We start from the raw sequence: 57,671 nt of genomic DNA on the forward strand, positions 1-57,671 counted from the left end.
TAATCTTCATTCGGATCAATTTGATTTCGCAAAATATCATATGTCTCTTTATGCCCTGCAATCATCTTGCGGGCTTTGCTATGAAATGGAGAAATCAATCGCACCACCAGAGCATATAGGTATATTCCTAATTGGTAGAAAAACATCTTCCTATTTTTTTATTTCAGCAATTGCTCTTTGCAGGCGAGTGATAGTTTCTTCTTTGCCGATTGCTGCAGTAATATCGAACATATGCGGTCCTTTAGATTCGCCGACAACAGCCAAACGGAACGCATTCATTATATTGCCCAGATGGTAGCCTTTATCTTCGATCCAAGCCTTCACAATCTCTTCTTGATTGTGAGCTGAGAAGTCAGTAATATCATTCAAGACTTCGATCAATTCGCCAAGTTGCGCAGGAGTTTCATCTTTCCAACGTTTTTTCACAGTCTTTTCATCATACTCAACAGGAGCTCGGAAGAAGAAGAATGATTGATCCCACAACTCTTTTACGAAATTAACACGTTCTTTCACCAGACCTACTACATGTTCAACATAAGTCGCCTCAGCAGCAACATTTTGCTCTGCTAGATATGGAGCAAAAAGCTCTGCGATCTCAGCATTCGATTTTAGCTGGATATATTGATGGTTGAACCATTTTCCTTTTTCGTAATTAAACTTAGCTCCACTCTTACTACAATGCTCTAGCGAGAAAAGATTTACTAGTTCATTCAGAGACATCATTTCCTGATCATTACCCGGATTCCAGCCAAGTAATGCCAAAAAGTTAACAACAGCCTCTGGAAGATATCCACTTTCTCGATATCCCGAAGATATATCTCCACTTACCGGATCTTTCCACTCAAGAGGGAAAACAGGAAATCCCAAACGATCTCCATCACGTTTGCTAAGCTTTCCGTTTCCTTCAGGCTTAAGCAGCAATGGTAAATGTGCAAATTGCGGCATTGTATCCGTCCATCCAAATGCACGGTAAAGTAACACATGCAATGGTGCTGATGGCAGCCACTCTTCACCACGAATCACGTGTGTGATTTCCATCAAGTGGTCATCAACAATATTAGCCAAGTGATATGTTGGAAGATTATCTGCCGATTTATATAAAACTTTATCATCAAGAACTGATGAGTTGATTACAACTTCGCCACGAATAAGGTCGTTAACCACAACATCTTCATTTGGTTCGATTTTGAAACGAACCACATACTGATTTCCATCAGCAATAAGTCGATCTACTTCTTCCTTAGAAAGTGTAAGCGAGTTACGCATCAAGCCTCTTGTCGATGCATCATATTGGAAGTTTGCAATTTCTGCACGCTTCGCCTCAAGTTCCTGAGGAGTATCGAAAGCTATATAAGCTGCTCCTTTCTCGAGCAATATGTCTACATATTTTATGTAAATATCTTTTCTGTCCGATTGGCGGTATGGCCCATAATTTCCTCCGATGTGTGTACCTTCGTCAAAATTAAGCCCCAACCAAGTCAAAGCTTCTATGATATAATCTTCTGCTCCGGGCACAAAACGCTGCGAGTCGGTATCCTCAATACGAAGAATAAAATCGCCTCCTTGTTTCTTAGCGAAAAGATAGTTATACAAGGCTGTACGTACGCCACCGATATGAAGAGGTCCTGTCGGACTTGGTGCGAAACGCACCCTTACTTTATTTGCCATATTAGTTTAATCCATTGAAAAACGGCTACAAAGATATGAAAAAGTTATGAGGTAAATATTCATAACCTTGTCTTTTTGATCAGAAAGCTACAATATTGGCACTCAACATTTTCGACACAGGCAAATTCTGACTTTATTAAATCACAAAAAATCAGCAAGTCATAAGAAAATCACAAAAACAACTAACGTTCCAAATATTTTTCTGTCAACCGCGATACCGGATACAAATCGACCTCCGAATCCTTTATTTCGATATAATCAGTAGTCATCAACGATTTATTTATCTCAACTTTATAAAACTTCGCAAAAATTCGCTGATGGGACAAGACGTGCTTTAGTTGCACAGATGGAATAATACTAATAATATCTACACCGGCGAATAGTTCAACAAAGCTTTCATCGATCAACAAATCTTCAAGCTCAAGCTCTTCATCTGACTCGATCAATGGTAATTCATAAAGATTTTGCCAAATATCTTTACCTATTCTTTTATGTAGATACATTTTATCTTCAAAACGCATATCGATATAATTAAAATATCGGTTACGAACTTTCGTTTTACCAGCTTTTTTCGGATATTCTGAGACTTTATTCGCCGCATAAGCTGCACAGATATCAGCCAAACAACAACTTCCACAATCTGGACTAGCTGGCACACATTGCAAGGCTCCAAAATCCATTATCGCCTGATTATATAAGCCTGGATTATCACGATCAAGCAAGTTCGCAGCTAATTCCGAGAAGTACTTTTTACCTTGTGTAGTATCTATAAAATCATCAATTGCGAATAGTCTTGATAATACTCTATACACATTCCCGTCGACTACTGCATATGGCAGATTAAAGGAAATTGAAGCAATTGCAGAAGCAGTATATTCACCCACTCCGCGAAGACTCAATATGTCATTATATATAATAGGGTATTCGCCATCGAATTTATCTACAATCATCTTAGATGCTGCATGAAGATTTCGAGCACGACTATAATAGCCCAATCCTTGCCACAATTTCAAGACTTCATCTTCGTCCGCAGCAGCCAAATCTTGTACTCTGGGAAAACGTTTCGCAAAACGTAGAAAATAATCAAGACCTTGGTCAACTCGAGTCTGTTGAAGGATAACTTCCGACAGCCAGATAAGATAAGGATCGGAGGTTTCGCGCCATGGCAGATGGCGTTTATGATCAGCATACCAATCCTCTAATTTTCGAGTTATAATATGTAATTTTTCGTTTTTCATTATTATCACAAATAGATCACAAAGGTAAAATATAAAAAGCTCAACATCGATTTACAGCTAAAATCTATTTCATTTTATATCATCAAGCTGATAATATCACTTAAATTTATTAATTTGGCATAAAATAAAAATAAATATTCTTGATATATGAAAAAGGTAGCATTTCTTGCAATAATATCCTTTATTACAATGACATCTTGTATCTCTGTACAGTTCGCCAACATAGATGTTCAAAACCCAGCCAAAGTTACATTTCCCAGAGAAGTCGTAAACTTGGTTATTGTCAACAATGTGCCCCCAATACCTAAAGACAAAGACGCACCCGCTTCTGAAGAAATACTAACAATGGATAGCTTATCAAGCGTTTTTGTAGACTCATTAGCATATTACCTTGACAAACAAGAGTTTTATGGCCAAATCCTATCATATCCTAAAGTAATCAGAACTGACTATAACTCAAGAACGATTAAACCTCTTAGCAAGGAACAAGTGCAATCAATTACCGATGAGATGAAAGTTGACGGGCTAATATCTATTGATTTGTATCAAATACAAGGAAGCCTCGACACACAGTCTGCTGGATACTTAAGTTCTATACAAGAGCTTGCTATCGAGATATATGTGTTGATTCGGGCATATACCGCAGATGGAGAAGAAATTCAAGAACCTATACTTTTCAGCGATACACTATACTGGCAAGGCATCCCAAATATTCAGTTCAAAGAATATGCACTGCCTACACTTAGTGAAATTTGCACCTATGTCAATGGCTATGCAGTCGAAAAAGCACTTAATGCATTCGTCCCTTTTTGGTCAACAGAAGAGCGTGCATATTTCGCAAATGGTTCTCCTCTTATGAACCAAGCTGCAAAATTTGTAAAAGAGAACAAGTGGAATGATGCAATTTCTATTTGGGAAGAAGCATATAAATCCGAAAAAAATCAAGCAAAAAAAGTACGTATAGCGTACAATTTAGCTGTCGGCTACGAAACTATAGATAATATAAGCAAAGCTGTAACATGGATCAGGGCTGCAAAAAACTCGGAAGGATACCTGCAGCACTCTGACATCAGAGAGCAAATAGACTGGTATTACAAAGAGTTACTGAAACGTGAAATGCAGACAAAAAAACTAAAAGAACAAATAGGTATTACAGAAGTCAACACGACTGACTGATTTTAACTATTTGCATTCAAAAGCTTAATAAGTTATCTTTGCGAACAAATTAAAAACTACTGAATTATGTCTGATTTTCCTTCATGCCCTTCATGTAGCATGAACAACACCTATTTCGATGGAACAAATTACGTTTGTCCTGACTGTTTCCACGAGTGGCACGGCGATGCCGAAAACGACACCGACGACAACACCCCGCGTGATAGCAATGGTGCTGAACTAGTAGATGGAGATGCCGTTACTGTAATTAAGGATCTGAAAGTAAAAGGCTCGTCAATGGTAATAAAAAGAGGAACAAAAGTTAAAAGTATTCGCTTGACTGAAAACCCAGAAGAAGTCGATTGCAAGATAGAAGGCTCTAGTATAGTACTAAAGACCTGCTTCCTCAAGAAATAACAAAAAACATCACCCCAATTCTCAAATTGGGGTTTATTCTCTTCAACAGATATGCAATACGATTTATTCAACCAACCAAAATACAAGTTTTTCAGCCTTGGTAGCGGAAGCAGTGGTAATTGTTATTTTCTAGGATCGCGTCAATACGGGATTTTAATTGATGCGGGAGTTGGAGTAAGGACTATAAAAAAATCTTTACGAGAATATGGTATTGCATTCGAAAATATAGTTGGAATTTTAATAACCCATGATCATGCTGATCATATCAAAACACTTGGAGCATTAGGCGGAAAATTTAACATTCCCATATACACCACTCAAGCCATCCATGGTGGAATAGACAGAAGTCGCTATATTGATGCAGACCTTAGCGGATGCCGAAGAATTATATCTAAAGAAGAGACTTTTGCGATAAAAGACTTTCAGATAACGGCATTTGATGTTCCTCATGACAGCATCGAGAATCTAGGTTATCGAATAGAGTTCGAAGGACAAACCTTTGTTCTAATAACTGACATGGGTCGTGTGACCGACGCTATACAACATAATATCAAACTAGCAAATCACCTGGTAATAGAAGCAAATTACGACGAAGAAATGCTTCGAAACGGACGATATCCCGAATATCTAAAGCAGCGCATCACTTCGGGTAATGGACACATAAGTAATCGATTATCTGCCGACCTTGTATCACAATCATATAGTCCAAACCTTAAAAATGTATGGCTTTGCCACCTTAGCCAAGACAATAATACGCCAGATATAGCATACTCGACATTCAAAGACAGACTTCAAAATGCAGGAGCAAAAGTTGGGGACAGCATAAAGCTTGAGGTACTCAGCAGGTACAAATCTTCAGGGTTGAGAGAATTTTAGACATATATCAATTCTAGACAAGAGCAAACAATGAAAACTACACGTCGCAACAACATAACTCTTATCATTCTTTTTATCCTTTTGTGCGCCCTCTATGGATATATCGCTTATTCCTTACCAATGCCACAGGATAACGACATGTATGGACATGCGACTATAGCAAAAGAAATGCTAACTGGAGAAAGACCTTATTTTAGCGGTCCATTTATCATGTATAGCCTTGCTATACTCTTTTCAGCATGCTCTCAGAATGTATATATCATCATGGGGGCTATTTGTATACTATTGGCAATGAGTACAACCTTCAAATTCTTCATTATTCGATCACAAATAGATAAGGTCGTTAATAATTCTAGAATTTCTCTGATCACAAGCCTTAGCCTTTTATTTATTTTTGCCATTCCTATTCTATTCATTATTACCCCTTCAGATTACTATTATATCGGTTCTTTCGCACCAACAGTATGGCATAATTCCACATCCATATTTTTAATGCCCTTCGCGATTTTACTTTTTATACGAAGTTGCAAACAAATTGATACATATAACCCAAAGGATGACTATCTACTGACAGGACTCATATTTATAAACATTTTTATTAAACCTAGTTTTTTCATGACTTTTATTCTGGCATATCCACTAGTCATGCTAATTAAATATAAATTTAGTCAAATATTTTGGAAATCACTCATTCCTATCATTATCGGAGGAGTACTACTACTAATCCAATATTGTTTCATATACCTATCTACAGAAGCCGCTGAACCATCGCAATACGAGTCTGGAATTTCCTTCGGATTTTTCACCTTGTTTGGAACAATTATAAAATTGCGCTTTCTTCCATTGATCATCCTATCCTCTCTCTTATTCCCTATACTATACACAGTCTTTAATTATAAAAAAATAGCTTTCGACTACAGATATCTCTATGCGATATGCCTCTCATTTTTTGCATTTATAATATATGGTTTTCTATACGAGACCGGTCCTAGATTTCTACATGGAAATTTCTATTGGCAGATAGTTCCTTGTACATGGATTCTGTTTTTCGTGTCACTAATCGCCTTGATGAAAGATATGAAAAAAGAAGGGTACACCTTCAAAAACAAGATACTTATGGGCATATACATCCTCCACGTCATTTCCGGAATATGCTACATTCTTCGAATTCTCATCATACACAATTATTATTAAAGATAGGTAAGAACTTAAGTTCATAAAAACCAATAAACCTTCTAGAATCACAAAATTCTTAGATAAAGCTATTTTTATTGCACATTTTTAGTACTTTTGTGCGTATAACTAAAAGATTTAGTCTAAACTTTTTACAAAATAAACAATCAAAATTATGAGTAATAATTTATTGAAAGGAAAAAGAGGTATCATTTTCGGAGCATTAAATGATAAATCTATAGCATGGAAGGTAGCAGAAAAAGCTGTTGAACAAGGAGCTGTAATTACGCTATCAAATACAGCTATGGCTCTTCGTATGGGCGAAATCAATGCACTTAGCGAAAAATTGAATGCCAAAGTTATTGCTGCCGATGCAACAAACGTTGAAGAATTATCAGAAGTTTTCCGTCAATCAATGGAAATACTAGGTGGCAAAATAGATTTCGTGCTACACTCAATCGGTATGTCTCCAAATGTGCGCAAAGGCAGAGCATATGATGATCTTGACTATGGATTCTTTGATAAAACTTTAAATATATCAGCTGTATCTTTCCACAAAATGATGCAAGCTGCTAAAAAACTTGATGCTATTGCAGACAATGGTTCAATCTTAGCTTTGACACATATTGCCGCACAACGTACATTCACTGGCTATAATGATATGGCTGATGCCAAATCACTACTTGAGTCAATCGGTCGTAGCTTCGGGTATGTATATGGTCGTGACAAAGGTGTACGTGTAAATACTATATCTCAATCTCCTACACTTACGACAGCCGGCCAGGGTATTGGAGGAATGGATGCGTTCTTCGATTTTGCAGAAAAAATGTCTCCACTAGGCAACGCTAACGCTGAAGAATGCGCTGATTACTGCGTTGTGATGTTCTCTGACTTCACGCGTAAGGTGACGATGCAAAACTTATTCCACGACGGAGGGTTCTCAAATATGGGCTTGACTCAGGCTGTGGTTGAAGATTATATAGAGAAAAAATAATTCCAATAATAATCATCTAAAACAGCCCATAAGCCAAAATACTTATGGGCTGTTTTCACTTTATACTATTAGTTTTATGCTCCTTAAACTATACAATGATAATACGAATCAACGAGACATCGACAAAGTTGTTGATGTACTTCGAAACGGAGGCTTAGTTATCTATCCTACCGACACAGTATATGCAATCGGATGCGATGCTCTGAATGTGCGAGCAGTAGAAGAAATATGCAAAATGAAAGGGATTAATCCGGCAAAGCACAATTTATCCATCATTTGCTATGATCTTAGTGACATCAGCGAATATGCCAAGGTAGATGACAGAACTTTCAAAATAATGAAAAGAAACTTACCCGGCCCCTTTACATTTATATTGAATACAACATCCAAACTTCCGAAGATTTACAAAAACAAAAAAACAGTAGGAATACGCGTACCTGACAACAACATCATCAGAGAGCTTGTGAAGAATTTAGGCAATCCTATTCTTACCACATCAGTAAAAGATGATGATGTTATAGAATACATTACCGATCCGGAACTCATCTACGAAAAATATGAAAATATTGTAGATATAGTCATTGATGGAGGATATGGAGATATTGAACCTTCGACAGTTGTAGATTGCACCTCGGGAGAACCTGAAATCATAAGAGAAGGAAAGGGCGATCTAACATTATAAGTGGAAACTAGCAATTATATTACATAAAGCCGTATATTTGCATATAGTCATACAGAAAGACTTTGACATTTAATTTTGCTACACCAAACATCAATATTTATATTTTATGAAATCAAAAGCAAGAATACTCATTCTTTTAGCAATTTTATTATCGTTTTGCGTATCATCATGCAAAGACAGTAATAACAACGATACCGAAGACCCAACAAACTCAAAAGAAATCAGCAAAACGAACAAATGGATATACGAGCAGATGAAAGCGTATTATCTATGGAATACGAATATAAATCCCTCACCTAACTTCAAGGAGACTGACGCAAGAAAATTCTTCAATAGCCTTCGATACAAGATCGACGAAACTGATGGAGACAGATTCTCATATATGGAAGAATACAATGAGAACAGTTCTAAAGCTGGGTCCAGTAGCAACGATTTGGGATTCGAATATGTGCCAGTCTACATAGATAATACTAAGACAAAAGTTGGGTTTATTGTCATTTATGTAAAAGACAATACCAATGCTCAAAAAGAAGGTATTAAGAGAGGCGATATAATAATAAGGGTCAATGATAAAGATATTGTAGACAATGAATACAGTGAAAACCATTATCAAACCATTTTAAAAGGCCAAACAAGTTTCACTTTTACGGTCTATAGAGGAAATACAACCAAAAGCTATAAGATATCAACGACACCTGACTACAAGGATAATCCGGTATTTATCAGCAAAGTAATACCTCTAGAAGGTGGACATAAAGTTGGTTACTTGATGTATAACGCATTTGAACAAGGAGATGACTATGAATTCGATATAGAATTAGCTAATGCTTTGACTGAACTTAAGACTCTGGGAATAACTGATTTGGTTGTAGACTTGCGATACAACCTAGGAGGATATGTCAAATCAGCTGTGAATTTAGCAAGCGCATTAGTACCAAGTGGCAACAAAGGAAAAATATTCTGCAAGAGTAAATACAATGACGTATATCAAGCAAAACTTATAAAAGATCATGGAGAGGATGCTGCTTTGAACGAAAGATTTGTAGAAACAGTTTACAAAACAAGAACAAACATTCCACAAATGAATTTATCACGAGTATATTTCCTAACAGGTCAATATACAGCATCAGCCAGCGAATTAGTAATAAATGGGCTTACTCCATACATGACTGTAATTCGAATAGGCACTACGACAACGGGTAAAGATAAATCGTCAATAGAAATATTACCTACTGACAAAGAAATACATTGGAAATTACAACCTTTGGTAGGAAGACTGAGAAATGCTAAAGATGAAGGCAATTACATAACCGGGCTCAAGCCTACAAAGGGTTTCGAAATAGATGAATTTGACGAAGGATTCTTTGATTTAGGAGATTCATCCGAACCTCTTTTAGCAAGAGCTATCGAAGACATTACAGGTAAGCAAGTTCGATCTAAACTCAGATCAGGCACATCAGACTTATTCTTCGCGCCAATAAAAGATGCAACCATCAGCCTAAAACCTGAGCGCAGTGGATTAATAATCAATTCTGATCAATCACAAGACTAAATAATAATAATTCAAATATAGATTAAACACGAGTTCTCTTATGAAAGTAATGAAATTTGGAGGAGCTTCTATGGGCTCTGCTAGCGATGTGTTGAACATCAAAAGGATTGTCGATTCGAGCGACGAACCTATGGTTCTTGTCATTTCTGCTTTCAAAGGAGTCACGGACATGCTGCTATTGACATCGCAACTTGCAGCAAGCGGAAACAAGTATTATGAGGTAGAGCTTAAAAACATCTCGTCTCTACACTATGAAATCATCGAAGGATTAGGCTTCGATAACAAGAGTAAGAAGGAAGTTTATAATGAAGTAGATATCCTCTTAGATGAACTTACAAATATATTTCGAGGAGTATATCTGATCGAAGATCTATCGATCAAAACTTCCGATAAGATTGTCAGCTATGGAGAGCGTATGTCTCTCAAAATAATCAACCATCTGCTGCCTAAGCACGAAGCGATTGATGCGACTAAAGTTATAAAGACAAATCCGAATTTTAATAAGCACACACCTGATATAGAATTATCGGGTGAACTGATACGTAAAGCGTACAACGATTCGGGTAAATTAATGATAGTCTCTGGCTTTATATCCAGCTGTGCCTCAACAGGAGAGCTGACCAATCTTGGACGCGGAGGATCTGATTACACAGCCGCAATTTTTGCTTCGGCCTTAAATGCCTCAATCCTTGAGATGTGGACTAATGTCGATGGATTTATGTCGGCCGATCCCGAAGTAATCAACAGCGCTCATGTAATAGAGTATCTGACATTTACTGAAGCAACAGAGCTTTGCAACTTTGGAGCTAAGATTATCTATCCGCCAACACTGTTTCCGGTTTATCACAAGCATATTCCGATTCGTATTCGTAATACATTCAATCCGAACGCTCCGGGTACATACATTTCGCACAAAGAAGATCCTCATAAAGGGAAATCCCTAATCAAAGGTATTTCCTCTATCAACGATACTTGTTTAATTACCGTTCTAGGCTTAGGAATGGTAGGCATTATTGGTGTGAACTACCGGATATTCCGAACACTGGCACAAAATGGAATCAGCGTTTTCCTTGTATCACAAGCCTCTTCCGAGAATAGTACTTCGATAGGAGTTAGAACTGAAGATGCTAAAATAGCAGTTGACGTACTCGAAGAAGAATTCGCACACGAAATTTCGATGGGTAGCATCAACCGAGTACAGTTAGAAACTGACTTAGCGACAGTCGCTATCGTTGGTGAAAATATGAAGTACACTCCTGGTATTGCAGGACGATTATTTGAAACTCTTGGGAAAAGTGGTATCAGCGTTATCGCTTGTGCACAAGGAGCTTCGGAGGTCAATATATCGTTTGTTATTCGAAACAAATATCTCCGCAAAGCATTAAACTCCATCCATGATTCTTTTTTCTTGTCAGATTATAAGGTTTTAAACCTTTTCATCGCAGGAATTGGCACAGTAGGAGCTAATCTGATCGAACAAATCAGACTGCAACAGCCTAAATTGATGGAGCAATATGCTTTAAAACTAAATGTTGTAGGAATAGCCAGAGGAAGCAAAGCCTTATTCTGTCGAGAAGGAATCTCGCTGGATAATTATCGCCACGAGCTAGACCATCAAGGCATAGCAAGCTCACCCGAATTGTTGTGCGAAAATATCATAGGCATGAATATTTTCAATGCTGTATTTGTAGATTGTACTGCAAGCAACGATATTGCCGAAATCTATCAAGATCTATTATCACACAATATCTCTGTAGTAACAGCCAATAAGATAGCTGCATCATCTTCATACGACAATTATGTCAAGTTAAAGAATACTGCACGCGAACGTAACATCAAGTTCTTGTTCGAAACAAATGTCGGTGCTGGCTTGCCTGTAATAAACACGATGAATTCGTTGATTAATTCGGGAGATAAGATATTAAAGCTGGAAGCTGTATTGTCGGGAACACTGAATTTCATATTCAATACTCTCAGCAAAGATGTATCTTTCAGTGAAGCCATACGCCTATCCAAGGAGAAAGGCTACGCCGAACCCGATCCTCGCATTGACCTTTGCGGACAAGATGTTATTCGCAAACTGGTAATCCTTACGCGCGAAGCCGGTTATCGTGTCGAACAAGAAGATGTGGAACGCAACTTATTCATTCCTCAACAATACTTCGATGGCTCTTTAGCTGAATTCTGGCATACTATAGAAAATATGAACACCGAATTTGAGGAAAGACGCGAGAAGTTGGAAAAAGAGCATAAACGATTAAGATTCGTTGCCAAATACGAGAATGGAAAATGTCAGGTCGGCTTGCAAGAAGTTGGACAAGATCATCCATTCTACAATCTAGAAGGTAGTAATAACATTATACAGATAACTACCGAGCGCTACAACGAATATCCAATGATAATCAAAGGCTATGGAGCAGGAGCAAGTGTAACCGCCGCAGGTGTTTTTGCCGATATCATAAGTATTGCCAACGTCAGATAATAATTTTCAGAACCAGTAATTATGAAGAGATATCTAATTTCAATCTTACTCTCTTTGGGTTTGATATTGTCAGGATTCGCACAGAGTAACGATCAAATCGACTTTGTTAATATCGGAGATCAAGTTCCTAATTTTACGCTACAATCGACTGCACATGGAAATATTTCATCTGATATGCTCAAAGGGAAAGTCACTTTGATCAGTATTTTCGCTACTTGGTGTGGCCCTTGTCAGAAAGAACTTGCAGCTCTACAAAAAGCTATTGATGACCAGACAATTCCTTGGGCAAAGGATAATAAAGACTTAGCCATACTAGTTGTAGGCAGAGAGCATAACGAAAATCAGCTTGAAGCATACAACAGCAAGAAAGGTTTTACGTTTCCTATATATCCTGATCCATCAAGAGAATTTACATCGAAATTTGCAAAACAAAACATACCTCGTACATACTTAGTAAACCGAGATGGGAAGATCGTATTTTCGTCCGTAGGTTTTGACAATGACGAATTCAATAAACTAATAAACTTGATACATAAAGAACTAAATAAACAATGAAAACAATAATAATTCTGGCAGATGGTGCTGCCGACGAACCTATTGCCCAATTAGGTAATAAAACTCCATTACAAGCTGCAAAGAAACCTTATATAGATTTACTAGCTGCCAAAGGCAAAAGCGGCGAATTGGATACTATTCCTACAGGATTCAAACCGGGTAGCGAAATCGCCAATCTTTCGGTTATGGGATATGATGTTCCCAAAGTATTCGAAGGCCGCGGATCGCTAGAAGCAGCAAGTATGGGTATCGATATTTTACCCGGTGAAATGGCTATGCGCTGCAATCTAATTTGCATAGAAGATGGCAAGATAAAGAACCACTCAGCCGGACATATATCCAACGAAGAGGCTGCAGATCTAATCAAGTTTCTGGATGAGAAATTAAACGATGGAAAGGCTAGTTTCTATCCGGGTGTATCATACAGGCACCTTCTTAAACTGAAGGGAGGAAATAAAGATCTAGATTGTACACCTCCTCATGATGTTGTAGGCACTCCGTTCAAGGATGTATTGATAAAACCGCTGAACGATGCAGCAAAAGATAGTGCAAACTATCTGAATGAACTAATCTTGAAATCGCAGGAACTATTAAAAGACCATCCCGTTAATCTAAAGCGTATTGCTGAAGGAAAGGATCCGGCTAATAGTATCTGGCCATGGTCGCCGGGATATCGTCCTCAAATGGAAACCTTGAATGAGCTTTACAATATCAAGAGTGGGTCAGTTATATCAGCTGTCGATCTTATTATGGGAATTGGTGTATATGCAGGCTTGAAACAAATCCATGTGGAAGGTGCAACTGGCTTGTACGACACCAACTACGAAGGCAAAGCTCAAGCAGCAATTGAAGCTTTGAAACACGATGACTTCGTATATCTACATATCGAAGCTAGCGACGAGGCTGGGCACGAAGGCGATGTAGAGCTTAAGACAAGGACTATCGAATATCTCGATGCTCGCGTTGTTAAGTATATCTACGAAACTACTAAAGATTGGGATGAGCCGATAACAATAGCCATATTGCCAGACCATCCAACCCCTTGCGCAATACGCACGCATACCAACAAGCCGGTACCTTTCCTTATATACCGATCAAATGGTAATGCTGACGATGTGCAAGTATATGATGAGTTCGAATCTCCGAAAGGAGCTTACGGACTGTTAAAGGGCCAAGAGTTTATGCAAACTCTATTCTCCGACAAATAACAACATAAGAACATAAATGCAGAATCAATTCCTCGCTTTCGAATTTTAATCAAGTGGAGTTATTGGTTTTGCATTTCTTAGTAATAATGCATATTGAAACAAATCGACTGTCGAAGAAGCATTTCTAAAAGGAAACATCGACTGATCGATAAAATTTGTTTTTGTTTTTCCAAGCCGTTGACTTGACCTATATGGAGAATCAGCTCTATCCAAATTAAACAACGTTATTGTTTGAGGCTCTGAAGCTTTTTCCAGATCTTTTATCCCCTCAACAAGCACAATAGGGCCATCCATATTTACAAGAGATGTTTTCCCATCCTTCGGACTAGGAAACCCTTCTACTTTAGGGAAATTCACTTCACTATCCAAATTCAGGCATACAATACTCTGAATAGAAACACCTCTTGATTTGAGGCGTGCACCAAGAGATCGTATATTATTAGAATTAATTCCTTCTTGCAAAACATGAAATAGCCCAAATAATCCGTAAAAAGATTCATCATGCAGTTTCAATCTATCTACCTCTTGCATAAGATTAACGACCATAGCCGAATCTCGAGAAATTTTTGTTGTTGCATTTCTACTCTTATCAATACCTATAACCTGAATTTTTAGAGAATCCGCTAAAGTTCTATTATAGTCGTATATATCAGACCATTTATCAAACAACTCTTTTCCTGCTTGTTGCAGAATTCTTGACCTGACATCTTCCACAACTCCTGTAAGTATAGATAAATTTTTAGGCTCTGATTGCAAGAATAAATTTAAATTATTGGCAGTGACACTGTCCATTTCTGCAATATAATAACGTGTTCCTTTCGTTTTATTGAAATGAATAAACAACATTTTATCAACTTCCTGAACTTCTGCATAACCGTGAGTCTCTCCTAATAATACAATAGTCGAATTGTAGACTTCTTCTGAAAAGACAGACAAAGGAGAATTACAATTATTAAAAACCTCATTATCGAATATTTGACTATTCACTTCCAGATACTCTACGAATTCCTTTTTAGAAGAGCCTAGAAAAATCTTATTTCTTATAACAAAGATAACGATAGCAATTAACAAGGTACATATAAATACCAACATTGAGTATAAGACTATTTTCAAAAGCTTTTTCATCGTTCAGTATTATTTAGATCTTTTTTTCTTGAACTGTCGTTTGGTATCAAAATATGTAATTGCCAAAAATGCACTACCCACTGAAATGATAAGTATTGCCGTTGCAAAGAAACCGCCAGAAAGTAAAGAATCTTTACCCCCTGTAAAGTACAACGAAACACCTAAAATAAAGATAATTGCATAGACAACCCCATAAATAGAAAAGAAGTTTCCGAGTACCGATTCACGCTTATTTTTCGAAATCTTTTTCGATAGAGCAGCCTCTGTCTCAATTTGCTGCATAATCCGATATTTCAGATTATCCGAAGCCTTCAATCGAGTTCCACTCAAAAGATCTCTTAGCTTTTCATCACCTATATTTATATTCTGTTTCATAACATTCTAATATTGTAATACGGGCTCGAGCAAAGTAGCCAATCGCTTTCGCGCCCTATGTAATTTCACTTTTATATTCGAGTCGGTAAGTCCTACAATCTCGGCAATCTCTTTTATCGAATTTTCCTCAAGATAATAAAGACTTAGCAATAAATTCTCATCAGGAGGCAATTTTTGCATTGCACTTTCAAGCATCGACTCTCTTTCTTTGCGTTCGATGGTTTGTATAGCATCCCAGTCAACGAAGGTATCAGTGGGTTCGGCCAATTGCATGTTATCGATATCTGAAGTTAATTTTCGACTCCTGATTTCGGTGATGGCAGTGTTATATACAATACGATAAAACCATGTAGAGAATTTACTAGAAGCACGGAATGTATGAAGGTTGTGAAAAGCTTTGACAAAGGCATTCTGTACAATATCTTCTGCGTCCTGACGATTACCGCACAGGCGAAAAGCTATCGTAACAGCCATGTCTTGATATTGATCTACAAAGTAACCGAAGGCCGACGTATCGCCTCCGATTACCCGATCAACTAGTTGCTTTTCATTCATTATCGCTACCGTTATCCAGATTCTTATCTTTCACTACCATGAAAAAGGCTACATAAGCGATACCGAGGAAGAATAAAATGCTAGCTCCCATGACAAACATATACTCACCTTTACCTAGATCTAAACTGCTATTGTTGTAAATAATCAATCCAACAATAATCCCCAGACCAATACCAATACACAAGAAGCCATTTCTCAAAGAACGATATTTATTTGGAGTAGGTTTCACATGCTCCTTCTGAGGAGGAATGATACCTTGTTTTATCAACTCCATATTCTCTCTGTTCTTCATCTTCGTATTGTAAATACCTAAATAAATAGCCAGCATAGGTATTCCGAAAATCATAATAGCTCCAATAATAGGTACCATCCCTGCAAGAAAATCTTTCATAATCTTATTTCATTTAATTATTTATAATCTGTTTTCATATATATGACAACGCGAAGTTGGAATTGGTTACAACTTCGCGCAATTATTTTCAAAGAATTTTCAGACGAACTACAAAATACTTTTTTCCAACAGCATTCGTTCTATCTCTTTCCAGTCGACATAAGGTCGTTCACAATCTTCATCATACACCAAAGGACAACCTAAATTAGCATCATCAATATACAAATGCCCATAAGCTTTAGGTGAAGATGTCCAGAAACGTTGCTTGGGGTTCTTATTGATGCCATACAAAGGAATTTCATTTTCTTCGAACCACTTTACAGCCTCCGAAAGAACATTCTCTTCTACAGTAACCTCAACTCCGTCAACCTTTTTTTTCTTCTTCCGATCGCTACGCATAGTAAATAAAATAAGCTTATGCCCTTTCTCTACTAAAGCTTTCAACACCGGTACTGCACCTATATCTTTTCCAATAGCCGGAAATTCGTGCGATACGCACGTTCCGTCAAAATCTATACATATATCCATAATGCGATAAAGATAATGAAAAAGACTGATTCTTGAATCAGTAGAAAACTGATCATATATACATTATTTTTACCATTTCACCTCTGCCCTATCCAGACAAGCCCTACCACAAAAAGTGACACTTGTGTACACATTTTCGTAATTTTCTATCATGAATATTTTTTATCTATTTTACCAGAATTGCACTCCTCACACCATTTCAATCTGAAAACAATTTTCTACTCCAAGAAAACCCGTCTACTATATAGATAAAGATATCCCTTATCTGTGGAAAAGTTTGTCCTGAGATAAGGGATAAAATATAGAAAACTAAAAGCGCAAATATTCTCTCATATAATGTATCTATAATTTAGGTCCATGGGCTACTAATGATTTACCATGAGGATTGTTCGTGAATTTTTCGAAGTTCGAAATGAAATATTCTGCTAAACTTACAGCCTTCTCTTCCCAAGCATCGACAGAATCATATACATTACGAGGATCTAGAACTTCAGGAGCTACACCGGCAACAGTTATGGGCATTGCCAGATTGAAGTGAGGCAAGTATTTTACCTCCGCTTTATCTATCGATCCATCCAATATAGCATCAATAATAGCGCGTGTATATTTCAACGAAATTCGTTTACCTTTTCCATCCCAACCCGTATTGACTAGATAAGCGGTAGATTGTGCTGCATCCATTTTCTTTACCAACTCTTTAGCATACATTGTAGGATGCAGAGAAAGGAAAGCAGCACCGAAACATGACGAAAATGTTGGAGTCGGCTTCGTGATTCCCCGTTCGGTTCCTGCTTGCTTCGAAGTAAAACCACTCAGAAAATAATATTGAGCCTGCTCGTTTGTCAATTTCGAAACCGGTGGTAAGATTCCAAAAGCGTCTGCCGTCAGAAATATGACTTTTTTGGCGTGCCCTCCTATCGATATCGGCTTAACAATATTCTTAATATGATTTATCGGATACGAAACCCGCGTATTCTCTGTACGACTTTTATCCGTAAAATCAACTTTTCCGTTAGCATCCACTGTCACATTCTCCAGCAAAGCATCGCGGGTTATAGCATTCCATATATCAGGTTCGTTCTCTTTACTCAGATTGATACACTTGGCATAACAACCTCCTTCGAAGTTGAAAACACCATCATCATCCCATCCATGTTCGTCATCACCAATTAGCTGTCGTTTAGGATCTGTAGACAAAGTAGTCTTGCCCGTTCCCGACAATCCGAAGAATATTGCCGTATCTCCATCCTTGCCAACATTGGCAGAGCAATGCATTGCAGCCATACCTTTCAGTGGAAGCCAATAATTCATACAAGTGAAGATACCCTTCTTCATTTCTCCTCCGTACCATGTACCTCCTATCAATTGCATATTCTCGGTCATATTGAAAGCGACGAAATTTTCGGAATGAAGACCTTGGTTTTCCCAATTTGGATTAACAGTTTTCGAGCCATTAAGAACAACAAAATCCGGTTCTCCATATTCTTTCAGTTCTTCGGCTGTAGGACAGATATACATATTTTTCACGAAATGGGCCTGCCAAGCAACCTCGCAGATAAAGCGAACTTTCACTCGGGCACTTTTACTGGCTCCGCAAAACATATCTACAACATAAAGTTTCTTACCTGACAACTGGTCTACAACCAGTTTTTTCAGATCAGACCATACTTCTTGATTAATGGGCTTATTGTCATTCGGATATTCCTCTGTATTCCACCATAGCGTATCGCGAGTAGTATCGTCCATCACAAAATATTTGTCTTTGGGTGAACGTCCCGTAAATTTTCCGGTAAAGACATTTACTGCACCTAGCTCTGTCAAGTAGCTTCGTTCGTAACCCGTAAGATTCGGGTCCATTTCGTCGTCGAACAATTGTTCGTAAGTCGGATTATAAACAACTTCTTTTACGTATTTAATTCCATAAATACTTAAATCAGTTACTTCCATAATGTGTTTGTTTAGTATGTGGTTAACAATATAAAAATGTAATGTAAAATAGTAATCTCTAAGGGTCGGTTAACATTATGTCACAAATATAGCTGAACAGAACCAAATAACACTCTTATTTCTGATAAATTTCCAAAGTTCATATTTTCTAATACAAAAAGGGCATGAAAAATATTCATGCCCTCAACCTTTAACCTTTAACCAATAATACTTATTCTTTATCTACTGACAGCAATTCACCAGCTGTCCAGATTCTATATTTAAGTTCACAATCTTTCGGAAGATAAACTACGATCGGCAAACGGCTGTTATATCTGGCAGATACCGATTCACCAGAAATAAACTTATCTGTTTTCACTCCATCAGGACACATCATCATAGTAGAGGCAACGTGATTTTCTGTGGAGAATACAAAGTAGTTGTAGCCCCATCCCTGAACTGTTTCTTCGCTAAAGCTACCTATCAATCGATGACGATTACAGTCTACGCTCAGCGTTTTACCTGCAATCAGTTCTATCTCGAAAAGGCTTTCATCTGCCATCGGTTCAAGATAGATCACGTGTCTCACTAGGCTATCAATCGTTTCAGGGTACGCTTTCAAGTTGTCGATAGCTTCTTCTGTTCCTTTATTTTTTGTTTGTGCTGTCATATTCAACGATAGTGCTAAACACATTGCAATAGTTCCAAATAGTAAAGTAAGTTTTTTCATAATCTCTTTTTTTAATTTGTTTGTTCTTTATTACATAGACGACGCTTTCTTCAAAACGCTTACTCGCAACCTCAATTTTTAATGAATTTTAATTATTAACAAATTCAACTTCGGCTTCAAGCTTCTTATCTACAATCAATATCAGAGCATGACGCGATTCGAAACTTTGCTTATCAGTCTTTGCCAGACTGTAGTCAAGAACCAACTTCTCTCCGCTCATAATCAAATCCTTGCACTCTACACCCGACACATCATCGGATATTGGATTGATCACAGCAATAACGAATTCAGAATCAAAGTTAATCGCTGTGGGTTTACCACCCTCTCCCATCGTACGCGCTATACCAAAGAAACTATCAAACTCGTCTTGACTCGTTATTTTCACTTCAAAAAGCTTATTTTCGACAGTATTCTTTACAAAGTAATTTTTAGCAACTACATAAGATACTGCCGAAATTGTTTTAGACTGACTTCCACAAGATATTAGTGCAAGTGAAATACACAGACTCACTATTAATGATTTCATACTCTTTCAATTTATATTTCTTTCCAAAGTTATAATATCTTACAAATTAGCAAACTCCGAAAAGGTAACAAAAGTAACACAAATACAACTTTTACTTTATTCTGTATCCTTATCCATAAATACCCGCTATAGCTCATTACCCTGAATATAGATAAACTTTTCTATTCTCTATCACAAGATCATAAAGCATAGATTATTGAGTAAAATATTCGGACGAAAAATAGTATCTTTGCAGGCACTAATAAAAAATTGAATGGCTCGTAAGAAAAAAGAACTTCCGTTGATAGAAAATGTCGAAATAGTTGACATTGCCGCTGAGGGTAAAGCAATAGCAAGAGTTAATGACTTGGTCGTATTTGTTCCGTACGCCATCCCCGGCGATGTGATAGATATGCAGTTATATCGCAAAAAGAACAAATATGCTGAAGGTAAAGTTGTGCGTTTTGTATCATATTCGCCCAACAGAACTGAGGCTCTGTGCGAACACTTCGGTGTATGTGGAGGTTGCAAATGGCAAATATTGCCCTACAACGAACAATTACAATACAAACAAAAGCAAGTTGTAGACAATCTTACCCGCATAGGAAAGGTCGAACTTCCCGAGATCACTCCAATTTTAGGATCTGAAAAGACTGAATTCTATCGTAATAAACTTGAGTTTACATTCTCGAATAAAAAATGGCTGACATACGAACAAATATCTTCTGGTGTTTCGTTCGACAATATGAATGCCTTAGGATTTCATATTCCAGGCTGTTTCGATAAAGTGTTAGACATCAACAAATGCTGGTTGCAAGACGATATATCGAATCAGATACGCAATTTTGTCCGCCAATATTGCAACGACAAAGGATATACCTTTTTCAATCTTCGCGACCAAGGTGGATTGCTACGCAACATGATCATCCGTACGTCAACTACTGGCGAGCTGATGGTAATTATTGCATTCTACGAAGATAATCACGAACAATATTCTGATGTACTGAATGCCGTTGCAAATCAATTTCCGCAGATTACTTCGCTGATGTATGTCATCAATCAGAAAGCGAACGATACAATTACCGATCAAGATATTTTGGTTTGGAAAGGCAACGATCATATTTATGAAGAGATGGAAGGATTGAAATTCAAAATCGGCCCAAAATCATTCTATCAAACCAATAGCGAACAAGCTTATAATTTATACAAAATCACTCGTGAATTTGCAGGACTTACCGGCAATGAGTTAGTATATGACCTTTATACCGGAACCGGTACTATCGCCAACTTCGTTGCACGCCAAGCAAAACAAGTAGTAGGTATAGAATATGTTGAAGATGCAATCAAGGATGCCAAAATCAACTCTGCGAACAATGGCATAGACAATACCCTCTTCTATGCAGGCGATATGAAAGATATCCTTACTCAGGAATTTATCAATCAGCATGGCCGTCCGGATGTGATCATTACAGATCCTCCACGTGCAGGCATGCATAACGATGTAATCGATGCCATTCTATTTGCTGCTCCTCAGCGTATAGTATATGTCAGCTGTAATCCGGCAACTCAAGCTCGAGACCTAAGCCTGCTAGATGAGAACTATAAAGTATTGCGTGTACAACCGGTAGATATGTTCCCACATACACACCACGTAGAAAACGTAGTTTTATTAGAAAAAAGGTAAAGTGTATTTATAACAGTTAATTTTTAAGGTAAGTTTTATTCTAAAAAGACGCTTTAAGCCATAAAAAAATATACATTTGTAGTATCAAGTTCTAAATTAATAACAACGAAAAAGACAAAACAACATGAACAAATCATTTATTGCAGCTCTGTTTTTACTTATTGCTGCCCTATTTTTCTCTTCATGTGGAGGTGCTTCAAAATCTAACGAAGGACAAGCTGAAGAACAAACAGAAGAAGTTGCAACTCAAGTTGCTGATGAAGTAAATAAAAATGTAGAAGCTGCAAAAGACGCTGTAGAAGAAGTAAAAGATGAAGCTCAAGCTACTACTGAAGAAACTAAAGATGCAGTTGTTGAAGCTGCAAATAAAGCATTAGCTGGATATGAAACACTAGTAAACAAGATTCTTCCTCTTGCTGAAAAAGTAAAAAAAGGAGATATCAAAGCTGTTGCTGATTACACTAAACAATCGAAAGAAATCAAAGATTATGTAAGCAAAAATGCAACTGAACTTACTGGTCTTACTGGCGAAGATGCTAAAAAATACAAAGAACTAGCAGAAAGCCTTGTAAACTCGTTCAAAAAATAATATTTTAGAACTCCATACAACTATAGAAGAGCAACCTTATAATGGTTGCTCTTTTTAGTTCTATAAGTAGAATAAGTAAAGCTAATATTTTGCAATCTGGGAATATTAGCTATTTTTGTTTTATTAACAGACTAAACTCACACTATGAAAAAGATCCTGGCAATTCTATTTTTTCTCACACCTATTTTAAGCCTGTTCGCTCAACAAAATCTATCCGATGGATATATCATCACCAACTCTAATGATACTATACACGGACAAATAGACTTACGCACTTCCACTATTAATCAACAAAGGTGCACATTTGTTGATGCATCTAACAATTCAAAAATATATCTTCCGGGAGAAATAAAAGGATATAGATACATCAATGAGGGCAAATTTTATATATCTAAAACGATAACAGTAGATAATAGTGAACAACTAATATTCGCAGAATACCTAGTTCAAGGAGGATTAAGCCTATTCTATTTTGAAAAAGACGGATTAGCATATTTCATATTTGAAGAAGAAGGGAAAGAACATTTCTACATAACAAAGCATCCGCCGGTTGAAGTGGATCGAAAAATGAAAGAAGATACTAAGTATGTAGGTATGCTTAAATATTACTTTCGAGATAGTAGCCCTACAATGATGAAGCTTATCGAAAAATCGAAGTTCTATCAAAGATCAATGATAAAAATTGCTAAACAATACAACGATGAAAATTGTCTCAATCCTGGACAAAACTCATGCATAATCTTCGAAAATGACAACCCTGATAAATTTGGCCTTCAATTTAAGTTTTCTGTATATACCGGAATTCAAAACACAACATACTCCGGACATCTATTCGACGCGAGCTCTACATTCCCTTTATTAGGAGGACAAGTATATATAAATAATCCAAGATGGTCAAAATCGTTTGGGTTTGTAGTAGATCTATCATTCTCGAAAATGAAAAAAGAATCTCAAAAGCTTAAATCTCCAATCACAAGTAGCTACAACATCCTTAAATACGACATGTATGATATGTCAGTGAAATTAGGCTTACGTTATACATATAGCAAATATAGACTCAGACCATCTATTGAAGGAGGACTTAGTAGTGCCTATATTATCAAGAATAATAGCACTTGGGCTAGCGCTAGTAATAGTACCATCATCAATAGACAAGACTATGATGTCCGCAAGTTTCATATAGGTTGGTATGTAGGTATGGGAGTAGAGTATAATATTATTAAAGATCAATTCATATTTCTACGATTCAATTACGACAAGTTCTCTGAAACAGACTATATGCAAACAAGTGGTACAGATCATATCAGCCTATGGCAACTAAAATTGGGATATACATTCTAATTCAAGATTATTTAGCAAATATTACAGCTTTAAAACTTTAATATTGTCATAATTTAGTACTTTTGTTAATCAAAAGTATAGTTACACTTATTTTTTTAAAAAATGAATATAGCCATTGTTGGTGCCAGCGGTGCCGTAGGACAGGAGTTCCTAAAAGTGCTCGACGAGCGTAATTTCCCTATCAACGAACTTACTCTATTTGGTTCAGCGCGAAGCGCAGGATCTGTTTATGAGTTTAAGGGCAAAAAATATACGGTACGCGAGCTGAAGCACAACGATGACTTTAAGAGTATTGATATTGCTTTTGTTTCGGCCGGAGGTTCTACATCCGTAGAATTTGCTTCGACAATTACCAAACACGGAACAATAATGATCGACAATTCCAGTGCATTCCGCATGGATAACGATGTGCCATTGGTTGTTCCTGAAGTAAATGGTGAAGATGGAAAAGTCCGTCCGAAAGGTATCATTGCAAATCCGAACTGTACAACAATACAGATGGTAGTAGCACTGAAAGCAATTGAAAACATATCGCATATCAAACGTGTACACGTAGCTACTTATCAATCAGCATCAGGAGCCGGGGCTTCGGGTATGGACGAATTGGTAGCGCAGTTCAAACAACTGGTTAACGAAGAAGAAGCAACTGTAGAAAAATTTGCATATCAACTAGCATACAATCTTATCCCTCAAGTAGATGTATTCACTGAAAACGGATATACTAAAGAGGAATTGAAAATGTACAACGAAACACGTAAGATCATGCACTCGGATATTGAAGTAAGTGCAACTTGCGTTCGTGTACCAGTATTGCGCGCTCACTCCGAAGCAATCTGGGTTGAGACAGAAAGACCAGTATCTGCTAAAGAGGCAAAAGAGGCATTCGCTAAAGCAAACGGCATCATTCTGGAAGACAATCCGATGGAAAAAGTTTATCCGATGCCATTATTTATTTCGGGAAAAGATGCAGTCTATGTAGGCCGCATACGAGAAGACATCTCAAACCCTAACGGGCTTACTTTCTGGGTTGTAGCCGATCAAATAAAGAAAGGCGCAGCACTCAATGCTGTTCAGATTGCAGAATACCTTATCAAAGAAAAAGCTATTTAAACGATAAACTATTTGCAGTTTCGAAACAAAGAGCTATATTTGCAACGCAATTTACACAATTGTGTAAAGATGCGGGTTCAGGAAGTGTGGGTGAGTGGCTGAAACCACCAGTTTGCTAAACTGACGTACGGGTAACTGTACCGGGGGTTCGAATCCCCCCGCTTCCGCAGAATTACAATTTCAGCAAAAGAAGAGCGACCAAAACAGGTCGCTTTTTTTGTTCTAGACTATCCGTCACACTAAATTGAAAATTTCGGACAAAGAAACAAGTATAGCATGTAGTAACATAAAATATAGAAAAAATCTATATTTTATATTCCAAGCGAGAATAGGTAGATATGCCATCACTATATCCATGATTTTCAAGCATAAACGATCAACTCAAGAAGCATTATTCAATACAAAATATAGTTTCAGCTTTCTAAACGCTACTTTTATCTTAATAACATTCCATTATTATAGAAAAAAAACTAAATTTATGCCCAAACATTAATATAACTGACTCATCCTATACAGGCATACACCTTAGTATCTGATCATGAATAGACTATTATTTTTATTTTTCCTTATTATATTTTATTCCGAAAATACATTCTCATCAGAGAATAAAATTAAAGATACTTTTACTATACCAAATACAGAGAAAGGCATTGATCAATTAAAAAAGATTCATGCAGACATCAGAAATAGTAACTCCCCATTACAACTAATAGAAACACTTGAAGAAGAGGCAAAAGAACAAAGCAATACACTTTACGTTACAAATGCCTACAAAGAAAAAATCTATTTTTACGCCAAGCAATCGAACACTGATTCCATAAAAGTTTATCTAAACAAAATTTCAGAAAATTTGGATCTACTGGATCGAGACGAACACCTATCTATTGATGAAAGGAAAGATGTTGAAGCAATAAAACTATTCGCTATCACGACCAAATCATACATTTACATGAACGAAAACAAATATGATATCGTTCTAATTGAAGTGAACAAAATGCTGGAGAATTCAAAAGTGAACAGAACACCGCATCTGGAAGCTGAAGCATATACATTGCTCGGATCAGCATATTTATACAGCAAAGATCTTCCAGTAGCAATAAAATGCTTTAGAAAAGCATACAATATCAATGCTCAATTGACGGCTAAGCTTCCCCCAAACAATTACAATTTCTACAGACCTATGGAAGGCCTATCTATAGCTTATGGAGGTTCAGAGAAATACAAAGAAGCATTACAAATATCAGACAGCTTGCTCTCCAAAATTGACGAAACATATAAGTATCTGAAAGAATCTAACACGGAAAATATTGACATTGAGTTCATTTATCAGTTTCACAAACACAGAGCCTCTTGTTACGATGCTTTATGGAATACGAAAACGAATAATACGAAAAAAGCCCGGGTTCAACTTGATTCTATCAAACACTTCATACAACAGAATTACAAAGGAGCAACAACACCTAGCGATTTCGATATATACGATTATGTAGAAGCAAATTATTGGTACGCTGTAAAAAACTATAGCAGAGCAAAGGAATATGCTTTATCGATGATTGACAGAAGCAGTCTGGAGAAAAGTACATTTACGTATATGCTAGCTCACCTCAAACTGGCCAAGATTATAAATGCCGAGGGTAATTGCAGGGAAGCATATATGCTGATGGAAAAACTATATTGGCAAAATGATTCAATCAGTGCCATGAATTTTTCGGAGCAAGTAGCAGAAATGCAGGCTCTATATCAAGTAGACAAGGCCGAAATAGCAGCGCTACAGAGTGAAAGAGAGTTAAACAAACTGAGAAGAAGCCTTTCCATCGCTTTTTTTGCTATTATGTTATGTATTATAATAGCTATTTTAATATGGCAAAACAGAAGAAAAATAGTTAAGAAGAACATCCAATTATACAATCAATACATTGAGATAAAAAATCAGAGCAAGGAAATAGCAATCCTTCAGCAAGGATTGATTAAGCAACAAGGAACAAATAACTGTGAAGCTGATGAGAACAGTATCCTAATTCAGAAATTAGAGGAGTATCTGCAAGAAACAAAATGTTATTTAAATCCAGATTTAACACGTGAAGAGCTTGCAATACAGATGGGAACAAACAGGCAATATCTGATAGAGGCCATAAAGGATAAACGAGGTAAAACGTTCAATGAATTCATTTATTCTTTCCGGCTTGAATACGCTCACGAGCAAATTATCAATAATAAAAAGAAATCAATATCCGAGATTCTTGTCGAGGCGGGATTTCTGACTAGAACAACATTCTACAAAGCTTTCAAAGATGTATATGGACTGACACCTAACGAATTAAGACGCATCTTAAATTAATCACAAGGAACTATAAACATGTCAAAACAAATAGTTTTGCAGAAAAAACACACCTTTTTGCAAAAAAAAGGACAAAAAAATTTCGCAACTGCTACTTTTGCTGCATAGTTTTAAAAATACAAATAATATAAAACTACGAATTTATCCTTTGGGATATTAGCTGACTAATTCCAACCGGGCTACAAGAATGAAAAGAAGGTTACACCACAAATAAAAAGTAGCTTCTTAGCCTTAAACAACGCAAACAAGAAAGCCTCACTCCTTTGTTATACAAATCAGGAAGTGAAGCTTTTTTATTTAATTAAATATCTTACGATTAAAATTACTCCTTTAACAATCTGACCTCTACAATTTTTCCAGTCTGAGAACCATCATTAGCTCTGATTTTCACATCAAATACTTCTTTATTTGCTTCATCAGCTGGTATAGTAATCAAGGTAGTTTGTAATTCCTGAGCATATTTTCCATCCAAATTCATCTCCGAGACCTTGTGCCCATTGACCGAAACCTCAAAATTACGGGATTTATCGAAATCAAAATATTTGATGTAAAGATATTTCGATGACTTTTCTTTGTTCTTCATCTGATAACTAAACCATGCTTGTGCCTCGCGCCAATGAATATCTTCAATGAATCCAGTAGCCGACTGTTCGCTTTTGATAAAGTGGTCCGACTCAGGCTGTTGTTGCCCACATACCACCTTATCTATAGTCCTTTCATCAAGTAGCATTTGCTCTTTTTCAGCTTCGGCTATTTTAGCCTTCAGTTTTACTACATCTGCAGTCGTAGCTTGTGGCCAATAAATAATATAACGCGATTCGTGCAAGCGGAAGAATGGAATCAACTCCATATTTTCAGGGTATTTTTCAGAATACAAGCCCGATAATGTAAATGTCAGAGGCTTGCCGGCTACGGGAGTTATTTTAGATGGAATATCATTGGCATCACTGACGATGATCGGCATATCTTTCATTGCTATTTGCTTGCCATGAGCAATGTGCCCACCGCGGCTATCGTCAGCATAAAGTCCAACCATATCCTCTGTTCCTGTTTTTGCAGCCAGTACGATCGGTCCATATAAGATGGAATAATAATTTGATTTATCAGGCAATTGCTCCACCGATATATTCATTGGCATCTCCAGAGTTACAACATCTCCTTTTTTCCATTTTCTGTTGATTTCAATATAACCATACGAATTCACCTGAAGAGGAATACTTTTACCATTAACAGATAGACGGGCTTCACCTTTCTTAAGCCATTCAGGATGGCGTATATTCAAAGTAAAAACAGCAGTTTTCTTCGGGTTAATAGTGATTTTTGTCGCAGACTCATCTGGAAAATTTGTTTCCTGAACTACTTCAATATTCTTTTCAGACCAGCTCAAATGCGAAGGAATAAATAAGTTTACATACAAATCGTTTGCAGAATGTGCGTAAATCATTTCCCCATATTTAGCGTGATTTTCCAGACCAGATCCAACACAGCACCAAAAACTTGTATGCGGCTGTGAATATACTCTATAATGTCCGGGACGCATTTGAGTAAAGTAGACAAACCCTCCTTTATCAGGATGTTGCGTCGAAAGTATATGATTATATAGTGCGCGTTCGTAATAGTCGACATATTTTTTGTCTAACGATGTCTCATAAAGCATGCGCGACAGTCGTAACATGTTGTAAGTATTACAAGTCTCTGGTCCTTCAATATGATTGATCATTCGCGAAAAGTCGTTTACTGGGTTAAAATGCTCCCCTACACTATTTCCTCCGATAGAGACTGAACGATGTTCGACAACAGTCTCCCAAAAGAATTTTGCGGCTTCGCTCCACGATTCATTTCCTTCAATATCAGCTATTCTTTTATAACCCAACACCTTTGGTATTTGAGTATTTGCATGCATACCAGTCAGCTTATCTTCTTTTTTCAATAGAGGATTCAATATAAGCTTGTGCGAAAATTGGTGTGCCAATCTCAGGTATTTTTCATCACCGGTTATGGCAGCAACATCAGCAAAGGTTTCATTCAAACCACCATGTTCGCTTCGTAGCATATCCTGCATTTGCTCCTCACTTAACTTAGACACCAGCTTGATTGCCCAATCTGTCATCTTGATCAGCATCTCTTTAGCCTCTTGACTTCCTGCATAGAGATAAGCATCGCGAAGACCAGCATAAGTTTTATGAATATTATATAATGGAACCCATCTACCGTTCAGACTAAAACCTCCGGCATCAATTTTTCCGTTAGCTATTTCATCCCAGATAGCCTTTCCTCCCGGAACTCCTCCTATATAGCCATTCCCGTTAGCATCTTGACAACGCTTCAGTTCGCTGATCATATAATCGAGTCGATTCTTTATTTCATCATCTCCCGTAGAGGCATACATCAAAGACAAAGCTGACACATAATGACCTCCGATATGCCCATCAAGTCCAGTATTCTCCCAGTTAGTATAACTCTCGTCTTTCAGAGGCAAGCCTGATTCGCGATGAAAAGGGGCTAATAAGCGATCAGCCTTTAGCTCTAGAAGATATTTCTTATCAAGTTCCTGAGCATTCTTAAAAGGGCTATCTAATAGTCTTACATCTGCCAAATCAAAATATTTGACCCGAGGCATATCAGCCAAACGTGCATTGCAATTATTCGCAGAATTAGGATATTCATTTGCTCCAATATTTTTTGCATATCCAGCGGCTATCAACTCAAAGCCGACCAAAAATAAGGATAGGAATAAAAAGTATTTTTTCATGTTATTTAGAAATATAAGTTTATATATCAGATTGTAAAAGGATGAACTTTATAGCTATCTAACAAAGATAGAACGATTTGTGAATTTTCAACTATATATTCGTATAATAAATGTAAAAACAACACTTATGTTTATAACATAGGATATCTAGATATGAAAAGGATATTTAGAACTAACTTTCAGAAAACAAGATTACTAATTAATAGCCACAAAGAAAATTGTTAAAATATTTCACACTCGCAGATTAATAATATACCTTTGCACACAGATTTTGGTGTCACGATTCCAATACTACGGAAAAGTGATAAAAGGGAATCAGGTGTAAGTCCTGAACAGACCCGCTGCTGTAAGCTTCATCAAAGTCTTTGAACAATACTCAAATCCACTGTTCAGCAATGAATGGGAAGGGCGTTTCAAAGATGAAGTAAGTCAGAAAACCTGCCAAGATTGATTGTTTTAAAGCTTTCGGGGAATAGAGCTGAAGACGCTGATGAGTAGATCAATCTTATTTTGTTTTTTGTAGGTCCACTTACTTGATTTTCTTATCACTACATCTTCATTTGTTTATTTTTCTGCAAGCTATTTGATAACGTTCAATTAGCTAAAATGTATTTTATTGAATCGAAAAGAATTTGCTCAATAGTTCTACTATTGATATTATGCCACTTTGTATCAGCACAGAACAAGCTTGATACAATTCAAGAGCTGAAAGACGTTGTTGTGAAAGGAAGAATAGTTCAGGAGATTATTCCTTCGCAACAATTATCAGGTCAGTTATTACAGAGTTTAAGCAGCCATAATGTAGCCGATGCTTTACGTTATTTTTCTGGTGTACAGATCAAAGACTATGGCGGAGTCGGTGGATTTAAGACAGTAAATGTCAGAAGTCTAGGTTCAGAGCATGTTGGTGTATTTTACGATGGTATTGAAATTGGTAATGCTCAGAATGGAGTTGTAGACTTAGGTCGTTTTTCATTAGATAATCTCGAGACCGTTTCTCTCTACAATGGTCAGAAAAGCGCCATATTCCAATCGGCAAAAGACTTCGCTTCAGCCAGCAGTATCTATATGGCTACCCGAACTCCCATATTCAAAGAAGATAAAAACTACAATGTAAATATTAAGCTTAAAGTAGGATCATTCGGCTTAGCAAATCCTTCAATTCTATGGGAACAGAAAATTTCTAACAAAATTTCCAGTTCTTTCAATGCAGATTATACTTATGCAAACGGGAAATATAAATTCAGTCAGAAAGTAAAAAGTTCTTACGACACGACAATGGTTCGTCAGAATGGAGATATTGAAGCTTATCGCTTGGAACATGCATTATTAGGGAAAATACAGGACGGAGAATGGAAGACAAGAGCATATTATTATGCATCTGAACGAGGTTTACCGGGCGCAGTAGTAAAAAAAGAGCCCGGTAGATTTCAAAACAAAGGCCGTCAGTGGGATCGCAATTTCTTCTTCCAATCTTCGATAAAGAATAAGTTCTCTAAGAAATATACTTCGGAGCTTAAAGCAAAATATGCATACGATTATCTCAGATACTTGGCTGACCCATCGAAAGATGAACAAGAAGTTATCTATATCAACAACAAACACAGACAACAAGAGGCGTATTTTTCATCGACCAATATGTTTAGCATTCTACCCTTTTGGAATGTCAATTTATCGGCCGATTATCAGTGGAATGTACTAGACTCGAACGTCAAGAGCTTTATAAGTCCTAAACGTCATACCGGATGGTTGGCTCTGGCAACTTCTATCTATTTCGACAAAGTAAAAATTCAAGCGAACATACTTGGGACTTATGCCTATGAAACATATATGCAAGGGACCAATTATGATGAAAAAAATCAAATATATCTTGATTTCAAAAAAATAGGTAAGCATTGGGACGAATACATGCCTACAGTAATTTTATCATACCAACCATGGTTGCAACACGATCTGCAATTCCGAGCATTTTACAAAAGGATATTTAGACTACCTACCTTCAACGAAATATTTTATGCTGTAATTGGCAGCGGTATTTCTCATTTACGCCCCGAATACCCCACACAATATAACATTGGAGCAACCTATTCGAAGACTTTTAATAGATCATTCATTTCAAACATCAGTGGGCAAGTTGATGTGTATTATAATGAAATTAAGGACAAGATTGTAGCAATACCCACCTCCTCGTCCTATCGTTGGACAATGATGAATCTGGGAATGGTCAAGATAAAAGGGGCAGAAGTAAGTGCTGCAACTCAGTTAGTGTGGGCCAAAGGCTTAACGACCGATATCCATTTATCATACACCTATCAGCAGGCACTCGATTATACATACCCTGAACTCACTTCGAGCGGAAAACATGATATCCGCTACAAAGGACAAATCCCATACATCCCCACTCATAGTGGGTCAGCAATCATCAACACAAACTACAAAGGCTGGGGTTTGAATTACAGTTTTATATATGCAGGCGAACGTTATACATCGAGTGCCAATATCATAGATAATTATGTTCAGGCATGGTACACTCACGATCTGTCGCTGACCAAGTCCTTTAGCTGGCAAAATAAAGATTTCAGACTTTCGGCCGAAATCAATAACCTATTCAACCAACAATATGAAGTTGTGGAGAACCACCCTATGCCCGGAACAAATTTCAAGTTTACAGCAAATATAATCTTCTAAAACTAATAAGATGATGAAGCAATTACATTCAAACATTTTACATTTATTTCTCGCTCTACTCATCGTAGGAGTATTCAGCTCTTGCCGTGGCGATGATGAAAAGTTTAATCCCGGAACAGAAATTCCCGTAACACCCCCTGAAGTTACAGAAGGTCCGGTTCAAGGCCTCTTCTTGCTCAACGAAGCGAATATGGGTAGCAACAAAGCTACTATTGATTACTTCGACTCGGAAACAGGATCGTATTTCCGAAACATTTATCCGTCTCTCAATCCCAATGCAACAATGTATCTTGGCGATGTGGGTAATGACATTCAGATATACGGCAATAAATTGTATGCAGTCATCAATTGCTCACATTACATCGAAGTAATGAATCTTGAAACTGCCAGACACGAATCGAGCCTGACAATTACCAACTGTCGTTACATTACTTTCGACAAAGGATATGCTTATGTAAGTTCTTACAATGGACCAGTACAGGTCGGAGATAAATCGTCATTAGGTACTGTCGTAAAAGTAGACACCACAAGCATGAGTATTGTAGCTAGCTGCCCGGTAGGCTATCAACCGGAAGAGATGGTAATCCGTGACAATAAGCTTTATGTAGCAAACTCGGGAGGTTATCGTGTTCCCGATTACGACAATACCGTTTCAGTTATTGATCTCAATACCTTCAAAGAAATTAAGAAGATAACAGTTGGAATCAACCTGCACCGAATGGAACTTGATAGTCAAGGTAATATTTATGTTAGTTCGCGCGGCGATTATCTACATGCCAGTTCAAAAATCTATATAATCGACAAAAATGATGCTGTTAGCAAAGTTCTGGATATACCATGTAGCAACATGACAGCCAGTGGAGACTCGATATACCTATACAGCACCGAATGGAGCCATTTAACTGGGGAAAGTACGATTACATATGGTATTATAAACACGCAGACTCAAGACATAGTTACACGCAACTTCATCAGCGATGGTACCGATAAGTTCATTACCATACCATATGGTTTAGCAATTCATCCCGAGACGAAAGAAATATTTGTCACAGATGCCAAAGATTATGTAAGTCCTGGTACACTATACTGCTTTACACCTGATGGTAAAAAGAAATGGGAAGTTATGACCGGTGATATTCCGGCACATATGGTCTTCACAAACAAAAGACTATCAACAATAGATCAATTGCAAAAAGATAAAACTATTAATAATTAAATACAACGATGAAAAAGTTTCTATTAAAACCAACATTAGTAATCCTGATATCGATTATTTCGATAGGAAGTTTATTCACATCTTGCAGTGATGATGATCCATATTCATTAGCTAAAGAGCACATAAACTACACAATTCCTGAAGGAGGATACACCGTCAAAGTAAATCAACCATTGGTTATTGATATAGAAACACGATCGGATGAAGGCGTTACGTATCAATGGTTTCTTGACGAGGAAAATATATCGACATCTAAGAATCTTAACTATACATTTCAGACAGCAGGAGAATTTCAATTAAAATTAATTGTTAGTCAGGCCAATAAAAAATACGAATTCCCATCAAAGCTTGTAGTAAATTTTTCGGACATAGACGGATCGGAAGAAAATGCTACAGCATATATCACTAAAGTTTTGGACTTCGTTCCTGCTATCGGGCAATTCACAAATAAAATGCCTCAATACGAAGAAGGCGATACTCAAGAGATCATGAACTCTAAAGTATTAGCATCTATCGGAAACAACAAAAGAGGTATGATTTCATTAGGAGGATACGGTGGTTATGTTGTCGTGGGCTTCGACCATACTATAAAGAATGTAGCAGGGAAACGAGATTTCCGTGTGCTGGGCAATGCTTTTTATTCAAATTACAATCCAGACAAAAATGCTCCTGAAGGTGGCAGCTGCGAACCCGGTATCATCATGGTAGCATATGATAGTAACAAAAATGGCATTCCAGATGATAACGAGTGGTACGAAATAGAAGGTAGCTCTCATGTCGATCCAAAGTTGGAGCCATGGTATGCTAAAGCAAATAAGGCGATGAATGACAGTGTTACTATTCGCGATTATGAAATCACTTATTTCCGTCCGGCAAAAGAACCAACAACTGCTGACGAAAAGAAAGAATACGTTAAATGGGAAGACAATCAAGGAAATTCGGGCTATAAAGTAAAGAACGGATTCCACAATCAACCATATTTCCCTCAATGGATAAAAGAAGACAAATTAACCTTTAGAGGTACATGTCTTCCTCAGAATGGTATAGATGAAAGCGGTAAAGGCAACAATTTTATACTATACAAATTCCGTTATGGCTATGCTGATAATGAGAAGAATGATAAGGATGAATCAGCTATAGATATCAGTTGGGCAATAAACTCGAAAGGACAAAAAGTTAATCTACCTGGAGTTGATTTTATCAAAATATACACCGGAGTGAATCAAGAAAATGGGTGGTTAGGTGAATCTTCTACAGAGATTGTAGGCGTTGAAGACCTACATGTATTAGGAATAAATATAGATACTCGTAAATAATAATTTCTAAAATATTAAACGACAATAATTTTATGAAAATCTTAATTTCAAAATTAAAATTCATCTTAATAGCTTCTTCTATTTTCATGTTATCATGTTCAGATGATGACAACAACTATGATCCGAATAATAATAATAATAATTCTAATCCGAATTTTCCGGAAGTTGCTATTCAAAACATTTCAAACGTCACATCAACAGCACAAGAAGATACTGTATATCTGAAAGCATCAATCTCGAGTTTATCGAAAAGTACTTTTTCTTGGTATGTAAACGACAAAGAGATTGATTCTGCAACAGACTCAATATTCAAATTTGTATCTAGCTCCATGGGAGAATATACTATCCGTCTTGTCAGCTCTAATATAGACGGAGAATCTAGTTCTGAATTAAAAATTAACGTGTATGGAAAATATAAATACGGGACATTTGTTCTGAATGAAGGTAATATGACTTCAGAGAATGGATCACTCATTTTCATTAGTCCCAAAGGAGTAATAACAGATAGTGCTTATTTCAAAGCAAACGGCTCCGAAATTGGAAATGTAGCACAAGACCTTTTCATAAAAGATAATAAGATGTACATCATTTCACAGAACGGAGGAGCAGATGGAATGCTTATCGTTGCAAATGCTGAGACCCTCAAGAAAGAAGCCGGTTACCAAACGGAAATAGCCTCTACTCTATCATGGCCTAGTCATGTAGCGGTACTTAATCCTGAAAACATCTATATCCGTGATAACAAAGGTGTATATCTATTCAACTCTATCGACAAGTCGTTAAATCTAATAGAAGGTACAAGTGGTGCTTCGAAAAATAGAATGGCTGTAGTGAAAGATAAAGTTTTTGTTCCTTGTAAGAAAAATGTTCTTGTATTGGAAAAAGGGAAGAACAACGTTTCTCACACAATAGAGTTTGATGGCACTGTATCGGGCGTCATCAAAGCAAATGATGAAAATATATGGGTTTCTACCACTGGTAATCCAAATAAAATAACGAAAATCAATCCGACTGATTATTCTATAATCAAGGTTAATGAAGTAACTGAAGGAAAGCTAGGTGCCGGATGGGGCGTAAGTCCAGGCATTAGTGCCAAAGGGGATACAATATATTATAGCAATGCCAGTACTAAAATTTATCGCCATATCTTCAACGAAAACAAATCTGAGTTATTGGTTGATGCTAAAGAGTTGGTGGAAAATTCGAATATCGTTTATAACAATCTAGCTGTCCATCCTAAAACTGGTGAAGTATATCTGAATACGATTAAAGGCTATGGAATGAATTATCTAATAAATAATATAAGTGTTTTCGATTTTTCGGATAAAACGCCAAAATTATCTAACAATTACACTGATCATACACACTTTCCGGCCGGAGTATTCTTTACTTACGACTTTGAATAATTAAATGACAACAACATAAAGCCCCTGATTTTAGTTAGAATCAGGGGCTTTATATTTCACTAACTCTTGTTATGTCAATAATATACAAAAGATATATCATTGATATAAATATCTTTTATACACCTTATTCCGATCTTCTAATCAAATTTATCTAATCTTCGCTCATTATCTCAAATTTGGTTTGCCTAAGCTCATTCGGCGTCATACCAAATTTAGCTTTAAATAGTCTATAAAATGTCGCATTGGACGCGAATCCTGAATCTAAAATAACATTACTTATAGGAGCAGACACATCTAAAAGCAAATAATGACGGGCACAGTTCAACCTATACTCATTTATATAATCTAAATAATTCTTTCCCGAACCCTCTTTTATCGCATCTGTAAGATATTGCCTGTTAGTCCCAAGAGCCTCTACTATATCACTTTTCGAAAGGCTTGGATTTTTGTATGGTTCGAACTCCTTCATATACTTTTCTAATTTCTCAAATAAAGACAATTCCTCGTCTTCTTTATTGATCACATTTTGTGTAAATTCCATTTTGAAAATAGAAATATACTTGTCCAGTTCTACATTTTGTTTAAAGAGTGCTTTATTTTTCTCTTTCAATTTTTTTGCATTGCGTATAATCAGGAAAATGATGACACACAATAGAAGGATAGTAGCAGTAAGTCCACCGACGACAGCCCGAGTTCGCTCTAATTGAGCCTCTTTTTTGCCTTGTTCAATCTTTGCTTTCTCTAATTCATATTTTTTTGATATCTGACTAATCTGCAATGGCATATTGTGCTGATATAACGAGTCCTTTAAATTTGTTAGCTGCTGCTGTTCTCTAAAAGCTTCTTTATACTTTCTTAAATCGTAAAGAATATTGATTTTATGCATCATATGCTCTTCTAGATCAACTTTTAGAGGTTTAGTTATTTCATCCAATTTCAATCTCACTCCAAGATGAGCTAATGCGCTATCATAATCTTTAATTAAATGATAGTATTTAGATTTCACAAAATCAATATCAGCCTTAACTGTTTCATGCATACCTTCGAGAGGTATTTTTTCTATCTTATCTAAATACTTCTTTGAATTCACCTTATCGCGCTGCGATATATAAATTACTGCATAAAAAGAGTATAGATTTATCAAGTATGTATTTATGGTTGCTTGTGGGAAAATACTCATATGCTTATTTATTGCTTCCTCAAAAAAATAACAATTACTAAGAGCCTGATTATATTTTTCTTCTTTTATAAGAGAGGGTATCAATCCAGCATAGAGAGAGACTTCCAATGTCGGATCGCATGAATAATCTATCCATGATTTACTCAGATCAATACTTTTCTGAAAATATTCAGTCGCCAGATTATATTCCCCCGAAGCATAATAAGCATTTCCCAGTAAATTATATATTACAATATTCTTTTCGGGATGTTTCTCCAGCAAGATTTTCAATTCATGTATTGCAATATCATTGTATCCTAAAGCTAAATACGCAGCTGTAGAATAATAATAATTAGGGACAGCTACTTCTACTCCGTAATCTTTATAATCTTCATAAAGATCATTCATCAAGCTGGAATAATATAGAATACTGTCTGCATTATTTTTATGTAGAAAGTACTTAGCTTTTAACCCATAGCTCTCCAATAGATATTGTACATTCCGTTGTGCAATTGATTCCTTCTCCAGATTAGATGCAATATTATAGGCCTCTTCTGTATCTTGATACCAAATAGCTAATTGAAATAAAAGATATAGCTTTTTCTCTCCCGATTCTAAAACAATCTCACTTTTCAAACTATCAATTGACGAATTCGAAAATATTTTCACAATACAAAACAAAAAAAAGACTATTAATGAAACTCGTCTTATTCTATACATCTACATATAATTTATAAAAATACAAAGATCATACAAAAAAGAAGAGAAGTCTCTATTTTATAGTATCAAATGCCATCTTTTGTTCGAATGAGATACGATTTTGTCTGAATAAGACAGGCATATTGTCTAAATGAAATACATTTTTGACATACTGAGAAATGTGTTCTTTGTCAATCCTCTACCTTTGGTCACCCAAAAAACTCAAACTATACACAATAATAAATCTTATGAAAAAATCAATTTTTCTACTCTTACTTGTCATACTAATATCTAATTTAAAATTACATTCACAAGTTACTATCGGATCGGGTTCTGAACCTTCATCTGCAGCACTCCTTGATCTTAAAACACAAGATGATCCAACTGGCGGGATAACCTCAACATCTGGGGGGCTACTCCTTCCTCGTGTAAAACTTATAAATTTAGATGATTTAGAACCTTTTATTGCTGGGGGTGGAAGCTCAACAGATAAAATGATAAACAAAGGATTGCTTGTATACAACATAACAGACAATACAATATTCAAACCTGGACAATATACTTGGGACGGAGCAAAATGGCAGATTACCGGAAAGACATACACTGCTGCGAATGGCCTGACAATGACGACAGACAATAAAGTGAAGCTGGGAGGGAGCTTATCCGAAGTAACAAATATAGAACAGAATGGCCATACGTTTAAAATTTCTTCAAGAGACGAGTATAGCTTTGCGGAGTTCAGCACACAGAATGCAGCACTGAAACTGGAAGCTAAAAATAAGGGTTTTATGCCTCCTCGTGTAACCTTAACCGATCCAACTGATAAAGCTACCATTCCACTCAGCTCATCTGATGCAGGAATGGTCGTATACCATACAGGGAATACGGCTATGAAAGAAGGCTTACACACATGGAATGGTACCTCTTGGAAAGAGCTTGTGACAGAAGTTCCCTCACCGACGGTAAGTCGTATAGCAGAAATGACAGCGGACGCGAATAAGGGTGTCAACAGCGGATACTCGGACGCAAGCGACACCCTTACCAACGGCTCTCTTTCTTTAGACGGAATCAGAGGAGCTGTAACAATACCATTTGAAAAAATAGAAATTGATTCGAAAGGGAGCTACGCTTTTCAATTAAGACTATACGGAAGAATAAAAATGAACAAATCTCCCCATGTATCAGGCGGGATTATCTTTTACTTTTTCTTATATAAAAATGGAGTACTTACTGATGCTGCAGAAATCAATTTCTACCATAAGGGAGCCGTCAAGGATGAAATGTTTACCTCTACATATACTCTTCCTATGACAGCTCCAAATTGTGAGATTGGAGACAAAATTGAGATTAAATTTGCAGGCTATTCTCTTGGTTCTAGTAGTACTCATGATTACTCTGAGAACAGTTACTGGAATCTGATAGGATACAAAAGATACGGTAAAGGGAGTGCAGCTCGGACATCTTTAATATACTGGAAATTGTAATAATTAGACTATTGCTGCATTTCCATAACCCATCACTAGATTAAGATACGTATGTTGCGAAGCAGGTGTATCTTTGATTCAACTATTTTAGCTTTGGAATAGATTAATAAAGGGAGTGATCTGCAAGGTTACTCCCTTCTCCAAATTGCTTAACTATATATTAACATGTTAAAAACATCAACACGTTTTTTAATTTATATTAAATAATGTATATTTGAGAAAGTGAGATCTAAAATAAAACTTGTACTCACACGCACATACGCCTTCGGAATTATTTACAACAGACCCTAAATTTGACAATATGAAAATGAATCGTATTTTACTTGGAATCTTGTTTGTGTCTTTCTTTTTCTATGCTTGTGAAAACGACGACGATTATTATACAAGTGATCCAGCACCTATAGAATTTGCCTCTGACATCAGCTATAGAGTAAATACAACAAAAGCAGCAGGTTCATCTTGGAGCAACGGAGACAAGATTGGTGTATTTATGAAATCTGAAGGATCAACTCTATCAGATCAGAATATAGTAGACGGAGCATCAAATATGTCACACAAAACTTCAGGAAATGGTATTTTTACAGCTGAAACAACTGCCGATGCTATTTATTTTCCTCAAGACAAATCGAAAGTCGATTTTATTGCATATTATCCTTACAGAGCAGATATAACAAATTATATTTATCATGTTGATGTTTCAGATCAAAGCATACAAGAGAATATAGACTTACTGTATTCAAATAATCTGGTGAGTGCTAGTGGAAGTAATATAAACAATTCTCTTTCGTTTACACATCAGTTATCAACTATCCGCTTTAACATAAGCATCATAAGTGATGACATTACATTAGATGACCTAACGGTTGCAGCATCTGGACTGAAAACGAAAGCCAATTTCGACCTAACGAATGGTAGTCTTACTATTGATGAAAATTCGTCAGCAGTTATCAACCTAAAAACAACAACAAATTCAGGCTCTGCTTATGCAGAAGCAATCTTATTGCCGGACAATGGAGGCGAAGGACGTCAAATAACTTTCAGCATACCATCTGTTACCACAAACTTCAAATGGACAATACCTAGCGAAACAAAGCTTGAAAAAGGCCGCAAATACACCTTTAACATTAAACTGGATGCTTCGGGCGTAGTTGTAGAAGAAGATTTCGGTTGGATAGAAACACCACGAATGAGAAATTTATCGGACGAATTAATGTATGTATCTCATATGATGTCGGACGATAAAATACGTAACTATTCGATGCTGTACGACACAAAATATAAGCTTGCTTATTGGGTAGCCTACCCTCTTCACTCATATTACCTTGGCAGTTCTGGTAGAAATGATGTATGGGCATATGACCCCAAAATACCAAATAACTTTCAGCCAAATCTAAAGAAAAGTTACCAAGAATCTAATCTAGATAGAGGCCATCAAATACCAAGTGGGGATAGAACTAAGGATTATAATACAAACATAAAGACCTTTTATTATTCAAATATGACAGCTCAAGTAGGTACAAGTTTCAATCAGAGTATATGGGCTGCTCTAGAAGGTCAAGTAAGGACATGGACTTCTAGATGCGATACAATGTATGTCGTAACCGGAGCAATGATAATTACTGATACAGATAAAAATATTGAGTATGCTCATGATGCTTCGGGTCAACAGATAGCTAAACCGAAATATCATTTCAAAGCTTTAGCCCAAAGGCATGGAGACACATATTACACATTAGCATTCAAGATGGATAACAAGTCTTATTCGGACAAAGACTACAACAAGTACAGACTAACAGTACAAGAACTAGAGAAAATGACTGGATTCGAATTCTTTCCTTCAATACCTAAAGAAGCAAAGACTCAGATAGTTTCTAATAAGTGGAATTGACACAGACCTAAATATTTTATTAACCCAAAAAACATGTTATTATGAAAATTCGCAATTTATTCTTTACAGCTGCTTTGGCATCGCTTGCATTCACAGCATGTAGCAGTGATGACGAATGCACGGGCTATAACGGCAAAGACGATAAATACGTCAAATTTGCCGGAAGCATTGGCGAGCAAATGACTAAGGCTGCCGGAACCGAGTGGGGTTCGGGTGATGCTATCGGTGTATACATGAAAGCTGCCGGAGCCGATCTAGGTACTGCCAGTGATCTGAATGTAAGATATACAACTACCGGAGATGGTATATTTACAGCAGCAACTCAAGGTATCGAACTGCCTGCAGATGGAAGTAAAGTCGACTTTGTTGCATATTATCCTCAACAAGCTACTATAAACGACTTCAAGTATCCGATCAACGTAGCAGATCAAACATCACTTCCAAACATTGACCTGCTATACTCCAACAATGCTGTAAATGCAGATAAAAACAATGCTGTTGTTCAAATGAACTTCAAGCACATGCTTTCGCAATTAATACTTAATGTTACCCCAGGCGACGGAGTTAGTTCGCTTAACGGATTAAGTCTTAACATGGCAGATGTTATTACAGATGGTACTTTCGATCTGAAAAATGGGACTACTACAATTGGTACTACTAAAGCAACTATAAGTCCGGCTGTAAACGTAGCAACTGGCGCATCAGTTAATGCAATCTTAGTTCCTGGACAAGATCTTGCAACTACAAAATTGACGTTTACGCTAGATGGTAGAACATATGTTTGGACACCGGACGCTCAAGTACTTGAAGCTGGTAAGAAATACACGTACAATATACAGCTATCTTTAACTGGCCTTACATTGTTGAGCCCTAATGCTACAATCGAAGATTGGATTGAAGGTAATACTGGTGGTGATATCACATTGACACCAGATGAAAATCCAGGTTTTGTTGTTGACAAACCAACAATTTCATTTGACGAAACCACAACTAGCAGTGTTGTTAAGCTAACAGCTCCGGCAACAGAAGCTTGGACTGCAACAGCGTCTGAAACATGGTTAACAGCAACTCCTGCTTCAGGCACAGGTAGTACTGATATTACAATCGCAACTACTGAAGAAAACACGACTGGTGCAGATCGCACAGCTAGCATCACTATTGCATCATCATCGACTACTAAAGCTGCTGGAATCGATCCGATAACTATCACAGTTACTCAGAAAGCGAAAAGTCAAGGTGAGGAAAAAGAATTCTTTAATGAAGGTTTTGGTGAAAGGTATGACAAACCATCAGCTGGATGGAGTAAGATTTCTGCTTTCACAGGATGGGAGATGACAGGCGTTACGTATTCCGACAAGTATAATAATGCAGATATCAGAAATACCTCAACTATGGATAATGCTCTTTGGTTACCAGCAAACAAGGATGCAGAATTCCATATAGATGGAATTGAAACTGGTTATACTGGTGTTGTACTTTCTTTTGATATGGCAGCACAAGTAGCGAGTACAAATGCTTCAATGATACAAGTATTAGCAAATGGTACACCTCTAGCTACTCAACCAGATTTTACATTTGAGAAAACAAATACATACACAACAATCACCTTAGATATACCTGATGGTACAACTAGCATTACATTCTATGGAGCTGCAAGTGTAAATACAAAAGCATTCCGTATAGATAATATTATTTTGACAGGAAAAAAATAAGTGTATAATAAGTAGACGATTAGTGTTATAGCTAATCGTCTACCTATCTCTTGAATCTATTTGTCTGAGGTCAATAAAACAACTATCTATGAAACATAAAATACTATTAATTGCAATATTTCTAATCAGTATCTGTTCGTACGCACAGCAGCGAACCGAGCTAAGAGGGAATGTTGTAAATTCAGCAACCGGCGAAGCTATACCTGGAATACAGGTATCCGTCAGAGGACAAAGTCTATCGGTCTTGACCGATGCCGATGGAAGCTTCCACTTTACCAGTATAGCGGCAGGACAAGATGTATTGACTTTCAGCTCGTCCACAGTAGTCTTTCGCGAAATCTCTATCCACATCGAACCTGATGCAGTGACATTACTGAAAGATATAAAACTAATTGCTGTCGAAAAAAATCAGGACATGGCTCTCATTGGTCTGGCAGACGAATCACTGCTTGATGACGATGGCTCGTCGCAAGAAGTTAGTTCGGCCGTACTACTATCTAACGACCAATACCTCAGCAATGTTCGCTATCAGCTATCGCCTCTTCGCTTCAAAGTAAGAGGTTATTCTAATACTTATGAACAGAAATACATCAATGGCGTTCTTTTCAACGACCAGAACAGAGGCGTTTTTAACTTCGCATCGATCGGTGCATTGAACGACCTTACACGCAACGGAGACGTTGTGAATTACCTAGGCCCAAGCGAGTTTACATTCGGGTCATTAGGAGGTACAGAAAACATAAATATGCGCGCCAGCAATTATGCCAGAGGCGCAAAAGTCACACTTTCATACACAAACAGAATATATTATTTACGGGGAATGGCCAGTTACTCAACCGGTCTGCAAGACAATGGTTGGGCATTTACAGCTGCAGTCGGAGGGCGTTACTCGCACGAAGGAATTGTTGATGGTACATTCTACCGAAATCTATCATACGCTTTTTCACTCGAAAAACAGTGGCAAGAAGGTAAACACAGTTTATCGTTCGTCACTTTCGGCTCACCAGTCGAAAGAGGACAACAACACGCTTCATATCAGGAAGCATACGATCTGACAGGAAACAGTCTGTACAATCCAAACTGGGGATGGCAAGACGGCAAAAAACGTAATGCCCGTACAGTTCGCGCCTACGATCCAACAGCTATTCTGTCACATATTTGGAAGATAAACGATAAAACGAAACTCACTACAGGTTTAGGCATTCACTATCAGAGATACGGAAATACAGCAATGAACTGGTTTAAAGGGAAAGACCCAAGACCAGATTATTATCGTAATTTCCCTTCTTACTATTCTGAGCACCAAGAAAGCTTTGACTATTATACCGATTTGTGGCAACACAAATGCTCGGGCATCCGCCAAGTTAAATGGGACGATATGTGGATGATGAATAAATTAGCTAACGATGAAGGTGAAATGGGTATCTATATGGTCGAAGAGCGCAGAAGCGACCTTTTCGAGACATCATTAAACTCGACCCTCAATACTCAGTTAAGCGAAAGAAATAAACTAACAGCAGGTATCGGATTAAGATCATCCAAGTCATTGCAATTCAAGACCATTGACGACATGCTAGGTGCCAATTACTTTCTCGATATTGACAAGTATGCAGAAAGAGACGATAATATCAACTTAGTTGAATATCCTAATATCAAAGAAAACGATGTAAGGAAACCCGGTCGCAGAGTATATAAAGACGATGTATTCGGATATGATTTCCGACTGAACATCAATTCTGCAAACATTTGGGTACAGAATCATCACTCATCAAGATATTTTGACGTATACTATGGAACCAAAGTAACGTATACCCAATTCCAGAGAGACGGTAAAATGCAAAATGGCCGCTATCAGGACAATTCTCTAGGTAAAGGTAAAAAGCATAAGTTTACAGATATTGGCGTAAAAGCAGGCCTTACATATAAGCTTACAGGACGCCATCTGTTTACGGCTAACGTGAGCTATGCAACAGAAGCTCCACTTCCTAACATTTCTTATATATCTCCACGAATTACTGACGAGACTATTGACAATTTGGAAAGTGGCAAAGTATTTTCAGCCGATCTGAACTATATATTTTCATTGCCATCGTTGAAAGGTAGAATATCCCTATTCCAAACCAATTTCTACGATCAGATGCATCGCACAAGCTATTATCATGACAGTCAAGGTACTTTCGTGAACCATATCCTTTGGAATATGAATAAGGTAAATAGAGGTATTGAACTTGGTCTGAATTATCAGATAAACAACAATTGGAATATTGACCTTGCAGGAACTATAGCAGAATACTATTACAGCAATAATCCTGATGGACTAATCAGCTTCGAGAATGGTGTTAAAATGGCAGTCGAAGATGGAAAAGGGACCGACTTAACAGAAACCGCATATCTGAACGATTACTATGTCGGAGGTACACCTCAGATAGCAGGAACAATAGGAATCAATTATTTTTACGACTATTGGTTTTTAAGCCTCAACTTGAATGGCTTTGCTAGAAACTACATCGAAATATCTCCTCTAAGAAGAGGTGCTACAAACTACGCAGCTGTTCATCCTGACAATCCTGAAACAATGGAAGCATACAATATACTAACAGATCAGGAACGTTTTGGTAGTAGTTATACCCTAGATCTATCGATAGGCAAGGTACTTTATTTACCAAACAATAAAACGCTGAACCTCAACTTCTCATTCCAGAATCTCACAAATCGCAAAAACATCAGAACTGGAGGATTCGAACAAGGTCGAATGGATATTTCATCACCACGCAAGTTTGCGTCAAAATATTATTACATGCAAGGATTCAATTGTTTCTTGAACATGAGTTACAGATTCTAAGCTAGTATAAAGTGTAAACAATAAAAACAATCAGATATGAATACTTTAAGAAAAATAGTTTACCTGATATTAATATCATTGGCTATAGTGTCTTGTACACGCGATTATGATGCTCCTCCATTGAGCGAGCCTCAATATGACGGTAAAGCAAATATTACAATAGCAAACTTGAAAAAGCAATTCCCTAGCTCAGACAGAGATAATCCTACATTAATCGATGTAGACTATGTTGTCAGAGGCTATGTAACAAGTAATGATGCCGAAGGAAACGTATTCAAGCAACTTTATATTGATGATGGAACCGCAGGTATTAATATAGGTGTCGATCAGAACAGCCTTTATAGCATTTACAGACCCGGACAAGAAATTTTCATTGAGCTACATGGCTTGTATATTGTCAACTATGGAGGAGAATTACAAATAGGTAATAAAGGCAGTCAGGCAAACCGCATCAATTGGGAAACATTCTCTAGAGTCACACATCTCAATAAATGGCCTGACAAATCAAAGATAGAGCCAATAGAAGTAACATTAGATGAAATAAACGCATTAGATGTTGATCCTGAAAAATATGTAAACAGACTCGTACGTTTCAATAACATTGCTTTCGCAAATGGAGGTAAAGGTTTATTCTACTCAGGATCTGAAAATTACAAAAGCGAAATCATCAAGGATGCTAAAGGGAATACGATTGACTTGCGCACAAGTTCTTATGCAACATTTGCAAAAGACACTCTCCCTAAAGGAAAAGGATCCATAACAGCATTATTAGGACGCTATAATGGAAGTTGGCAACTTACTCTTCGATCTTTGGAAGATGTTTTTGAGAAGAATGATGAAATACTTGCTCCAGATAAGCCTGATCCTTCAGGAGAAACTGTGTTTAGTGAAACGTTTGGAAAAGCTGGAGGTAATATTAAGATTGCTGACTACAAAGAATTTGATGCCAAATCACCTGTTTCATATTCAGATGCTTCTTCCAATGCTGATATCCGAGCAATCGGAGTCTATAAAGATGGTGCTTTCGCCTGGTTACCAGCTAATAAAGAAGCATATTTAACAATAAAAGGTATTAATACAGCAGGAAAAAATAACTTAGTTCTAACGTATACTTTAGCAGCTAACTTCTTTGATCGAGAGAACCCTGATAAAGAAATTACTGGAAATCTGAATGTAGTTACAGTCAAATGCGATGGAAAGGTACTTCCAGTACCTGATAAGGTCATCGCTAGAAGTAAAGGGGATGATAACAAGCAATACACAGTCACATTGAAAGACATACCTGCAAAGGAAAATATTGAAATTGAGTTCTTCTCGAGCGAAGGAACAGGAAATACCTTTGGTATGCGCTTAGATAATATTAAGATTCAGACTGGAGACGGAACTGTTGTGATAGAGCCTTCAAAATAAATTAGATGATACATATCAAATGTGCTACATTAAGTAGCACATTTGGCCTAAAATAAATATAATATGAAAAGAACTATATTATTTATCCTTAGTTTTCTTCTTTGTTTTAATCTTGCCTTGTTAGCTCAGGATAATAAAGAGAAAAAGCTAGGTGTGTATTCTGTAGCATTCTACAACTTAGAAAATCTTTTCGACACAGAAGATGATCCTCTGATAAATGACGAAGAATTTACTCCAAAGGGTAAAAATCATTGGACTCCTGACAAGTATCAGAAAAAGCTGCGCAATATGGCTACTGTTATAAGTAAGCTTGCACGCGAAAATTGCCCTGCAGGTCCTGCTGCAATTGGGGTTTCCGAGATTGAGAATAGAAAAGTTCTTGAAGATTTGGTTGCTAGAAAAGAGCTTGCTGATATGAATCTTGATATAATTCATTACGATTCACCAGATCGTAGAGGAGTTGATGTCGCTCTTTTGTTTAATCCCAAAATATTTCAAGTTACGTCATCAAAAGCTTACCCTTATATTCTACCTGATAATCCTGAGTTCAAAACTCGAGATGTGCTCTTAGTTAGCGGTCAATTAGCAGGAGATCCACTCCATATCTTGGTCAATCACTGGCCTTCACGCTATGGTTCCAAATCTTCAGAATTACGCGAATTTGCGGCATCTATCAATAAACATATCGCCGATTCAATATATAAAGACAATCCTGCTGCAAAAATCGTTATTATGGGTGACCTTAACGATGATCCCACCGACAAGAGTTGTAGAGTAGTACTAAAGGCGAAGAAAAAGCAAAAGGATGTAAAGTCCGGAGGTCTATTTAATCCGATGTGGGAGCTTTTCGATAAAGGCGTAGGATCATTATCATATCAGGGTAGATGGAATTTGTTCGATCAAATAATCATATCAGAAAGTCTACTTGGGAAAGATCGTTCGGCACTGAAATTTTGGAAAGCTGAGATTTTCAATCGAGACTTCTTAATCCAGAAAGAAGGGAAATACAAAGGATATCCAATGAGGACTTTCTCTGATGGGAAATTTATAAATGGCTACAGCGATCACTTCCCTACCCTAATCTATATGGTAAAAGAAATATAAAACGCAGAAAAATATCATGTTAATACTCAAGAAAGGCGCCTTAAGCTAAGGCGCCTTCAATATATTTCATACAAAGGAATTAACTTTATACTGCTAGGTATTATGAAATTTAGATATGATATTAAGCTCATTTTTTCACTGTACCACCAGGAATCGAACTACAAATATATAATGCTTTAATTCAAGCTTATATCATTTCTTCATCTGGTGATAATCTCTAAAAAGTCACCTAAATTTCACAGTATTTTGCTAGAAATTGCTTTGGAGAATTCCTATTCTCTCAAAGGTACAAAAAGAGACTCATTTTTCAATGAATCTCTTTACACATTTATTTTATCAAATACTTATTCCAATACCTGAATAATCGAAACCAAGTTCTTTTAGCTCATTTTTATTATATATATTTCGTCCGTCAAAAACTACAGGTTTTTTCATTGTCTTCTTTATAACACTCCATGATGGGAGCCTGAATTCATTCCACTCTGTCACCAATAAGATTGCATCTGCATCAACTGTTGCATCATAAGCATCCTTAGAGTATGTAATTACATCGCCTATGCGTCTTTTGGCTTCTTCAATAGCTATTGGGTCATAAGCTTTTACTCTACCTCCAGCCTTTAAAATCTGATCTACTAAAACTAAAGAAGGAGCTTCACGCATATCATCTGTTCTTGGCTTAAAAGATAGTCCCCACAAAGCAATTGTTTTTCCCTTTATATCCCCGTCATAATAATCCATCAGTTTCTGAAAAAGAATATGCTTTTGACGTTCGTTTACATTTTCAACGGCTTCAAGCAGTTCTAATTTATAGCCATACTTCTCTCCAGTCTTGATAATTGCCTTGACATCTTTAGGGAAACAACTCCCTCCATATCCACATCCTGCATAAAGAAACTTTGTTCCGATACGAGTATCAGTACCTATACCTTTACGTACCATATTGACATCTGCCCCTACTATCTCACAAAGATTAGCAATATCGTTCATAAAGCTTATCCTAGTTGCAAGCATAGCATTAGCAGCGTATTTAATCATTTCTGCTGATGGAATATCTGTAAATATAATTCTGTAGTTATTCAGCATAAAAGGGCTGTAGAGTTTTTCCATCATTTTTTTAGCCTTTTCTGATTCGGTACCAACGACTACACGATCTGGTCTCATGAAATCCTGAACAGCAGCACCTTCTTTCAGGAATTCAGGGTTAGAAGCAACATCAAACTCAATATCTGTTTTACCTCTTTTGTCAAGTTCCTCTCGTATTACCGACTTGACTTTTTGAGCTGTTCCTACAGGTACAGTACTTTTCGTCACTACAACGATATATTTATTGAGATTCTGTCCAATCGTTCGGGCCACATCTAATACATAACGTAGATCCGCACTACCATCTTCATCTGGAGGAGTTCCTACAGCCGAAAAAATGATATCCACATCATTTATAACAGACGAAAGATCAGTAGTAAATTTCAGTCGTCCTGACTTATAATTACTTTTGACTAAATCCTCTAGTCCGGGTTCATATATTGGAATAATTCCATTTCGAAGATTCTCTATTTTTGTTTCATCTATATCAACACAAGTAACATCTGTTCCCATTTCTGCAAAACAAGTTCCTGTTACTAATCCGACATAGCCTGTTCCTACTATTGCTGTTTTCATTATATTCTTTTTACTTTTTGATAAACTCTGATAAAGAACTGATTAATCCATTAGATGCATACCGTCCTATTGGCGTGTGTGCTGGCTTAATTATATCGTCTTTTAGTAATTGCGGCAATAATAATTTAAGCTCGTTTTCATCATCTGCCACATAAGTATATTGTAGTTCTTTCATTTTCTTTGAAGTTGCTAGCTGATGCTCATTTCGATGTTCTCCTAAACTAGCCTTTCTAGGCATTATTATTATAGGCTTATTTAACATTAACGCAGAGATTATAGTTCCCATACCTGCATGACTTACTATCAGTCTTGCATCATTCAAAATTTTATCATATTCATGAGGAGATAAAAAGTCGACAACCTCCATATTATTTATCTGAAGTCTTGTTGTAGGCGTTTGTACTACTACTACCTCATCAATACCTTTAGTAATCTCATCCATCGCCTCAACTAGTCGGTCAAATGGCTCCTGCGTTCCTATAGTTACAAAAATCATGCTATGACGTTTCCTTCGAAATAAATCTTATTATTAGATAAATGTGCCCATTGAGTATAAACTCTATCAGCAAAACAGCTTGCAATTTTACCGCTCATAGACAACTCCTCAACATTCGCTATACTGTCTATCCAAACTGTCTTTTTAGACAATAATTTTCCTATAAATAATGAAACTAATCCTGGAGCCGCACCTGTAGTAATTATAACTTTAGGTTTTTCCTTTCTTATTATTTGAAATAATTTTAAGCTAGTTCTCAATATTCCAAGCATGTTGTTTCTATTAAAATCTTTTATACAATAGAATTTATTATTAGGAATAAATTTCTGAAAGCTATCTTTAGTACTTGCATATATACATTCATCTCCTCCAAAAGCAGGAGATAGCCTCAGGAGCTGAACCCAATGACCTCCAGCAGAAGCAATTACGAATATTTTCATGAATCTAATTTTATATATATATCTTTTAATATTGGTATTACATGATCTGGAAAATAATCCTTAACTATAGACAGACTATTTCTTCCCATTTCCTCAATATGTTTTATATCTTCTACAAAGAAGAGTATAGAGTTTAATATTGCCTTTAAGTCTCCAGCTTCAATAATCAACCCATTAATATTATTACAGACAACCTCTGGTATCCCACCCACATTAGTCGATATAATTGGTAATCCATAGCTCATAGCTTCTAAAATAGAGATTGGCAAGCCTTCATTATACGATGGCAATATATATATATCCGACATTTCTAATAATCTTGCTTTATGTTCACCTTGTACCCAGCCTTCATAGAATACAATATCATCTATACCATTCTTATATATAAAGCTTTTAAGCTCTTCAGTTAAACCATTACCTCCTATAAAAATATTAACTTTCTCTCTCAAGAGTTCTTTATTATCACTTACAACTTGTAATAAATCGAAAACTCCTTTTCTTTTTCCAATTAGTCCTAAGAAAAGAAGCTTTAAAGGAAATACTGCTTCCTGTTTTTCAAATTGTTTTGCCTTATTTACAATATTGTTAAGTATTACAACTTCACTAGTAATTTTTAAATCTTCTTTAAAGAATTTCTCCCATGATTTTGATAGAACTATTATTATATCTGCTGAACCTAAAGACTTAGAAATCCAATTAAAGAAATTATATTTTCCACAGAAGTCTTTAAACTCAGACCCATGTATATGATATATTAATCTTCGTTTATAAAGCTTAACAAATAACCCTAAAATACTTTTTCTAAAATATGAACCTTTTGCCGCTGTATGGATGTGTACTATTCTAATATTTTTGAACGCAAGATAGAAATTCAGTAATACAATCGCTCTAGCAAAGTAAAAAATCTTTATAATAAAATTACCATTACAAGTAGAGGCTATATGATGAAATTCAGAATAGAATGGAGCCAGAGTTTGTACTACTGATATTACCCCTCCCTTTCCTTCCAAACTCTCTGATATTACTAGTACTTGTTTTGTATTAATAGTCATAGTACTTCCCTTATTTTATTGAATACTTTGAAATAGCTTTTTTATAAACCTTTATATAGTCACTAATTATATTGTTAATATCAAAAGGTGATTTATTGGGAACCATCTTCAAGAGTTCTTTGTAAAAATCTCCATTATCTTTTAATATCATATTTAAATAATTAAATAAAGAACTATCTTCTGTATTAAAAACTATTCCATAATGTCCTTTTTCTATTACCTCAGGCATTCCCCCTTTATTTGAAACAAGTATAGGGCATCGGCAAGCTATTGACTCTGCAACTACTCTTCCAAAGGGTTCTTCCCATAAAGAAGGGACTACTAATATACCAATTTTTTTGTAGAACTCAAAGCTATCAACTTTACCTAGAAATTTAATTCTCTCGTCAGAATATGTTTTTTTTAAATAATCGACGTAACCAGCATCACCTTCACCTCCAATCAACAGTTTACTATCTTCACAGTTAACTTTAGTGAAACAGTTAAGAAGAAACTCAATTCCTTTCTGTTTATCAATTCTACCAATATAACCAATAATTTTACGATCTTCAACTTCCTTTATTATATCACAACTAAAGTCTACTGGGTTATAAATCACTTCCTTAATTGGAGTACGAGTAAAGAAATCTCTATTTAAATGATGCTTGAATATAAAGTCACTAATTCCAACTACAGCTGCAACTGACTCAGACTTACGACATTTGTGGGCAGAAAAGCATCTACACTCTAAACATCTTTGATTGCAAGTTTTTTTATATTTACGACGCAGACCATGCATACAAGTAAGATAATAATCTCTAGTTGTATGTACTACCGGAATTTGAAGACTTTTAGCAATATCCCATAGCATTACAGATAATCCTTCGATACAATTCGTATGTATTACATCAGGATGTACTTCTTTTAGTACAGATACCAATTTATTCTTTGCAAAAATATTATATTGGTCAATTAATCTATATAATATTTTTTTACAAGTACTAAAAGAGGATTGACGAATACCAAAAGGTATTTTAATATATCTAATTTCAAATCCTTTATATTGAGTGATAGTATCTTGTTCAGAGAGTGTAACAACAACAACCTCATGTCCTCTATCTGCCAGATTTTCAGCCAATATTCGGGTTGATATTTGGGAGCCGCCACTAGTGTCCGGCCAAAATTTATTATTAATGATAGCTATCTTCATTCCGTTTCCATTAAATGTTTATGAGTATTTTCATTATCTATGACTAACTTTTCGATAGTAAATACAGACATAGCTGTTATAAAGATAAAAATTTGGCTACTCCAGAATGGATATGCTCGTTGTAAAAAATTTATAGAGACAAGGAATAGTAAAAGCCAAGCTAATAGTCTATTTCTTGAATATGAAGCAAAGAATACATATAATAAAAAGGTTAGCATAACTCCCAACAATCCATTCTTTAGTATAAATATTTTATATCCTGCTCCTTTTATAGACTCACCTCGCAGCATATCAAAGCTATCATCATCTAAACCAAAAAAGAAAGAATAAAATGTAATTTCTTCAAAGATAAGGTCTGTATGACCACTAACTCTATTGTCCCCTGCAATAGTCCCGGTTTCCTCGTCAAAAGCAAGCCTATCAACAATAAGATCATTTATAACATTATTACCTCCATTAATATTTCTGACAACTATAAGGCTAATAGAAATTGCGAATAGAAAAAGAAAACAATACTTTACAGTTTTTTTTATATTAAACTGGAGTGATCTGAAAACATATCCTAAAGCAAGTAGGATATAACCTGCTAAAGATAAAGTAAGAATAAGTGAGAGTATTAATATTATGGTCTTAAAGTCTTTAAAATTATATCCTCTTATAAAAATTAAAAAAGCAAGAATCATACCCAAATGACCAGGCTCACAGAATAGAGAATTAAAACGAATACCATAAGTCCCGATCAAAACAAACCAAAAGTTTACATACCAATAAAAATCGGCAGAAGGATAAACCACAAATCCTCCGCTCGGAAGATTAAGACCTAGACCAATTAAGATAAAAACAATTAGAGATGGTAATAATATTATGAATATCCCTACATAAAAGAAATCAAAAATCTCTTTTCTATAACTATCTTTTAAGCCTAGCAAAATATATACTACTATTGCAAAGGATATAGCACCTATTATCTTAAATGTATCGTCAAGCCCATCATTAAAAAAGAATAGACATAGGAGAAAAAATAAACTAACAAAAAGGCTTTTCACAGAATGTCGAAACAATTCCTCTTTAGTTAAAAGGGCCAATAGAATAAATAATAAAATAGAAAAAGCCTGTAATATTCCTAATCGAAAATTCCACAAGTAATAAAAATGCATCGAATGCAAAAATGAGCAGAATAAACTCATTTTGAATAAGAAGCTTAAGGCTTTCTGTCCTCCCATAACTACAATTTAATATTAACCTTCGCTCCATCTTTCCTGACAATACAAGCAGGATTACCTACTACAACACAATTATCTGGTACATCTTTAACAACAACAGCACCCGCTCCGATAGTAACATTACTACCAATTGTTATATCTCCGAGCACGATAGCCCCTGTCGCTACCGCAACATTATTGCCAATTCTAGGTCTTGCTCCTTTACTTCTTGCGCGCCCAATAGTAACGTTGTGCCAAACCTTACACCTTTCACCCATATACTCTGGATGAATTCTAGTTGAATGACCATGTTTGATAATGAGACCGACTCCTATTTTTTTATCTGATTTCAAATGAAAAGGCTTTATACCTGGGGAATACCAACTCAATAAGCCAGAAGCTGATCCGATACGATAATAGAGTACGCTCCGATATTCAATATTTGATACTATAATTTTAAAAAAAGAAAGATAATTACATTTAATACTAAAAGAATCACACCAAACACGAAGCTCTTCCTTATTGAAAGTGTAATCTTTTAATAAGAAAAAGATAAAATGAGGAATGAATAAAGGAGCCTTGATAAGCTTAAAAAATTTCTCCATAAATTATTATTTTAAAAGCAAGAGTTTATTATAAAAATCAAATATATAATATAAGCCAAAACAAAACAGAAAACGTTTAATACCTAACATTTTATAGAGCTTTATCAAAGTATACTCTTTTTTCAACCAATTAAAGTACGCCTTATCAAAAAAAGTATTTTCCACTTGATCATAGAACAATACCCTATCCTTTTGTTTTTTTGCCCCAAAAGTTGAGCATATTCTAAAAATATACGTCATATGATATAAGAAAAAAGGGAAATACTCCTTATTACTCATTTTAAAATACTCTTTTAACTTATATCCTTCTGCATTAATTACTGAATATCTAAAAGACTCATTCTTGTAATCGTACACTTTTGTTGCTAACCCTCCTATTTTCCGATGACAATACTGAGGCGTAGACACAAATATTATCCCTTTCGTATGATAAAGAAATTGGTAAAAAAATAATCTATCTTCGGAAAGTGAAAGCTTCAGATTAAATCTGATTGAATTCTCTGTAATTATTTGTCTTCTGAATATTTTCGCCCAAGGGAAACCAAAGTTTATCAACTTTGTCTCACCAAACACATTTTTAAAAGTATTTCCACTATATTTTTGTTCAACAAACGCATGCCCCTCAGAGATAACTGTTTTATCACTACTACATAATAGCCAGCTACCATATATAATATCTACATCATCTGATTCTTTCACAATCAGACTCTTGAGAAAATCTTGCTTAATATAGTCATCTGCATCAACAAAACAAACCCAATCACCCAAAGCGTTATCCAACCCTATATTACGAGCAGAACTTACACCCCCATTTACTTGATGGAAAACCTTTATGCGAACATCCTTCGAAGCATAAAGATCACAAATATTTCCTGAAGCATCTGTACTTCCATCATTCACCAGAATCAACTCAAAATCAGAGAATGATTGATTCAATATACTTTCAATACACTCAACAAGGTATTGTTCAGTATTATATATTGGAATAATAATTGATATTTTAGGATTCATCTGTTCTATTCTTTCAAGTTTCTCTATGATTTATCAGCGTAAAAATTTCTTTAAGATCTGCAATATCTTATTTGTAAAATATTTTGGCATACCAGAAGTTGATATATCTATCTTGTTTAGAAAGAAAATAGTTTGAAATATATAAGAAGTTATATATAATTTCTTAACTTCATTTACCCTATTATTTATTTGAGGAATAAAGTAACTCAAATCTTTATTTTTAATCACCTTATTATACGTATTTAAGCATAAGTCTAGAATACATCTTTTCTGTTCATTTATACACAAGTCATCAATATTATTACACATATCTTGTAATATAATATTATAACCAGAAATACTTTTAGGACTACATCCTTCAGACATTATTCCTGCATCGTTTATTCTGTAACGATAAGTATCTTGCTTGCAAAACGCTATGGATTGAGCGTATTTAGCGATAAAGAAATTCCAATGCTCATCTTCATGTATTATCCCTTCTTTGAAATAAAGATTATTATCAATTAATAATTTTCTACGAATCAGCTTATTCCACGCTGTCATCGAAAAAAGAGTCCTTCTTAATAAGCCTTTTTTTATCCATAAACGGTCCGAAGAATACTCTGGAAGATCTTTATCCTTGATATTAAGCCACTTTTTTAAGTTACTATCAGGGAAAACAGCAGTACTCCCCTGTACAAGATCAACATTTGGGTATTTTTCACAAAGCTGGATCATTGATTCAATAGTGTGAGGATATATCTCATCATCACTATCCAAAAAATAGACGTATTCTCCAGTAGCAGCACTCAATCCTGTATTACGAGCAGCTGACAATCCTCTATTTACATCATGTCGAACAATCTTTGTTATGATCTTACTATCAGTCGAGGCAATTAGTTTTTGAGCAATAGAGATACTACTATCAGGAGTACAATCATCAACCAATATACACTCTATAGCTCTATAGGTCTGATTATATACTGACAATAAACAACCCTCTATATAATTTTCAACATTATATATGGGAATAACTATTGAAACTTTAATCATTTTCTTCGATAAAATTTACATTATCTAAATCTCTAAGCCATGTTTCATAAAAGCCTTTATTCTTACCATATGAATTATCCAAAAAAACGAAAGATTTATTAAGCAGAACTGA

At 36.2% G+C, this 57,671-nt stretch carries 48 protein-coding genes, 1 tRNA gene and 1 riboswitch (2 of these 50 only partly in view); of the genes, 26 read left to right on the plus strand and 23 right to left on the minus strand.

Going from position 1 to position 57,671, the window contains the following annotated elements; genetic code table 11:
• From C1A06_RS08825 to mutY, 3 genes are all read right to left on the minus strand, one after another.
• Positions 1 to 146, minus strand: the beginning of a protein-coding gene (locus C1A06_RS08825) for a 3-deoxy-D-manno-octulosonic acid transferase (protein WP_101689894.1). The gene continues 1,093 nt to the left of window position 1, outside the view; 146 of the gene's 1,239 nt are visible here — the first part of the coding sequence; the start codon lies at positions 144 to 146; its stop codon lies off the left edge, out of view.
• 4 nt (positions 147 to 150) lie between these two features.
• Positions 151 to 1,668, minus strand: a complete 1,518-nt coding sequence (gene gltX, locus C1A06_RS08830; protein WP_101689895.1) for a glutamate--tRNA ligase — start codon at positions 1,666 to 1,668, stop codon at positions 151 to 153.
• A 182-nt stretch (positions 1,669 to 1,850) separates the two neighbouring features.
• Positions 1,851 to 2,906: an A/G-specific adenine glycosylase gene (gene mutY, locus C1A06_RS08835; RefSeq protein ID WP_101689896.1), complete on the minus strand. Its 1,056-nt coding sequence runs from the start codon at positions 2,904 to 2,906 to the stop codon at positions 1,851 to 1,853.
• 147 nt (positions 2,907 to 3,053) lie between these two features.
• Here mutY and C1A06_RS08840 point away from each other — a divergent pair, with 147 nt between their 5' ends.
• From C1A06_RS08840 to C1A06_RS08885, 10 genes are all read left to right on the plus strand, one after another.
• Positions 3,054 to 4,082, plus strand: coding sequence for a DUF6340 family protein (locus C1A06_RS08840; protein WP_101689897.1), 1,029 nt, complete (start codon positions 3,054 to 3,056; stop codon positions 4,080 to 4,082).
• A gap of 66 nt (positions 4,083 to 4,148) precedes the next feature.
• Positions 4,149 to 4,478, plus strand: coding sequence for a zinc ribbon domain-containing protein YjdM (locus tag C1A06_RS08845; protein ID WP_101689898.1), 330 nt, complete (start codon positions 4,149 to 4,151; stop codon positions 4,476 to 4,478).
• 51 nt (positions 4,479 to 4,529) lie between these two features.
• Positions 4,530 to 5,354 carry an MBL fold metallo-hydrolase gene (locus C1A06_RS08850; RefSeq protein ID WP_101689899.1) on the plus strand — a complete coding sequence of 275 codons (825 nt, stop codon included), beginning with the start codon at positions 4,530 to 4,532 and terminating at the stop codon, positions 5,352 to 5,354.
• A gap of 30 nt (positions 5,355 to 5,384) precedes the next feature.
• Entirely contained in the window at positions 5,385 to 6,548 is a 1,164-nt protein-coding gene (locus C1A06_RS08855; RefSeq protein WP_101689900.1) for a hypothetical protein, read from the plus strand.
• Positions 6,549 to 6,702: 154 nt separating this feature from the next.
• Positions 6,703 to 7,521 carry an enoyl-ACP reductase FabI gene (locus C1A06_RS08860; RefSeq protein ID WP_101689901.1) on the plus strand — a complete coding sequence of 273 codons (819 nt, stop codon included), beginning with the start codon at positions 6,703 to 6,705 and terminating at the stop codon, positions 7,519 to 7,521.
• Between the two features lie 76 nt (positions 7,522 to 7,597).
• On the plus strand, positions 7,598 to 8,203 hold the full coding sequence (locus C1A06_RS08865; RefSeq protein WP_101689902.1) for an L-threonylcarbamoyladenylate synthase: 606 nt from the start codon (positions 7,598 to 7,600) through the stop codon (positions 8,201 to 8,203).
• 106 nt (positions 8,204 to 8,309) lie between these two features.
• The gene (locus tag C1A06_RS08870; RefSeq protein WP_101689903.1) at positions 8,310 to 9,755 is read left to right on the plus strand and encodes a S41 family peptidase; all 1,446 of its coding nucleotides are present in this window, start codon (positions 8,310 to 8,312) and stop codon (positions 9,753 to 9,755) included.
• A 40-nt stretch (positions 9,756 to 9,795) separates the two neighbouring features.
• Positions 9,796 to 12,237 (plus strand): bifunctional aspartate kinase/homoserine dehydrogenase I, encoded by a 2,442-nt coding sequence (thrA, locus tag C1A06_RS08875; RefSeq protein ID WP_101689904.1) that lies wholly within the window; start codon positions 9,796 to 9,798, stop codon positions 12,235 to 12,237.
• 21 nt (positions 12,238 to 12,258) lie between these two features.
• A complete protein-coding gene (locus C1A06_RS08880) occupies positions 12,259 to 12,792 on the plus strand; it encodes a TlpA family protein disulfide reductase (protein ID WP_101689905.1) in 534 nt (177 codons plus the stop codon).
• Positions 12,789 to 14,000 carry a cofactor-independent phosphoglycerate mutase gene (locus tag C1A06_RS08885; protein WP_101689906.1) on the plus strand — a complete coding sequence of 404 codons (1,212 nt, stop codon included), beginning with the start codon at positions 12,789 to 12,791 and terminating at the stop codon, positions 13,998 to 14,000. Before C1A06_RS08880 ends, C1A06_RS08885 begins: the two co-directional genes overlap by 4 nt.
• Positions 14,001 to 14,045: 45 nt before the next feature.
• Here C1A06_RS08885 and C1A06_RS08890 read toward each other — a convergent pair whose 3' ends face one another.
• The 8 genes from C1A06_RS08890 to C1A06_RS08925 all read right to left on the minus strand — a co-directional run bounded on the left by C1A06_RS08890 (position 14,046) and on the right by C1A06_RS08925 (position 20,156).
• A complete protein-coding gene (locus C1A06_RS08890; protein WP_145996372.1) occupies positions 14,046 to 15,125 on the minus strand; it encodes a hypothetical protein in 1,080 nt (359 codons plus the stop codon).
• Positions 15,126 to 15,134: 9 nt separating this feature from the next.
• Entirely contained in the window at positions 15,135 to 15,500 is a 366-nt protein-coding gene (locus tag C1A06_RS08895; protein WP_245872034.1) for a hypothetical protein, read from the minus strand.
• A gap of 6 nt (positions 15,501 to 15,506) precedes the next feature.
• On the minus strand, positions 15,507 to 16,055 hold the full coding sequence (locus tag C1A06_RS08900; protein WP_101689908.1) for an RNA polymerase sigma factor: 549 nt from the start codon (positions 16,053 to 16,055) through the stop codon (positions 15,507 to 15,509).
• Positions 16,048 to 16,446, minus strand: a complete 399-nt coding sequence (locus C1A06_RS08905; RefSeq protein ID WP_101689909.1) for a DUF6249 domain-containing protein — start codon at positions 16,444 to 16,446, stop codon at positions 16,048 to 16,050. Before C1A06_RS08905 ends, C1A06_RS08900 begins: the two co-directional genes overlap by 8 nt.
• A 108-nt stretch (positions 16,447 to 16,554) precedes the next feature.
• Entirely contained in the window at positions 16,555 to 16,974 is a 420-nt protein-coding gene (locus C1A06_RS08910) for a hypothetical protein (protein ID WP_101689910.1), read from the minus strand.
• Between the two features lie 342 nt (positions 16,975 to 17,316).
• Positions 17,317 to 18,921, minus strand: coding sequence for a phosphoenolpyruvate carboxykinase (ATP) (pckA, locus tag C1A06_RS08915; protein WP_101689911.1), 1,605 nt, complete (start codon positions 18,919 to 18,921; stop codon positions 17,317 to 17,319).
• Positions 18,922 to 19,132: 211 nt separating this feature from the next.
• A complete protein-coding gene (gene eco / locus C1A06_RS08920; RefSeq protein ID WP_101689912.1) occupies positions 19,133 to 19,630 on the minus strand; it encodes a serine protease inhibitor ecotin in 498 nt (165 codons plus the stop codon).
• 88 nt (positions 19,631 to 19,718) lie between these two features.
• Positions 19,719 to 20,156, minus strand: a complete 438-nt coding sequence (locus C1A06_RS08925; RefSeq protein WP_101689913.1) for a hypothetical protein — start codon at positions 20,154 to 20,156, stop codon at positions 19,719 to 19,721.
• Between the two features lie 253 nt (positions 20,157 to 20,409).
• On the opposite strand from C1A06_RS08925, the gene rlmD reads away from it, so the two are divergent.
• The 6 genes from rlmD to C1A06_RS08955 all read left to right on the plus strand — a co-directional run bounded on the left by rlmD (position 20,410) and on the right by C1A06_RS08955 (position 27,197).
• Positions 20,410 to 21,819 (plus strand): 23S rRNA (uracil(1939)-C(5))-methyltransferase RlmD, encoded by a 1,410-nt coding sequence (rlmD, locus tag C1A06_RS08930; protein ID WP_101689914.1) that lies wholly within the window; start codon positions 20,410 to 20,412, stop codon positions 21,817 to 21,819.
• A 124-nt stretch (positions 21,820 to 21,943) separates the two neighbouring features.
• The gene (locus C1A06_RS08935; protein WP_101689915.1) at positions 21,944 to 22,408 is read left to right on the plus strand and encodes a hypothetical protein; all 465 of its coding nucleotides are present in this window, start codon (positions 21,944 to 21,946) and stop codon (positions 22,406 to 22,408) included.
• Positions 22,409 to 22,552: 144 nt separating this feature from the next.
• Positions 22,553 to 23,749, plus strand: a complete 1,197-nt coding sequence (locus C1A06_RS08940) for an outer membrane beta-barrel protein (protein WP_101689916.1) — start codon at positions 22,553 to 22,555, stop codon at positions 23,747 to 23,749.
• Between the two features lie 102 nt (positions 23,750 to 23,851).
• Positions 23,852 to 24,859, plus strand: coding sequence for an aspartate-semialdehyde dehydrogenase (locus C1A06_RS08945; RefSeq protein WP_101689917.1), 1,008 nt, complete (start codon positions 23,852 to 23,854; stop codon positions 24,857 to 24,859).
• A gap of 80 nt (positions 24,860 to 24,939) precedes the next feature.
• Positions 24,940 to 25,026 (plus strand) — tRNA-Ser (locus C1A06_RS08950).
• A gap of 371 nt (positions 25,027 to 25,397) precedes the next feature.
• Positions 25,398 to 27,197 (plus strand): helix-turn-helix domain-containing protein, encoded by a 1,800-nt coding sequence (locus C1A06_RS08955; RefSeq protein ID WP_101689918.1) that lies wholly within the window; start codon positions 25,398 to 25,400, stop codon positions 27,195 to 27,197.
• A 322-nt stretch (positions 27,198 to 27,519) separates the two neighbouring features.
• On the opposite strand, the gene C1A06_RS08960 is transcribed toward C1A06_RS08955, so the two are convergent.
• A complete protein-coding gene (locus tag C1A06_RS08960; protein WP_281253945.1) occupies positions 27,520 to 29,949 on the minus strand; it encodes a beta-L-arabinofuranosidase domain-containing protein in 2,430 nt (809 codons plus the stop codon).
• Positions 29,950 to 30,204: 255 nt separating this feature from the next.
• Positions 30,205 to 30,409: riboswitch (cobalamin riboswitch) on the plus strand.
• 146 nt (positions 30,410 to 30,555) lie between these two features.
• On the opposite strand from C1A06_RS08960, the gene C1A06_RS08965 reads away from it, so the two are divergent.
• The 4 genes from C1A06_RS08965 to C1A06_RS08980 are packed head-to-tail and all read left to right on the plus strand — an operon-like array spanning position 30,556 to position 36,575.
• Entirely contained in the window at positions 30,556 to 32,637 is a 2,082-nt protein-coding gene (locus C1A06_RS08965) for a TonB-dependent receptor (protein ID WP_101689919.1), read from the plus strand.
• A gap of 13 nt (positions 32,638 to 32,650) precedes the next feature.
• The gene (locus C1A06_RS08970; RefSeq protein WP_101689953.1) at positions 32,651 to 33,853 is read left to right on the plus strand and encodes a DUF5074 domain-containing protein; all 1,203 of its coding nucleotides are present in this window, start codon (positions 32,651 to 32,653) and stop codon (positions 33,851 to 33,853) included.
• Positions 33,854 to 33,861: 8 nt separating this feature from the next.
• On the plus strand, positions 33,862 to 35,169 hold the full coding sequence (locus tag C1A06_RS08975; protein WP_101689920.1) for a PKD-like domain-containing protein: 1,308 nt from the start codon (positions 33,862 to 33,864) through the stop codon (positions 35,167 to 35,169).
• A gap of 32 nt (positions 35,170 to 35,201) precedes the next feature.
• The gene (locus C1A06_RS08980) at positions 35,202 to 36,575 is read left to right on the plus strand and encodes a DUF5074 domain-containing protein (RefSeq protein WP_101689921.1); all 1,374 of its coding nucleotides are present in this window, start codon (positions 35,202 to 35,204) and stop codon (positions 36,573 to 36,575) included.
• Between the two features lie 151 nt (positions 36,576 to 36,726).
• Here the strand turns inward: C1A06_RS08980 and C1A06_RS08985 are convergent, their stop codons facing one another.
• Positions 36,727 to 38,403, minus strand: coding sequence for a helix-turn-helix domain-containing protein (locus C1A06_RS08985; protein WP_159461396.1), 1,677 nt, complete (start codon positions 38,401 to 38,403; stop codon positions 36,727 to 36,729).
• Between the two features lie 278 nt (positions 38,404 to 38,681).
• On the opposite strand from C1A06_RS08985, the gene C1A06_RS08990 reads away from it, so the two are divergent.
• The 6 genes from C1A06_RS08990 to C1A06_RS09015 all read left to right on the plus strand — a co-directional run bounded on the left by C1A06_RS08990 (position 38,682) and on the right by C1A06_RS09015 (position 48,873).
• A complete protein-coding gene (locus tag C1A06_RS08990) occupies positions 38,682 to 39,917 on the plus strand; it encodes a phage tail-like protein (RefSeq protein WP_101689923.1) in 1,236 nt (411 codons plus the stop codon).
• A gap of 307 nt (positions 39,918 to 40,224) precedes the next feature.
• Positions 40,225 to 41,805, plus strand: coding sequence for a fimbrillin family protein (locus tag C1A06_RS08995; RefSeq protein WP_159461397.1), 1,581 nt, complete (start codon positions 40,225 to 40,227; stop codon positions 41,803 to 41,805).
• Positions 41,806 to 41,846: 41 nt separating this feature from the next.
• Positions 41,847 to 43,517 (plus strand): fimbrillin family protein, encoded by a 1,671-nt coding sequence (locus tag C1A06_RS09000; RefSeq protein ID WP_101689925.1) that lies wholly within the window; start codon positions 41,847 to 41,849, stop codon positions 43,515 to 43,517.
• An 88-nt stretch (positions 43,518 to 43,605) separates the two neighbouring features.
• A complete protein-coding gene (locus C1A06_RS09005) occupies positions 43,606 to 46,359 on the plus strand; it encodes a carboxypeptidase-like regulatory domain-containing protein (protein WP_101689926.1) in 2,754 nt (917 codons plus the stop codon).
• A gap of 36 nt (positions 46,360 to 46,395) precedes the next feature.
• Positions 46,396 to 47,769 carry a DUF5689 domain-containing protein gene (locus C1A06_RS09010; RefSeq protein ID WP_145996374.1) on the plus strand — a complete coding sequence of 458 codons (1,374 nt, stop codon included), beginning with the start codon at positions 46,396 to 46,398 and terminating at the stop codon, positions 47,767 to 47,769.
• A 63-nt stretch (positions 47,770 to 47,832) separates the two neighbouring features.
• Positions 47,833 to 48,873, plus strand: a complete 1,041-nt coding sequence (locus C1A06_RS09015; protein ID WP_101689928.1) for an endonuclease/exonuclease/phosphatase family protein — start codon at positions 47,833 to 47,835, stop codon at positions 48,871 to 48,873.
• Between the two features lie 336 nt (positions 48,874 to 49,209).
• Here the strand turns inward: C1A06_RS09015 and C1A06_RS09020 are convergent, their stop codons facing one another.
• The 10 genes in view from C1A06_RS09020 to C1A06_RS09065 are tightly spaced (at most 33 nt apart) and all read right to left on the minus strand, a layout consistent with a single transcriptional unit that may run on beyond the window.
• Positions 49,210 to 50,532: a UDP-glucose dehydrogenase family protein gene (locus tag C1A06_RS09020; RefSeq protein ID WP_101689929.1), complete on the minus strand. Its 1,323-nt coding sequence runs from the start codon at positions 50,530 to 50,532 to the stop codon at positions 49,210 to 49,212.
• 10 nt (positions 50,533 to 50,542) lie between these two features.
• Positions 50,543 to 51,028, minus strand: coding sequence for a glycosyltransferase (locus C1A06_RS09025; RefSeq protein ID WP_101689930.1), 486 nt, complete (start codon positions 51,026 to 51,028; stop codon positions 50,543 to 50,545).
• Entirely contained in the window at positions 51,025 to 51,468 is a 444-nt protein-coding gene (locus C1A06_RS09030) for a glycosyltransferase family protein (protein WP_101689931.1), read from the minus strand. Before C1A06_RS09030 ends, C1A06_RS09025 begins: the two co-directional genes overlap by 4 nt.
• Positions 51,465 to 52,520, minus strand: a complete 1,056-nt coding sequence (locus C1A06_RS09035; protein ID WP_101689932.1) for a glycosyltransferase family 4 protein — start codon at positions 52,518 to 52,520, stop codon at positions 51,465 to 51,467. The genes C1A06_RS09030 and C1A06_RS09035 overlap by 4 nt, the downstream gene beginning before the upstream one ends.
• Before the next feature lie 10 nt (positions 52,521 to 52,530).
• A complete protein-coding gene (locus tag C1A06_RS09040; RefSeq protein ID WP_101689933.1) occupies positions 52,531 to 53,709 on the minus strand; it encodes a glycosyltransferase family 4 protein in 1,179 nt (392 codons plus the stop codon).
• Positions 53,706 to 54,932: a hypothetical protein gene (locus C1A06_RS09045; protein ID WP_101689934.1), complete on the minus strand. Its 1,227-nt coding sequence runs from the start codon at positions 54,930 to 54,932 to the stop codon at positions 53,706 to 53,708. The genes C1A06_RS09040 and C1A06_RS09045 overlap by 4 nt, the downstream gene beginning before the upstream one ends.
• Before the next feature lie 2 nt (positions 54,933 to 54,934).
• Positions 54,935 to 55,516, minus strand: coding sequence for a serine O-acetyltransferase (locus tag C1A06_RS15190; RefSeq protein ID WP_221405682.1), 582 nt, complete (start codon positions 55,514 to 55,516; stop codon positions 54,935 to 54,937).
• Positions 55,517 to 55,522: 6 nt separating this feature from the next.
• Positions 55,523 to 56,527, minus strand: coding sequence for a glycosyltransferase family 2 protein (locus tag C1A06_RS09055; RefSeq protein WP_101689935.1), 1,005 nt, complete (start codon positions 56,525 to 56,527; stop codon positions 55,523 to 55,525).
• A 33-nt stretch (positions 56,528 to 56,560) separates the two neighbouring features.
• Entirely contained in the window at positions 56,561 to 57,559 is a 999-nt protein-coding gene (locus tag C1A06_RS09060) for a glycosyltransferase family 2 protein (RefSeq protein WP_101689936.1), read from the minus strand.
• Positions 57,552 to 57,671: the final stretch of a polysaccharide pyruvyl transferase family protein gene (locus tag C1A06_RS09065; protein WP_101689937.1), read on the minus strand. Its footprint extends 840 nt past the window's final position; the window shows 120 of its 960 coding nt (coding positions 841–960); its start codon lies beyond the right edge, outside the window; it ends in the stop codon at positions 57,552 to 57,554. Before C1A06_RS09065 ends, C1A06_RS09060 begins: the two co-directional genes overlap by 8 nt.

The sequence above is a fragment of the Dysgonomonas massiliensis genome, assembly GCF_900240225.1.
Taxonomy (GTDB): Bacteria; Bacteroidota; Bacteroidia; order Bacteroidales; family Dysgonomonadaceae; genus Dysgonomonas; species Dysgonomonas massiliensis.

Excerpts from the sequence above, each read along its gene's own strand:
- gltX (WP_101689895.1), bottom strand. The coding sequence starts at position 1,668 with ATGGCAAATAAAGTAAGGGTGCGTTTCGCACCAAGTCCGACAGGACCT.
- mutY (WP_101689896.1), bottom strand. The coding sequence starts at position 2,906 with ATGAAAAACGAAAAATTACATATTATAACTCGAAAATTAGAGGATTGG.
- C1A06_RS08840 (WP_101689897.1), top strand. The coding sequence starts at position 3,054 with ATGAAAAAGGTAGCATTTCTTGCAATAATATCCTTTATTACAATGACA.
- C1A06_RS08845 (WP_101689898.1), top strand. The coding sequence starts at position 4,149 with ATGTCTGATTTTCCTTCATGCCCTTCATGTAGCATGAACAACACCTAT.
- C1A06_RS08850 (WP_101689899.1), top strand. The coding sequence starts at position 4,530 with ATGCAATACGATTTATTCAACCAACCAAAATACAAGTTTTTCAGCCTT.
- C1A06_RS08855 (WP_101689900.1), top strand. The coding sequence starts at position 5,385 with ATGAAAACTACACGTCGCAACAACATAACTCTTATCATTCTTTTTATC.
- C1A06_RS08860 (WP_101689901.1), top strand. The coding sequence starts at position 6,703 with ATGAGTAATAATTTATTGAAAGGAAAAAGAGGTATCATTTTCGGAGCA.
- C1A06_RS08865 (WP_101689902.1), top strand. The coding sequence starts at position 7,598 with ATGCTCCTTAAACTATACAATGATAATACGAATCAACGAGACATCGAC.
- C1A06_RS08870 (WP_101689903.1), top strand. The coding sequence starts at position 8,310 with ATGAAATCAAAAGCAAGAATACTCATTCTTTTAGCAATTTTATTATCG.
- thrA (WP_101689904.1), top strand. The coding sequence starts at position 9,796 with ATGAAAGTAATGAAATTTGGAGGAGCTTCTATGGGCTCTGCTAGCGAT.
- C1A06_RS08880 (WP_101689905.1), top strand. The coding sequence starts at position 12,259 with ATGAAGAGATATCTAATTTCAATCTTACTCTCTTTGGGTTTGATATTG.
- C1A06_RS08885 (WP_101689906.1), top strand. The coding sequence starts at position 12,789 with ATGAAAACAATAATAATTCTGGCAGATGGTGCTGCCGACGAACCTATT.
- C1A06_RS08890 (WP_145996372.1), bottom strand. The coding sequence starts at position 15,125 with ATGAAAAAGCTTTTGAAAATAGTCTTATACTCAATGTTGGTATTTATA.
- C1A06_RS08895 (WP_245872034.1), bottom strand. The coding sequence starts at position 15,500 with ATGAAACAGAATATAAATATAGGTGATGAAAAGCTAAGAGATCTTTTG.
- C1A06_RS08900 (WP_101689908.1), bottom strand. The coding sequence starts at position 16,055 with ATGAATGAAAAGCAACTAGTTGATCGGGTAATCGGAGGCGATACGTCG.
- C1A06_RS08905 (WP_101689909.1), bottom strand. The coding sequence starts at position 16,446 with ATGAAAGATTTTCTTGCAGGGATGGTACCTATTATTGGAGCTATTATG.
- C1A06_RS08910 (WP_101689910.1), bottom strand. The coding sequence starts at position 16,974 with ATGGATATATGTATAGATTTTGACGGAACGTGCGTATCGCACGAATTT.
- pckA (WP_101689911.1), bottom strand. The coding sequence starts at position 18,921 with ATGGAAGTAACTGATTTAAGTATTTATGGAATTAAATACGTAAAAGAA.
- eco (WP_101689912.1), bottom strand. The coding sequence starts at position 19,630 with ATGAAAAAACTTACTTTACTATTTGGAACTATTGCAATGTGTTTAGCA.
- C1A06_RS08925 (WP_101689913.1), bottom strand. The coding sequence starts at position 20,156 with ATGAAATCATTAATAGTGAGTCTGTGTATTTCACTTGCACTAATATCT.
- rlmD (WP_101689914.1), top strand. The coding sequence starts at position 20,410 with ATGGCTCGTAAGAAAAAAGAACTTCCGTTGATAGAAAATGTCGAAATA.
- C1A06_RS08935 (WP_101689915.1), top strand. The coding sequence starts at position 21,944 with ATGAACAAATCATTTATTGCAGCTCTGTTTTTACTTATTGCTGCCCTA.
- C1A06_RS08940 (WP_101689916.1), top strand. The coding sequence starts at position 22,553 with ATGAAAAAGATCCTGGCAATTCTATTTTTTCTCACACCTATTTTAAGC.
- C1A06_RS08945 (WP_101689917.1), top strand. The coding sequence starts at position 23,852 with ATGAATATAGCCATTGTTGGTGCCAGCGGTGCCGTAGGACAGGAGTTC.
- C1A06_RS08955 (WP_101689918.1), top strand. The coding sequence starts at position 25,398 with ATGAATAGACTATTATTTTTATTTTTCCTTATTATATTTTATTCCGAA.
- C1A06_RS08960 (WP_281253945.1), bottom strand. The coding sequence starts at position 29,949 with ATGAAAAAATACTTTTTATTCCTATCCTTATTTTTGGTCGGCTTTGAG.
- C1A06_RS08965 (WP_101689919.1), top strand. The coding sequence starts at position 30,556 with ATGTATTTTATTGAATCGAAAAGAATTTGCTCAATAGTTCTACTATTG.
- C1A06_RS08970 (WP_101689953.1), top strand. The coding sequence starts at position 32,651 with ATGAAGCAATTACATTCAAACATTTTACATTTATTTCTCGCTCTACTC.
- C1A06_RS08975 (WP_101689920.1), top strand. The coding sequence starts at position 33,862 with ATGAAAAAGTTTCTATTAAAACCAACATTAGTAATCCTGATATCGATT.
- C1A06_RS08980 (WP_101689921.1), top strand. The coding sequence starts at position 35,202 with ATGAAAATCTTAATTTCAAAATTAAAATTCATCTTAATAGCTTCTTCT.
- C1A06_RS08990 (WP_101689923.1), top strand. The coding sequence starts at position 38,682 with ATGAAAAAATCAATTTTTCTACTCTTACTTGTCATACTAATATCTAAT.
- C1A06_RS08995 (WP_159461397.1), top strand. The coding sequence starts at position 40,225 with ATGAATCGTATTTTACTTGGAATCTTGTTTGTGTCTTTCTTTTTCTAT.
- C1A06_RS09000 (WP_101689925.1), top strand. The coding sequence starts at position 41,847 with ATGAAAATTCGCAATTTATTCTTTACAGCTGCTTTGGCATCGCTTGCA.
- C1A06_RS09005 (WP_101689926.1), top strand. The coding sequence starts at position 43,606 with ATGAAACATAAAATACTATTAATTGCAATATTTCTAATCAGTATCTGT.
- C1A06_RS09010 (WP_145996374.1), top strand. The coding sequence starts at position 46,396 with ATGAATACTTTAAGAAAAATAGTTTACCTGATATTAATATCATTGGCT.
- C1A06_RS09015 (WP_101689928.1), top strand. The coding sequence starts at position 47,833 with ATGAAAAGAACTATATTATTTATCCTTAGTTTTCTTCTTTGTTTTAAT.
- C1A06_RS09020 (WP_101689929.1), bottom strand. The coding sequence starts at position 50,532 with ATGAAAACAGCAATAGTAGGAACAGGCTATGTCGGATTAGTAACAGGA.
- C1A06_RS09025 (WP_101689930.1), bottom strand. The coding sequence starts at position 51,028 with ATGATTTTTGTAACTATAGGAACGCAGGAGCCATTTGACCGACTAGTT.
- C1A06_RS09030 (WP_101689931.1), bottom strand. The coding sequence starts at position 51,468 with ATGAAAATATTCGTAATTGCTTCTGCTGGAGGTCATTGGGTTCAGCTC.
- C1A06_RS09035 (WP_101689932.1), bottom strand. The coding sequence starts at position 52,520 with ATGACTATTAATACAAAACAAGTACTAGTAATATCAGAGAGTTTGGAA.
- C1A06_RS09040 (WP_101689933.1), bottom strand. The coding sequence starts at position 53,709 with ATGAAGATAGCTATCATTAATAATAAATTTTGGCCGGACACTAGTGGC.
- C1A06_RS09045 (WP_101689934.1), bottom strand. The coding sequence starts at position 54,932 with ATGGGAGGACAGAAAGCCTTAAGCTTCTTATTCAAAATGAGTTTATTC.
- C1A06_RS15190 (WP_221405682.1), bottom strand. The coding sequence starts at position 55,516 with ATGGAGAAATTTTTTAAGCTTATCAAGGCTCCTTTATTCATTCCTCAT.
- C1A06_RS09055 (WP_101689935.1), bottom strand. The coding sequence starts at position 56,527 with ATGAATCCTAAAATATCAATTATTATTCCAATATATAATACTGAACAA.
- C1A06_RS09060 (WP_101689936.1), bottom strand. The coding sequence starts at position 57,559 with ATGATTAAAGTTTCAATAGTTATTCCCATATATAATGTTGAAAATTAT.